We start from the raw sequence: 56952 nt of genomic DNA, 5'->3' as shown, positions 1-56952 counted from the left end.
AGGACGGAGGCGGCCGCCTCCTTCAGAGCGGCCTTCCCCTGCCGCCCGACGATCTTGCGGTCACCCGGCACCGCGAACGCCGCCCGCACCACCTCGACGTCCACGAACGGCACCCGCACCTCGGTCGACGCGGCCATGCTGGAGCGGTCCGTGTAGGCGAGGTTCAGACCCGGCAGGAACATCCGGGCGTCGCCCAGGCACATGCGGTTCACGAAGTCGTCGAGCTCGTTGTCCTCGTAGACGTCCGCGTGCTCGGTCAGCACGTCCTCGACCGTGCCCGCCAGGTCCGGGTCGATCAGGCCGAGCAGCTCCTGACGGTCGTACATGGTGTAGCTGCGCCGGAACGCGGTCTCCTCCGGCAGACCGGCGAAGGAGAGGAACCGCTTCGCGAACCGCACCGACCGCAGTCCCCGGCGGCTCGTCGCGACCGGCAGCCGGTCCACCACCGCGGACACCCCGCGCCGCAGCGGCCGCGGGACGCGCTGGTAGCGCAGCGCCAGCAGGTTGGCCAGGTGCTTGCGGTACCCGGCGAACAGCTCGTCGGCGCCCATTCCGGAGAGCATCACCTTGACCCCGGCCTCCCGGGCGGCCGAGCAGATCAGGAAGGTGTTGATCGCGGCGGGGTCGCCGATCGGCTCGTCCAGGTGGTACGTCATCCGGGGCAGCAGGTCGAGCACGTCCGGGGCGATCTCGATCTCGTGCAGGTCCACGCCGAACCGCGCGGCCACCTGCCGGGCGTAGCGCAGGTCGTCCGGCATCGCCTCGAACCGGGCGTCCTCGGCGCGGAACCCGATCGTGTAGGCGGAGATCCCCGGCCGGTGCCGGGCCGCCAGCGCGGTCAGATAGCTGGAGTCGAGCCCGCCGGACAGGAAGGTCGCCACGGGCACGTCGGAGAGCAGGTGACTGCGGGTCGACTCCTCGACCACGGCGGCCAGGTCCGGCAGCTCGCCGCTGCGCGCCCGCTCCTGGCCCTCGGCGGCCACCTCCTTCAGGTTCCAGTACCGGCCCCGCTCCACCCGCCCGTCGGGCCGGCACCGCAGCCAGCTGCCCGGCGGCAGCTTCTCCGCCTCGCGGAAGGCGCACCGCGAATCCGGCACCCAGTAGTAGAGCAGCGACGCCACCAGCGCCGCGTGGTCCACCTCCAGCTTCCCGCCGGTCACGGCGGCGAGCGCCTTGAGCTCGGAGGCGAACACCAGGCCCTCGCCGCGCCGGAGCAGGAACAGCGGCTTGATCCCGAGCTGGTCGCGGGCGAGGACCAGCTCACCCGTGCGCTCGTCGAAGACCGCGAGGGCGAACATGCCGCGCAGCCTCGGCAGGCAGTCCGTGCCCCAGCGACGCCAGGCCTCCAGGACCACCTCGGTGTCGGAGGTGCCGCGGAAGCTCGCCCCCGCGGACTCCAGCTCGCGGCGCAGTTCGGGCGCGTTGTACAGCTCGCCGTTGTACGTCAGGGCGAGGCCGCCCGACACCATGGGCTGGGCGCCGGTCCCGGACAGGTCGACGATGGCCAGCCGGCGGTGCCCGAGGTGCACCTCGCCGGCGCCGGCCGGATGGCTGTACCGGCCCGCCCCGTCGGGACCCCGGTGGGCGAGGACTTCGGTGAGCCGGTCGGCCACGGCCTTCCCGTCCGGCCAGTGGTACGTGCCTGCGATGCCACACATGTGCTACCGCGCCTCCTGGTCGCTGTCCGGGACCCGCGCGGCCGGCATCGACGGCCGTTCCGTCCTGGGCCGCCCGTCTCCCACTGCCTGGACGGCGTGGGAGGTGCCCCCACCGTTGTGCCGTGTCGGCCGTTCGTCGTGGCCGCGCGGCGCGACGCGCGGAACGTCCCACAGGGTGCCGTCGGTACGGTCGCGCGGATCGGGGTCGATCAGCACCACACCGATCACCGCGATCCGCTGGTCCGCGAGCTGCCGCGCCACGGTGTGCAGCCACGCGGCACTGCCGTGCCCCGCGCGTACGACGAGCACCGTCCGGGTGCCGAGGTACCGCAGGTCCGTCCACGCCGTCCCCGGCTCGACCGAGCCGACGCCGAGCCGGCGTCCCTGGGGTGCCTCGGCCGCGGCACGCTCACCGCTGAGCACGGTCGGGCCCGCGGACCCCCGCCGGCTGTCGGCGAGCTCCGTGCCGGGCAGGCCGTCCACGACCACCACGGGCCCGTCGGCCTCCAGTGCTCCGGCGAGGTCCAGGGCGATCACGGCTGTGCCGCGGGCACAGCCCAGTTCCAGCAGCGACAGCGGTTCCGCGGAGCGCCGCGCGCTGCGGGCCAGGGTGGTGGTCAGCCGTTCGCGTGCCGCCCGGGTCCGCCGGCGCTGCCACCGTCCGGCCGACCGGCGGGGCCCGCGGCGCAGCTCGGCGAGGACCGAGGCGCCCAGGTTCGCCGCGATGTCCCGGCGCAGCACGGGCCGGTCCGCCACCACCGCGCCGACGGCGGCCAGCGAGAGTCCGAGGACGAGTCCGAGGGCGAGCCCGATGGCGGCGTCGATGCCCACGGTCCTGGGCAGTGAGTGCTCGACGGCGTGCGGGGCGTCCACGATCCGGGTGCCGGCGACGACCTCGGGCGTGCCGGTGCGCGCCTCCGCGGCCCGCTGGTCGAACTCGGCGATCCGTGAGTCGAGTTCGGCCCGGCGGGCGTAGAGGGACTCGATGCTCGCCGACGCCCCCGGATCGTCGTCCGGCGACCGGTCCCCGATCGCCTTGTTGACCTCGGCCAGCTCCTTGCGCATGCGGTCGCGCTGGTCGAGCAGGGAATCGGCCTCGGCCTCCGCCGACTCCCGCATCCGCCGCACGTGGTCCGCGACGAACGCGTCGGCCAGCGCCTTGGCCCGGGCCACCGCCTCCGCGTCGCTGCCGCCCGTCACATCGATGCGGAACAGGTTGTTGGTGAGGCCGGTGCCCCGGTAGTCCCGCATGAAGTCTTCCGGGTTCTCCCCGGAGTCGAGGGAGCGCAGGGCCTGTTCGGCGATCCGCGTCGTGGACAGCAGCTCGACGTCGGTGCGGATCAGCGTGCCGGTGTCGTTGGGCTGGTCGTCCTTGTGCGCGACCAGCACCTTGGCCACCGCGGCCGGCCGGGGCGGCAGCAGGACCGCGACGGCCGCGCCGGCCAGCAGCCCCAGCAGGGCCAGGGCGCCCCACAGACGGCGCCGTCTGCGCACCGCCACCACCAGTGCCTGCAGGTCGAGCAGCGGAGCGGAGGCTGACGACTGCGCGGCCGTACCCGTGGTCATGCGGATCCTCCCGTCGCGTGGTCGTGCACCCCGGCCGCCGCGACATGAGGTTCCGGGGACCGGAGGGCCGGCCCTTCAGGACGGGCCCGCACGGCGCCGGCCACGACGACGCCGACGACCTCGTGCCCACCGTCCGCACACGCCTCCGCGACACCGGTGAGCTCCTCGGCGGTCCAGGCCCCTGCGCTGAGTACGACCAGGGCGCCGGACTCGCCTTCGCGGTCCGGCACCAACGGCCGGGACACCGGAACCTCCACCACCCGCAGCTGCGGATCCCCCTCCGCCTCGGCGGCGAGCTGCCCGGCCGCCCGGCGGGCGACCTCGTCACCGTCCGGTACGACGACCAGCAGCCGCCGGGCGGCCGGCCGGCGCTCCCGCAGACGGGCGCACACCCGGCGGTAGCGGATCCGTCGCTCCGCCTCGTCGCCGGACGACTGCGGAGCCGGCAGGTCCCACCGCGTGTCGACGCCCAGCAGCCGCCGCAGCCGGGCCCGCACACCGCGCGCCTTCGGCCGGTGCGCGCGCCGCTCCCCGGGTACGTCGACGGTTCCCAGCAGCGCCGAGCCAAGCGCCGCGGCGATCTCCGGTTCGGAACGCAGCCGCCGGTTCACCCGTGCGGCGGCGAGATGGCCGACGACCGCGAGCACGAAGAACAGCAGCGCCCCGCCGCCCACGAGCTGCCACCGGGTCGGGGGCGCCTCGCCGGTCGGCCTGGGCGCCGGGCCCATGACGACCAGGCCGGCCCTGCTGCTCGCCGGGTCGGCCTCGTCGAGCTTCTGCATGGCGTCCTGCAAGGCGGTGCGCAGCTTCTCGAGCTCGGTGCGGGCCTGCACGCTCTCCACCGTCTGCCCGGGGTCGGCCGCGTTGGCCAGGTCGGTGATGCGCTGGTTGGTCCGTTTCACCTGCTGCCGCAGCGCCTCGGGCCCCGTCGCCCCGTCGGGATCGGTGGTGCCGCTCGCGATGCCCGCGGCGTACGTCACGAACTGCTGGGCCACTTCGTCGGAGAGCCGCTGCGCGCGCTCCGGGGAGTCGGCCGTCCCGGAGATCTTGATGATGTTGCCGTCGGCGATGTTCGCACTCACCCGGTCACGCAGCTCCTTGTCGCTGACGCCGCTCCAGCGGAGCGAGTCCGCCGCCTTGCCGACGACCGACGAACTGGTCGCGATCTCCACCTGGGTGAGCAGTTCGCGCTCCTCCCACGGCCCCGGCAGCAGGACCGAGGCCGACGCCGTGTAGCGCGGCGGGAACAGCACCGAGACGCCGTAGCCGACGAGCGCGCCCACCACGACGAGGACGGCGAGCAGCCGCCGGCGGCGACGCAGAATCCGTCCGACCGTGACCAGGCGTATCGTGTCGTCACTCAACGGCGCTGCCTTCTCCCCGCGTTGATCCCCACACGGCAGGCGGCGGCGTACGCGGCGAGCAGCGACGCCTGCGAGTTCCGCCAGGAGAGCTGCCCGTTGATCCGCTCCTCGCCGATCTTGCCCATCCGGGACCGGGCCTCCGGATCGTCCATCAACTGCGCGACGAGACGGGCGAACGCGGCCTCGTCGTTGGCGGGTGCGTAGAGGGCGGCGTCACCGGCGGAGACCCGCGCCTCCCGGAGGTCGAAGGAGACGATCGGCCGGCCCATCGCCATGTACTCCAGGACCTTGTTCATCGTCGACACGTCGTTGAGCGGATTGCGCGGGTCGGGGGAGAGGCACACGTCCGCGGTGGACAGGTAGCGCACCAGGTCGGCGTCCGGGACCCGCCCGGTGAACTGCACCTGATCGGTGAGCCCCAGCGACCCGGACAACTCCACCATCGCGTCGAAGGCGTCACCGGAACCGACGAAGACCGCGTGCCAGTCGGTCCGCCCGAGATCGTCGCGCAGCCTCGCCAGCGCCCGCAGGGCGTAGTCGACGCCGTCCTGTGGGCCCATGACGCCGAGGTAGCACAGCAGATGGGGCTTGCCGCGCTTCAACTCCGGTTCGGGCGGCACCGGCTGGAACCGGTCGGTCGCGGGTGCGCTGCGCACCACGAAGACGTCGTCCGGGCGCCGGCCGCCCCGGCGTATCGCGACGTCCTTGTAGCTCTCGTTCGTGGCGAGCACGATGTCCGCGGCCCGGTAGGTCGCCCTTTCCAGCGCGCACACGCCGCGGTACAGCAGGTCCTTGCCGCGGCCGAACCGGGACAGGTACAGCTCGGGTATCAGGTCGTGCTGGTCGAAGACGAACCGCGCGCCGCGCCGCTTGAGCCACAGGGCCGGCAGGAACAGCAGGTCGGGAGGGTTGCAGGCATGGACCACGTGCACGGGTCCGACCCTGCGGGCCAGCCGGGCCGTGTGCCAGAGCGCCGCTCCGTACTCCCGCAGGTAGCCGGCCGGACCTCCGGTGGCGGCGCGCAGCGGGTAGCGATGGATGCGCACCCCGTCGATCTCCGTCTCCGCCTCCGTGTCCCGCCTGGTCCCCCGGGGGCAGATGACGTGCACCTCCCAGCCCGCGTCGCGCAGGGTCGTGCACTCCTGCCACACCCGCCGGTCGAAGGGCACCGACAGGTTCTCCACCAGGATCAGCGCGCGCCGTCCCGGCCGGCCGCCGGCACCGGACGGCGTGTCACCGGAGGCCGCGCCCCCGGGCGTCGTGTCACCGGGCGTCGTGTCACCGGGCGTCGTGTCACCAAGCAAGGCCCATGTACCCCGGTTCGGTCCGGCGCGCGTCGGCGTCGGGAAGGTGGATGAGGTCGATCAGCAGCGGGCCGCCGCCGTGCGGGAGCGCCGACAGGACGGCCGGGTCCCTGGTCCCGACCAGGCACACCTCGGCGTGTTCGAGGACCTCGTCGACGGAGTCCGCGAGCAGTTGCGCGAGGTGCGGCAGCCGGGTCTCGACGTACTCGCGGTTCGCGCCCAGCAGCCGGGACAGGCTCACGTGGGCGTCGTGGATCTTCAAGTCGTAGCCCTTGCCGAAGAGCCGCTCCGCCAGCTCGACCAGCGGGCTCTCGCGCAGGTCGTCGGTGCCCGGTTTGAAGGACAGCCCGAACAGCCCCACCCGGCGCTTCCCGGCGCGTTCCACCAGCTCCACCGCCCGCTCCAGGTGCGCCGCGTTGGACGGCAGCACGTGGGAGAGGATGGGCACCGACACGTCGGCCCGCCGCGCCGCGTGGACCAGGCTGCGCAGGTCCTTGGGCAGGCAGGAGCCGCCGAAGGCGAAGCCGGGCCGCAGATAGGCGGGGCTGATGTTCAGCTTTCGGTCGGCCAGGAAGACGTCCATCACCTGGTGCGAGTCCACCCCGAGGGCCTGGCACACCGCACCCAGCTCGTTCGCGAAGCCGATCTTGAGGCCGTGGAAGGCGTTGTCCGCGTACTTGATCGCCTCGGCCGTCGCCACCGGCACCCGGAACACCTCGCCGGGCAGACCCTCGTACAGCGCCAGCACCGCGTCGCCGCTGGCCGGGTCGAGTTCGCCCACGACGGTCTTGGGCGGGTCGAAGAAGTCCCGGACGCTCGTGCCCTCGCGCAGGAACTCCGGGTTGACCGCGACCCCGAAGTCGACTCCGGCGGTGCCGCCGACGTACTTCTCCAGGATCGGTATCAGCAGGTTCGTGCAGGTGCCGGGGAGCATGGTGCTGCGGAACACCACGGTGTGCCGTCCGCCCCGCTCGGCGAGCGCGGCACCGATCTCCTCGGTGACCCGTTCCAAGTAAGTGGTGCACAGGCTGCCGTTGGGCTCCGACGGCGTGCCCACGCACACCAGCGACATCTCGCTCTCCCGGATCGCCTCGCGGACGTCGCGGGTGGCGCGCAACGCCCCGCTGCCCACGACCTCGGCGATCAGTTCACCGATCCGCTCCTCGACCACCGGGGCCTTGCCGTCGTTGACCAGGTCGACCTTCACCTGGTTCACGTCGACCCCGATGACCTCGTGCCCCTGGCCGGCCAGACACGCGGCCGACACGCAGCCCACATAGCCGAGGCCGAAAACACTGACCCTCATGACCCGTTCCTCCCCCCAGGCAGACCCCGACGGCCTGCGCTCCGCACGCCGGTCCGACGACCACCGCGCATCAATAGGCCCCCTGCCCGTGTACCACCGCACGCAGCGTCTTCCACAAGATCACCGTGTCCAGGGCGAGCGACCAGTCCTCCACGTACCGCAGGTCCAGCCGGACCGCTTCCTCCCACGGCAGGTCGCTGCGCCCGCTGATCTGCCACAGACCGGTGAGGCCGGGCTTGACCAGCAGCCGTCTTCGGATGTCCGGGCCGTACGCCGCGGACTCCTCCGGCAGCGGCGGCCGCGGACCGACGAGCGACATCGAACCGGTGAGCACGTTGAAGAGCTGCGGGAGCTCGTCGACCGAGTACCGGCGCAGCACCGCACCCACCCGCGTCACCCGCGGATCCCGGCGGAGCTTGAACAGCAGGCCCGCGCCCTCGTTGCGGTCGGCCAGCGCGGCACGCGCCCGGTCGGCCCCGGCGACCATGGTGCGGAACTTGACGATGGTGAACTCGCGGCCGTCCTTGCCCACCCTGCGCTGGCGGTAGAACACGCCACCCCGGCTGTCCACCAGGACCAGCAGCGCGACGAACACCATCAGCGGCGCGAACAGCGTCAGCAGGACCGCCGCGCCCATCCGGTCCACGACCGCCTTGACCGCCCGGCGGCCTCCGGTGAAGGTCGGCATGCTGACCCGCAGCAGCGGTATCCCGAGCACCGCGTCGACGTGCAGCCGGGGGCCCGCCACCTCCATCAGCACCGGGGCCACGACCATCTCGGCGTCGCTGCCCTCCAGGTTCCAGGCCAGCCGCTGAAGCCGGTGCGGCGACCAGTGCGGGTCAGGGGTGACGGCGACGACCCGGTAGCCGTCGCGGTGGACGTGGTCGGCGACGTCGGACAGCGGACCGACCACCGGCACTCCGTCCAGTTGGTCACCGTCCCCGACCTCCGGACCGTCCGTCGTGCACACCGCGTCCACCCGCCAGCCGAGGTGGGGGAAACGCCGGGTCCGGGTGATCAGGTCGCGCACCGTGGCCGGGCTGCCGGCGGCGAGCACCGGCCTCAGACACCGCCCCTCCTTGCGCTGCCGGTGCAGCCACAGCCGCAGCAGATACCGCGCGACCATGGTGACGACGGCGATCGCCGGTACGGCGACGAAGATCCACAATTTGATGTTGCGCGAGGTGAGGGCGATTCCGCCGAGCGCCAGAACGACGGTCGCCATGAACAGTGAGCGCCCGAGCCGGCGGAATTCCTCGGCCCCCTGGCCGAGTACGGCCGGGGACCACGAGCGGCTGACCGCGAGCGCTCCCAGTACCAGCAGTTCCGTGCCGAACGCGAGAATTCCCCACTTCTCGTGCCAGTTGGCCGCGTCACGAACTCCGAAGAAATTGCCGATGCCCGCCACCACGACGGCCGTGGTCACGGTATCGCTGGTGATCACGGTACGGCGGTACCGCTGCTCCCAGTCGACCGCGGGCCGGCCGATGGCCCCCTCCGCCAGCTGCCCGCGTTCAGACGGAAACGCGCTGACCAATCCCCCTTGCCGCACAGAACCCCCCAGGTTCCCAGTGGTTCGACGTGTTCGCCTAGCACTGTTCCTCCCCCTCGGGAGGCCCCCGCCTCCCGCGCCGCGCCGTTCCTCCCCACGGGCGGCCCCCGCCTGCCCGCGCACGACGTCGCGGTCGTGCCACAGAAACGTGAACAACTCACAGTGGTAGCAGCAGACCCCCCTGCCCCCGACCTAAAGATCATTATCGGTCGCCTCGTGCCTGAACAGCCGAAGCACGGTCAATCTAGACCATCGGGGCCACCGTGTAGAGAGGATGTGTGTAATTCATGGTCAAGCTTTGGGAGTTGATCAATGAACTTGTGAAACCCCAAAGATGTCTTTGCGCCACCGGTGTTCCGGCATGCCGCGTGCGGACCCCCGATTCCCCGCTTCCCGCGCTCACGCACCGAGGGATCAAGCCACCGCGGCCTCACGCCACATGCGGCCCGAATTCGCGGTTCCCGGCGTCGCGGACGGCGTCACCACCGAGTGCGCCCAGCAGGCGCAGCCCGTCCTGCGTGGGGCTCCCGGGCGCGGCGGACAGCACCAGCAGCTCCATGCCCGACTCGTCCGGCAGCGCGAAGTTCTCCTGGTGCAGTTCCAGCAGCCCGACCAGCGGGTGCCGGTACGCCTTGCGGCCGTGGGTACGGGCACGTACGTCCGCGCGGGCCCAGAGGCGGCGGAAACGCTCGCTTCCCATGGCCAGTTCGCCGATGAGAGAGGCCAGCCGCGGGTCGTCGGGGTACTTCCCCGCCGCCAGCCGCAGATGTCCGACCACGTCCAGGGTGCAGGTCTCCCAGTCGGCGTACAGGCCGCGCTCGGCCTCCTCGAGGAAGATGTGCCGGGCGGTGTTGAGACCCCGCGGCTGCCGGCCGTAGAGGAGCCCGGCGAGCCGGTTCCCGGCGGCCACGTCCAGCCGGTGATCCATGATCAGGGCAGGAGCGTCCGTGACCAGGTCGAGTACGCGCAGCAGCTCCGGGCGCAGGCGCCCGCTGGGCGACTTGGCGCGGCGGCGGCGCTGCCGCGCGAGCCGGCCCAGGTGTCCGCGTTCGGTCCCGTCGAGGCCGAGGACTCGGGCGAGCGCGTCGAGAACCTGGTCGGAGGGCTGTGTGGCCCGGCCCTGCTCCAGGCGGACGTAGTAGTCGACGCTGACTCCGGACAGGTGCGCGACCTCCTCGCGGCGCAGTCCCTCGACACGGCGGCGGCTGTCGACGGGGATGCCGGCGGAGGAGGGGGCGACCCGTGAACGCCGGGTGCGCAGGAAGCTCGCCAGATCGTCCATGGCCCCAGTATGGGTCCGCGACCGCGCACGAGGGTGGTCCTGCCGGTACCAGGAAGTCCCGTCCGACGGAAGGGGCGCCCCTGAACAGCGCGGCCGCGCCGGCCCAGCATCGGTGGCGAACGAATCCGTCGAAGGGAACAGCCATGAAGACGCTGATCGTCCACGCCCACCCCGAGCCGCGCTCCCTCAACGGTTCGCTGAAGGACGTAGCCGTGTCCACCCTCGAGGCCGCCGGACACGAGGTGCGGGTGAGCGACCTGTACGCGATGGACTGGAAGGCGGTGGTGGACGCGGCGGACTACCGGGAGCATGCCACGAGCCCGCTGCGGGTGGTGCCGAGCTCGGGACGGGCGTACGAGGCCGGCGCTCTCACTGCCGACGTGGCGGCCGAGCAGGACAAGCTGCTGTGGGCCGACACGGTGGTCTTCCAGTTCCCGCTGTGGTGGTACACGATGCCGGCGATCCTCAAGGGCTGGGTGGACCGCGTGTTCACCTATCGCTTCGCGTACGGCGTCGGCGTGCACGACGAGACCCGGTACGGCGAACGCTTCGGTGAGGGAACGCTGCGGGGACGGCGGGCGATCCTGTCCGTGACCGTCGGCGGCCCGGAGGCCCACTACAGCGATCGCGGGATCAACGGCCCGATCGAGGACCTGCTGTTCCCGATCCACCACGGAATCCTGTACTACCCGGGCCTGGAGGTGCTGCCGCCGTTCGTGCTGTACGGCGCCGACAGGCTCACCCAGGGCGCCTACGACGACGCCGCCAAGGCCTGGAGGGAGCGGCTGCTGTCGTTGGAGACGACCGAGCCCATCGCCTTCCGACGCCAGAACTTCGGTGACTACGAGATGCCGTCGCTGCGCCTGAAGCAGGGCCTGGAGGCCCCGGGCCGCCACGGCTTCGGACTGCATGTGCGCGGCTAGGCCGCGACCGGTGCCGTCCCCGGGCCCGGGTCAGCCCGCGAGCAGGTGGGCCCGGCCGAACATGGCCGCGGCGGCCCGTGCGGTCGGCGTACCGGCGTCCAGGTCCGCGCCGGCCTCGCGCAGGACGGCCACCACGTCGTCGGCACCCTTGAACAGGGCACCGGCGAGGGGGGACTGGTCCCTGTCGTTGCGCAGGTCGGGGTCGGCGCCGTGCCGCACCAGGGCCGCGACGGTGGCGGCGTGACCGTGGTAGGCGGCGAGCATGAGGAGGGTGTTGCCGGCCGGATCGCGTACGTCCACCGGCAGCCCGTGGGTCACGAACTCCACCAGTTGCCCGGTGTCGCCCTCCCGGGCCAGATCCATGGCGATGGCGACGACGCGCTCCGTCTGCTCGGGGGTCAGCCCACCGCTGTTGTGCATGTCCATGATGTCTCCGTGGCGGTAACGCGCCCGTGCCGGCGCGGACACCCGTGGGGTGTCCGCGCCGGCACGGAGCGGTGTACCGCGCGTCTTCCCGACCGGACGGTCAGAGGTTGCCGGCGGCCAGGGCCTCGATCGCCTTGCGGACGCCCTCACCGTAGGCCGGGTCGGCCTGGGTGCAGTTGGCGATGTGCCGCTCGACGGTCGCCTCGGTGGCGCCGTTGATGGCCCGCGCCGTGTTCTCGAAGAGCACCTGCTGCTGCTCGGGGCTCATCAGGCGGAACAGGTTGCCCGGCTGCTCGAAGTAGTTGTCGTCGTCCTCGCGGTAGTTGAACCGGTCGGCGACGGCACCGACGGCCTGCGCCGGGTCGCGGTAGGCCGGCTGCTCCTGCCAGCGCCCGTAGGAGTTCGGCTCGATGCCCGGGGTGGCTCCCTGGTTGCCGTCGACGCGCATGGCGCCGTCGCGGTGGTAGGAGTTCACCGGGTTCTTCGGGGCGTTGACCGGGATCTGGTGGTGGTTCACGCCGAGGCGGTAGCGCTGGGCGTCGCCGTAGGAGAACAGCCGGCCCTGGAGCATCCGGTCGGGGGAGAAGCTGATGCCGGGCACCACGTTGGCCGGGCTGAACGCGGCCTGCTCGACGTCCGCGAAGTAGTTGTCGGGGTTGCGGTTGAGCTCCCACTCGCCGACCTCGATCAGCGGGTAGTCCTTCTTCGACCAGACCTTGGTGAGGTCGAAGGGGTGGAAGCGGTAGTTCTCCGCGTCGGCCTCCGGCATGACCTGGATGAACAGCTTCCACTTCGGGAAGTCGCCGTCCTCGATCGCGCCGAAGAGGTCACCCTGGTGGGACTCGCGGTCCTTGCCGACGAGGGCCTCGGCCTCGGCGTCGGTGAGGTTCTTGATGCCCTGCTGGGTGCGGTGGTGGAACTTGACCCAGAACCGCTCGCCCTCGGCGTTGATCAGGCTGTAGGTGTGCGAGCCGAAGCCGTGCATGTGCCGGTACGAGGCCGGGATGCCGCGCTCGGACATGACGATCGTGATCTGGTGCAGGGCCTCGGGGAGGTTGGTCCAGAAGTCCCAGTTGTTCTCGGGGCTGCGCATGTTGGTGCGCGGGTCGCGCTTCACCGCGTGGTTGAGGTCCGGGAACTTCAGCGGGTCGCGGAAGAAGAAGACGGGGGTGTTGTTGCCGACGAGGTCCCAGTTGCCCTCTTCGGTGTAGAACTTCACGGCGAAGCCGCGGATGTCGCGCTCCGCGTCGGCGGCGCCGCGCTCACCGGCGACCGTGGAGAACCGGGCGAACAGCTCGGTCTTCTTGCCGATCTCGGAGAAGATCTTCGCGTTGGTGTAGCGCGTGATGTCGTGCGTCACCGTGAAGGTGCCGAACGCGCCCGAGCCCTTGGCGTGCATCCGGCGCTCCGGAATGACCTCGCGGTCGAAGTGGGCGAGCTTCTCCAGGAACCACACGTCCTGCAGCAGCATCGGTCCGCGCGGACCCGACGTCAGGGAGTTCTGGTTGTCGGGAACCGGTGCACCGGCAACCGTGGTCAGCGGCTTCTGGTTGTTCTCAGGCAAGGCTTGCTCCTCGGTGTGGTTCTTCGCACGGCGCGCAAAGGCCGGACGGTCCCGGCCGGCCGGCAGTCCGGGGCGAGCCGCCCCGCGCGTCCATGGACCCACCCTACCTTGGACTGGATCTAAAGCAAGGCGCCATCCAGAGCGATATCGGCTCTTGAGTTGATGCCGTTCCCTGCTAGGGTGCTCGCATGAGTGATCTCCTGGAGAGGCTTCGCGAACGCGGCTGGCGCCTGACCGCGCAGCGCCGCGTCGTCGCCGAGGTCCTCGACGGGGACCACGTGCACCTGACCGCCGACGAGGTGCACGCCCGCGCCGCGCGGCGACTGCCCGAGATCTCCCGGGCGACGGTCTACAACACCCTGCGCGAACTGGTCCACCGGGGCGAGGTCCTCGAGGTGTCGACCGACGGCCGCGCCAAGCGCTACGACCCGAACGCGCACCGCCCCCACCATCACCTGCTCTGCTCACGCTGCGGTTCGATGCGCGACGTGCGGCCGACGGGCGACCTTCTCGCGGACCTGCCGCCGTCCCAGTCCTTCGGCTTCACCGTCTCCGAGGTCGAGGTGACGTACCGCGGCGTCTGTCCGGACTGCGCCGGCTGAGGACGCTCATCCCTTCGGTGCGTCCCAGAGCGCCGTCTTCTTCCCGCACCGACACAGTGGTCCCTGGGCCACCTGGCTCCGGAAGGAAGAGAGGCGCAGGATGAAGATCGCGGTCATCGGCGGTACGGGACTGATCGGCTCGCAGGTCGTCGAGAACCTGAACGCGGCCGGACACCGGGCGGTGCCCCACTCGCTGTCCACGGGCGTCGACGTCGTCACCGGTGAGGGAGTGGACCGGGCGGTCCAGGGAGCCGAGGCCGTGGTCAACCTGACGAACTCCCCGACCTTCGACGACGCCTCGCCGGCCTTCTTCCAGGCTTCGATGGACAACCTCCTGGCCGCGGCGCGGCAGTCCGGGGCGGAGCACTTCGTCATCCTCTCGATCGTCGGCGTCGACCGGGTGCCGGAGCTGGACTACTACCGCGCGAAACTGCTCCAGGAGGAGCTCCTGCGACGCGGCCCCGTCCCGTACTCGATCGTGCGCGCCACCCAGTTCATGGAGTTCATGGAGGCCGCGATGTCCTGGACCGCGGACGGCGACTCCGTACGGCTGCCCGCGACACCGATCCAGCCGATCGCGGCCAAGGACGTGGCGGCCGCGGTCGCGGACGTCGCCGTGGGAGCCCCGCTGGACGGCATCCGCAACATCGGCGGCCCGGACGTGTTCCCGCTGGACGAACTGGGCCGCCTGACCCTCTCCCGCAAGGGCGACGGGCGTACGGTCGTGACCGACCCGACCGCCGGCATGTTCGCCGCGGTCAAGGGCGACGTCCTCACCGACAAGGAGGCCCACCTGGCCCCCACCCGGTACACCGACTGGCTCGCCTGAATGCACGAACACGCCGGTCCGGCCCCCGCCGGGAGCGGCACACCGAGGGGAATCCTGCGAAGCCGGCCCGAACGGTGGCTTTTCAAGGGCATCTACGGCCTGGTGCTGGCGAGCGCCCTGGTGGCCGCGCTGGACGTGCCGGGGGAGGAGGCCAACCCCGGTCAGGACGCCGTGTGGGTCCTGCTCACCGCGCTCACGTCGGGCGCCGCCCACGGGTATGCGCACGTCATCGCCCAGCGCGCGTCCGACGACGGCACGGCCGGGCCGAGCCGGCTGCGCGCGGTGCTCGCCGAGTGGCCGTTGGCCGCCGCCGTGCTGCCGACCGTGGCGATGCTGTTCGCCTCGGCGGCGGGGTGGTGGGCGGAGGAGACCGCCGCCGACACGGCGCTGCTGTTCAACACCGTCTCCCTCTTCTGCCTGGGCTTCTCGGCGGCCCGCACCGCGGGTCTCGGCCGTCTCGCCTCCTGCCGCGCGGGCGTCCTCGACATGCTGATCGGCCTGTTGATCATCGCCGCGGACGCGCTGATCGAGTAACCGTCGTGTCCCTGCCGCGACGCGGCCCTCCCGCCCGCCGGGTGCACTCCCGGCCGCCCGGTCAGCCGTCGAGCGCCTCCGTCATGGCGTCGAGGTCGGACAGCAGTGCCGCGAGACGGTCCGCGGGGACACCGCCGATCATGCGCACCTCGATCGAGTAGACCGCCCGACGGGCGAGGTGCAGGCGTTCCCTGCCGGCCGGCGTGAGGTGCACGGGCAGGGCGCGGCCCTGTGCGGCGGTGGCCGGCCGCGTGATCAGACCGGCGTCCTTGAGGCCGCGCAGGACGACGTTGGCCGACTGCCGGGTGACGAAGGTGCCGCGTGCGAGGTCGGCGTTGGACAGGCCCGGCTGCTCGTCGAGGAGTTCCAGGCAGGAGTACTGCGGAACGGTCAGTCCGTGCTCGCGCAGTGCCCTGTCCATGGCGTTGCGCAGGGCGGCCGAGGCGCGCTTGAGGCGGTACCCCACGTGCTCGGTGACGTCCCTGGCGGCGTGCGGCGGGGGGACGGGCGTCGGATTCTCCATGTCAACATTTTGACATGCCGGTCGGCGCTCACCTAAGTTCTCCCATGTCAAAGTCCTGACATTCACGAGATCGACATCTCCGGAGGAAACGATGAATGCTGCCGTCGAGGGTCCCGACTTCATCGCCCTGCAGGTCACGGACGTACCCGCCGCCGCTGACTTCTTCGAGAAGCTCCTCGGCCTGCGCCGCGCCCCCGCCTCGCCGCCCGGCGCGGTCGTCTTCGCCACCAGCCCGATCCCCTTCGCCGTCCGGGAGCCGCTCCCGGGCACCGACCTGACCGGCGACTGCGTCCCGGGCCTGGGCGTGGCGCTGTGGCTGCGCACCGACGACGCTCCCGAACTGCACGCACGGCTCGTCGCCGCCGGCGTCGAGGTCGCGGGGCCGGTGCGGGACAGCCCGTTCGGGCCGACGTTCACCTTCACCGGCCCCGAGGGCTACCGGCTCACCGTTCACGGAGGCTGACCCGGCCTCCCTCGTCCCCGGTCAGCGGTCCTGGGAGAGCTCGAGGAGCTCGGCGAAGGTCCCGCCCGCATGGACGAGGTCCTCGTACCGGCCCTGCTCGGTGATCCGCCCGTGCTCCATGACGACGATGTGGTCGGCGATCTTCGTGTTCTCCAGGCGGTGGGTCACCACGATGGTGATGCGCTCGGCGGCGACGGCCTTGATCCGCTCGAAGATCTGATGCTCGCCGCGCGGATCCATCTGCGAGGTCGGCTCGTCCAGGATCAGCAGGCCCGGGCGGCGGTACAGGGCCCTCGAGCACGCCACTCGCTGCCACTGGCCGCCGGAGAGCTCGGTGCCGCCGAAGACGTCACGGGAGAGCAGGGTGTCCAGGCCCGAGGGAAGGCCGTCGACGGTTTCGCGCAGGCCGACCGCGTCGACGGCCTCCCACACCGGGGCGTCGTCGTGGGTACGGGGCTGGCCGAGGGTCACGTTCTCGCGGACCGGCATGGGCCACTGGGCGAAGATCTGCGGCACCAGACCGACCTGCGCCCACACGCCGGCGGGGGCCATCTCGGCGAGGTCGGTGCCGTTCCAGGTGACCCGGCCCTTGTCCGGAAGGTAGATGCCGGTGAGCAGGCGGGTCAGGGTGGACTTGCCCGAGCCGTTCGCCCCGACGACGGCGAGGATCTGGCCGCGCTCCAGGGTCAGGGAGACGCCGTCGACGGCGGGCTTGTCCTTGCCCGGGTACTGGTAGACGACCTCCTCGAGCCGGATCCGCTCGGTCGGCGCCTCGTGCCTGCCGGGCCCGCGTCGGGGGACGCGGGCCGCGGCGTCGTCGAGGAAGGCCTGCATGTCGCTCAGGTAGAGGCTGGTGTGGAAGACCGCGGCGCCGTTGACGACGACCTGGGAGAGTGCGGCGAGCGTGGTCTGCACGGCGATGACGGCCGTGGCCGCGACCGCGAGCCCGATCCGGCCCGAGACCGCCAGCCAGGCCAGGGCTCCCCAGGTCGCCACGAGGAAGACGCCCCCGGCCGCCGCGGACAGCACCGCGATCCGCAGGGTGCGCGGCGCGGCCGCCAGCGTGCGCCGGTCGCAGCGGTCGGACAGCGTCCGGTACCAGTGGACCAGGTAGTCCGTCATCGAGTTGGCGCGGACCTCGTCGCCGTACTTCGACGTCGTCGCCCACCAGCGCATCATGCCGCGCACGTTGCGGTCGGCGATGTTGGCGTAGTGGACCTCGTAGTCGACCCGGGCGGTCAGGACCGCACCCACACCGGCCGGCAGGACGGCGAGCAGGAGCAGCGGCAGCATCAGCGGATTGAGCGCCGACAGCACGCCGCCGGCCGTGACCATCCGGATCAGCGCGGACAGGAACCGCTGGGCGTCGGTGACCATCACCTGGGTCCTGATCACCCCCATCTCCGCCGCCTCGTGCCGGTCCGAGAAGCCCTCCTGCGCGTACGCGGACGCCTCCACCCGGCACACCGCCTCGACCAGAGCACTGTCCGTCTCCGTCGTCAGCCTCGGGGTGATCCGCCGCTCGGCGTACGTGGCCACCGCCGCCGCACCGCGGCCCAGTGCGGCGGCGAGCGCGACCACCAGGAGTGCCGGGACGGCTCCGTGCAGCCGCTCACCGGCGGAGCCGTCGCCGAGGACGGGTTTCATGGCGCGGGCGGTGGCGGTCAGCAGTACGGCGGCCGAGACGCCGGTGACCACCTGGCAGCCGATCAGCAGCTGCACGGCCCGTCGGTCGGTCCGCCACGACAGGCGGGCGATCCGGCCGAGGACGGCCGGGATCTGGGCGCACATCCGCCGGAACGAGACCTCGGCCAGCGGGTTGACGGAGTACCTGCCGCTGTAGGTGATCTCCGCCGGCTGCGGCGGTGGTGGGGGAGGAGCTGTGTCGGCCTGCTGCCCGTTCGCGTCGGTCGCGGTCAATGGGTCCCCCTTGACGGTCGTTCGAGCCTGGTCGTGAAGCTCAACGACTGGACCGGGATATCGAACACATGTGTTTCGGTCGCTGTGGGAACCCCGGAATATGGCGACCGGCAGTGCATGGCGGATGCACGGACCCGGTCCGGACAACAGGTGCGCGGAGCGGGGAGACTGGCCGAATCGCCGAGGGCGGACGATGCGGAGCAGGTCCGCAACCCGAATGACAGCACGGTCCGAACACGCGGGGAAGCGCCGGCCTCAGTCCTCGACCCAGCCGTGGCCCTCGCTGAACTTCACCAACGCGCCGCGGATGGTGAGGATCTGTTCCGCCTCCTCGGGAATGAGCAGGTCGTTGACGTGCAGGAAGATGTCCTCGCCGCCGTCGTCCGGGGCGATGAACCCGTAGCCCCGCGTTGTCGAAACGCACCACACGACCCGCGACCGTGCGGACCCCCAACCTCTGGAAACCACACCCGTCCGGGGCCCTTCCCCGGAGCCCCGTGCATGCTGTCCGGCCGGGTACCGGGTGGGCGCGTCAGCGCACGACGCGCCAGCGGTTGTCGGCCGTACCGTCGTCCGCGTCCTGGACGACGAAGGCGCCGACCCCGGGGGAGTCGTTCTGGACGGCGAGCAGCTTGCCGCTGTGGGCGTTGCGGATCGTGCAGGTGCCGTCGCCCTGGTCGTGGAGCGTCCACCGGTGGTCGGCGGTGCCGTTGTCCGTCCACTGCAGCACGGTGGCGCCGTCGGCCGTGGACATGTCGAGGACGCCCAGCACCTTGCCGCTGTGGACGTTGCGCAGGCCGTGGGTGCCGCCCGTGTCGGGCACCAGCTCCCAGTCGTGGTCGGCGGTCCCGGAGTCGGTCCAGAGCAGGGCACGGCCGCCGTCGGCGGTGGACATGTCCTGGATCCCCAGCACCAGACCCCCCGCGGCGTTGGCGATACGGACGGGGGCGCGGCCGCTGGTGTTCCAGTAAACGGTGTAGTTGTGTCCGTGGGCGTCGTGGAACGGACCGAGGCCCACCCCGGCACCGTTCGCGGTGGCGGTGAAGGCGAGCGCGGTGGGGCTGGTGCGCCGGATCGAGGCGACGTCCAGTGCGGGGAGGGAGGAGAGGGCCGTGTCCCCGTAGTCGCCGGCCAGGACGACCGGGCCGTGGGTGACGGCGCCGACGGCGGAGTTGTCGTTGGCGGGCCGTACGACGGTGCGCATCGGCAGGCGGACGGTGACCGTGTCCCCGGAGTCCCAGGCGCGGTCGAGGGTCGCGTAGGTTCCGGGGGCGGCGGTGATGTGCTGCCGGACGCCGTTGACACTGACGACGGCACCGGTGGTCCAGCCGGGGATGCGGACGCGCATCGCCCAGGTGCCGCCCGCGTCGCCGGTGACCCGCAGCGTCGTGGTGTCGCTCGCCGGGTACGAGGTGGACTGCGTGACCGTGATGCCGCGTTCGGCCCAGGTGAGGACCGAGGGGACGAAGAGGTTCACGGTCAGGGTGGTCCCTCCGTCGTGGAAGTAGACGGAGTCCGTCAGCCGCGTGTGCATCTCCAGTCCGGTGCCCTGGCAGCACCAGAAGGTGGTGTAGTCGGTGCTCCAGGTGCCGCCGCCCCACGCCGGGCCCACCCCGCGTCGGCCGCCTGGCTTCAGCGGAGTGAAGTAGGTGACGTGGCCGTGGGGGTCGGCCGGGTTCTGCTGGCCGATCATGTGGTTGAGCCACGCCTGCTCGTAGTAGTCGAACAGCTCGGCGCGGTCCGGGGACAGCGCGAACAGTTCCCGGGTCAGACCGAGCATGTTGACGGTGTTGCAGCTCTCGCAGGTGTCGTTCGCGAGGTGTGCGGCGATGGCGTTCGGGGCCCGGAAGTGTTCCGCCTGGCTGTTGCCGCCGATGGCGTACGTGTGGGTGGCCACGCACATGTTCCAGGCGTTGGTGGCGATGTCCCGGTAGCGCGTGCCGCCGGTGGCCTTGTACTCGCGCACGGCCCCGATCCACTTCGGCACCTGCGTGTTGGCGTGCAGCCCGGCCAGCCGGTCCTGGTTCGCCGCCAGCGGGTCGAACACCGCGGCGTGGTCGAACCGCTGGGCGACGGCCAGCCAGCGGGTGTCGCCGGTCTGCTGGCAGAGATCGGTCAGGACGGCGTTCATGCCGCCGAACTCGGTGCCCAGGACGGCCTGCATCCGGGTGGTGCTCAGCCGCCCGGTGCGCCGGTCGACCCAGCCCGCCAGGGCGAGCAGTACGTCACGGGCCCGCGTGCTGCCGAGGAGCCGCCACACCTCCAGCAGACCGGCGAGGGTCTTGTGGATCGTGTAGTACGGCACGTTGCCGTTGTTCAGGGTCCCGGACTCCAGGGCGGCGAAGTCCGACTCGGGGTAGCCGGAGAGGTACCCGGTGCCGAAGCCCGCGGCGCCGTTGTTGGCCTGGCACTTGGCCAGCTCGGCCACCATGTACAGGGCCTTGTCCCGGCAGGCGGTGTCCCCGGTCACTGCGTACGCCTGCGCCCAGGCGGTGAGGAAGTGGCCCTGCACGTGGCTGCTGAAGGGGAAGTCGGGGGCCTCCCAGCCGCCGGTCGCGGCGGCGCCGTTCGTGGACAGGCGGTGGTTGGTGCGGAAGTTGTGGAGCAGCCGGTCGACGTCGACGAACCGCAGATAGGACAGTGTCCGGTTCTGGTTGTCCAGCCACCTGCTCGGGGTCAGCCCGACCGCGCCGAGGTCGAAGGGGAAGGCCAGCGCTCCGATGTCGGCCCGGGCCGGCGGGAGGACCGCCGCTCCGTGGGCGGGGGAGCCTCCGACCAGAGGACCCACGGCGGTGGCGGCGGCCGTGGTCCCGGCGAACTGGAGGATGCGCCTTCTGCTGAGAGGAGCGGACACGGAAACCACCTTTGCGTTCATCGTGCACGGGCAGGGCGGACGGAGGACCTGCTGTTCGCTATGTCGAACGCTGTTCGTGAAATCGTCGAGACCATAGTTCCGGCGCCGGCGGCCCGTCAATGCGCCCGACCTCGCTTCCGGCGCGGGCCCGGCCGCCGGCGCCGAGGGCACCGGCCGGGGCCGGTCGTATCGGTCGTCTGTCGGCGGCGGGCGCGGTCTGTCGGCGATCCGTCGGCGGTCTGTCGGCGGACGGGACCACCTTGGGTGAACCGGCGCTGTTCATGAGCGCGCCGTCGAAAGCACAAGGAGCCTGCCATCGTGTCCGCCGTATCCCAGAACCGTCCGTGGGACGTGCACCGGCTGCCGTCCGCCGAGAAAAGCAGCTTCCTGGTCACCGGAGGAAACGCCGGGATCGGCTACTTCGCCGCGGAGCAACTCGCCACCACCGGCGCCCTCGTCGTGATCGGCGGCCGGGACCCCGCGAGGGCCGCCACCGCCGTGGCCTCGATCCGCTCCCGTGTCCCGGACGCGCGCGTGCGGCACCTGCAACTGGACCTCGCCGACCCGGCGTCCCTGAAGAGCGCCGCGGACCGGCTGGACCTCGCCCGTCTCGACGCGGTGGTCCACAACGCGGGCGTCGCGTTCGACGACCCGCCGCGTCGACTGACCGCGGACGGCCACGAGCTGATGTTCGCCACCAACCACCTCGGCCACTACGCGCTGACCCAGTGGCTCGCCCCTCTGCTGTCCGCCGCGCCGGCCGGCCGCGTCGTGACGGTGGGAAGCTTCGCGGCGCGGTCCGAACGGCTGGACCTCGACGATCTGCAGTCGGCCCGGGACTACCGGCCCAAGCGCACCTACGGCCGCTCGAAGCTGGCGCAGATGTGCTTCGGCTTCGAACTCGACCGCCGGCTGCGCGCCGCCGGCAGCACCGTCCTCAGCGTGGTGGCCCATCCCGGCGGCGCGCTGGACTCCCTCACCCCCTCCCGTCCGCCGATCAGCGTGACGACCCCCGGCGAGCGGCTGCGCGGCTTGCCGGCGGCGCTCGTCGTGCAGGGCAAGTGTGCCGGAGCATGGCCCCTCGTCCGCGCCGCCCTCGACCCCGGCGTCCAAGGAGGGCAGCTGTGGGGGCCGAGGGTCTGCGGACTGCGCGGCAAACCCCGGTGCGAAGCCGTACCCCCGCACATGGCGGACCCGGCCGTCGCCGCTCACCTGTGGGCCGCCAGCGGGGAACTGGTCGGCGCCGATCCGGACCTCGGCTTCCGGTAGGCGCGGACCGCCCCGGCGCCCGACGCTCCTGCCGGGCCGGAGCTGCGGGAGCGGCCGACGGCGACAGGCTCCCGCCCGATGAGATTCCGGCGGCGGTGGGGTCTACCCGTTGACGAAGGGAGCGCACCATGCGCGAGATCATCATCTGCACGTTTCTGACGCTCGACGGTGTCATGCAGGCGCCGGGCGGCCCCGACGAGGACGCCGGCAGCGGCTTCGAGCACGGTGGCTGGCAGAAGCCGGTGGACGACGAAGAAGTCGGCGCGGCCGTCGCCGGCTGGTACGAGCGCTCCGACGCGATGCTGCTCGGCCGAAGGACGTACGACATCTTCGCGTCGTACTGGCCGACCGCCGACCCCGGCAACCCCTTCACCCACCGGATGAACAGCATGCCGAAGTACGTGGCGTCCCGGACCCTGACCTCCGTCGAGTGGCAGAACTCCACGCTGCTGGCGGGCGACGTCGTCGCTGCCGTACGCGAACTCAAGGCCTCCGACGGAGGCGGCATCAACGTGGTCGGCAGCGGCGACCTCGCCCAGACCCTCATGCGCCACGGCCTCGTCGACGAGTACCGGCTCACCATCCACCCGGTGATCATCGGCACCGGTAAGCGGCTGTTCGCCGACGGAGCGATCCCCACGGCGCTGGAACCGGTCAGTGTCTCGACGACGAAGGGCGGCACCGTCGTCGGCGTCTACCGGCCGAACGGCGAGCCGAGCTACGACAGTTACTAGTCACTGGACGGTTGCGCCCGAACCCGGCGGCAGATCGCATCGGTACCAGGCCCCCGACTTGCCGCCGAGATCGTCCGGGGTGGCAGGGCCGACCGGAACGAACCCGGCGTTGACCAGGACCTTCCGGGACGCGGCATTGTCCTGGGAGGCGGCTGCCCGCAGTGTGCGCAGACCGTGTCGCGCGGCCGCGATCCCGCACAGCTCCCGGACCGTCGCGGTCGCCACGCCGCGTCCGGCGACCTGCTCCGCGACCCGGTAACCGAGTCGGGCGCTGCCGTCTTCCAGGTCGTACAGGTTGAACCTGCCGAGTACCGAGCCGTCCTCGGCGACGAGCACGTAGAAGACGCAGATCCCGGCCTCCTGCTCGGCCAGCAGGGCCTCGTGCCGGTCGGAGAACGCGTCGAAGTATGCGTCGCCGCGGTCGGGGACCGAGGCGGCGAAGTAGAGGCGGTTCGCCAGCTCGAAGGCCAGGATCGCCGGTGCGTGGCCGACATGCAGCCGCTCCAGCTCGGGCATTGCCCGACTCTACCCGGATCGTGCTCAGGGGCCTTCCGAATATTCGCCTCCCCCGCGTTGAGGAGGACGAGCAGCCGTACAACCCGAGCCTCGACCCGGCCCTGAAGATCGCGGAGTTCTTCGGGCTGCCGGTGGAGGCGCTGCTCTCGCTCGGGCCGTTCCGGCCGCTCACGGACGAGATATACGGGAGGAGGACGCCATGACAGGCAGTCCGCCGAACGCTCCCGAGTGCCGGCCCGGGCCCACCGTGCGACGACCCTGCTGACGGGTCCGCCGCGCCCCGCCGCACCACGCCAACCGGGTGCTCAGGACCGCGCCGTCGGATTGCGGCGCCGCCGGCCGAACCGGTGGGGGCGTCCTCGGGGGCGAGCCCGGTGCTCTCAGGCGTCGCCCATGACCAGGCCCTCGATGGTGTGCATCTGCCGCACCGGCGTCAGTTCGTCCACGACCGGGCAGTCGAGGTGGCGGCGCACCCGCCCGGGGAGCGTCTCCCAGTAGGCGCGCGTGACGGCCGTGTCGTGCCGGTCACCGTTGTGCGCCTCCGGCCCGTCGACGCCCAGGACCAGTACCGGCCGGGACTTGGCCGAGCCGTTGGCCGTGCCCCGGTGGATGGTCAGGGCCGTGCGTGCGGAGATGTCACCGCGTCGCGGGTACTTGCGCACCGCCCGCTCGGCATAGCGGCCGTAGTGCGAGCGGGGCGGGAACATGCCGTGCTCGAACTCCTCGCTGTCGTCCCACTGGGTGCCCGGGGCGATCTCGAAGGGCCCCATGTCCTCCTCGGTGTCCACCGTGGTGACGTTGAAGGCGAGCGAGGTGAGACGCCGCTCGCGGCGCGTCTCCTCGGGCATGGGGAAGTCGCGGTGCCAGGGCTGGTTCACGGCGCCCTCCAGCGGGACGTCGAAGCCGAGTTCCACGATGCGGTAGTCGGGGCCGAGCGTCGCCGTGCACAGGGAGCGCACCCAAGGGTGGTCGACCAGTTCCACGAAGCCCCTGATCTGCTCGGGGTGGATCTCGACGTAGTACCGGTTCGGCCCGCGGCCGACCGCGCCACCGGGCCGGGAACGGGCCTCCTCGAACGCCTTGGCCACGTCCTCGCCGAGCAGGTCCGCCCACTCGGGGGCGAACGCGCCCTTGCGTGCGGTGATGCCGTCCGCGTAAAGGGCTGCCACGTCCGCCGACACGTCGACGTCCAGGGCGCCGGCATCGACACCGGGGACAACGGACTCGTTCATGGTGCGCCTCCTTGAGCTGCGTTGGCTGCGACCATGTTGCGACGTTGAATGCGACGTTGCAATAGAGGCCGACAAGATTCCGGTGATCGTCACCGGGGCGTGCGAGGATGTCCGCTGTGAGTAGTCGCCTGAAGGACGTCGCCGCCCTCGCCGGGGTGTCGACGCGCACTGTTTCCAATGTCGTCAGCGGCTCGGCGTCCGTGGCCGAAGAGACCCGGGTACGCGTCCAGGCGGCGCTGGACGAACTCGGCTACCGGCCGAACGTCGCCGCCCGCAACCTGCGCGCCGGCCGCACCGGCCTGATCGGCCTGGCGATTCCCGAGCTCTACTCACCGTACTTCGGCGAACTCGCGGCCCTGGTCGTCGAGGCCGCCCAGCAGCGTTCGTGGACCGTCGTCATCGACCAGACCTCCGGCGACCCGAACGCGGAACGCCGGCTGCTGGAGGGCACCGGCGGCAGACTCGTCGACGGCCTCATCATCAGCCCCTGGGCCCTCGGCCCGGAGGAACTGACCGGACAGCCGCGCAACGTGCCCGTCGTGCTCCTGGGCGAACGCCGTCCGCACGGCCTCGCCGACCGGGTCGCCGTGGACAACGTCCTCGCGGCCGACGAGGCGACCACCCATCTGCTCGCCTCGGGACGCCGTCGTATCGCGGCGATCGGTCCCCAGCCGCATCTGCGCAACGAGACGGCCACACAGCGGCTGGAGGGATACCGCAACGCCCTGCGGCGTGCCGGACTGCACCCGGACCCCGCCCTGGAACAGCCCGTGACGACCCTGCACCGCAAGGACGGCGCGGAAGCGATGACCGCTCTGCTGGACACGGGCACCCGACCGGACGCGGTTTTCGCGTTCACGGACGAACTCGCCCTCGGCGCCATGCACGTGGCCCACCAGCGCGGCGTGCGCGTCCCGCGGGAGATGGCCTTCGCCGGCTTCGACGGCATCGAGGACGGCCGCTACGCCAACCCGCCGCTGACGACCGTGGTCCCGGACAAACGCCAGATCGCCGAGCGGGCCCTGCAATGCCTCGCCGACCGCATATACAGCCCGGCCTCCGCCGTACCACCCCTCGACGTCGTGATTCCCCACCAGCTCGTGGTGCGCGCGAGCAGCGGACGGACAGACGCCTGAGCGACACCGCTGCGAAGTCCCACCGTCCAACAGCCGTGTGCAACAGCCGTGTGCGCGACGCGGCAGCCTGCTAACGTCTCCCACATGAAGCGCGCTGCCATGACGACGACGCCGGAGAGTGTCCCGGCGCGCTGACAGACGACCTGATCCGAAGCCCCGGGGCAAGTGCCCCGGGGCTTCGTCGCAGGCCCGGTCACTTGCTCCGCGACCAGCAAGGAGACCGCGATGACCACCATGCACGACCACCGCAGGCTCGGCCGCGAACTGAACCTCTTCGACACCGATCCGCTGCTCGGCGCCGGCCTGCCCTACTGGCTGCCCGACGGCGCGGCGGTGAGGCACACCCTGGAGGAATACATCCGTACCGCCGAGCGGCGGGCGGGCTACCAGCACGTGTACTCACCGGTCCTCGCCAAGCAGGAGCTGTACGAGATCTCGGGACACTGGGCGCACTACAGCGACGACATGTTCCCCCCGATGAACCTCGGCGGTGAGCAACTCGTCCTGCGGCCGAGCCTGTGCCCCCATCACGCGGTGATCTACCGCTCCCGCCCCCACAGCTACCGCGAACTACCCCTGCGCATGGCCGAGTTGGGAGGCATGTACCGCTCCGAACTCTCCGGCGTCCTCGGCGGACTGACCCGCGTACGGGCCATCCAGCTCAACGACGCACACATCTTCTGCACCCTGGACCAGGTCGCCGAGGAGGCACAGGCCGCACTGGAGATGATCCGCCGGGCGTACGAGGCCCTCGGTATCGTCGCGACCCGCTACCGGCTCTCCCTCCCGGGCCCCGGCGGCAAGTACGTGGCCGCACCGGAGAAGTGGCGCCGCTCCACCACCCTCCTGACCGACGTCCTCGACCGCTCCGGCCTGCCCTACGAGTCGGCCGAGGGCGAGGCCGCGTTCTACGGCCCCAAGATCGACGTCCAGGTCACCGACGGCGCCGGCAGGGAGTCCACCCTGTCCACCGTCCAGGTCGACTTCCACCAGCCCGAGCAGTTCGACCTGCACTACACCGGCGCGGACGGCGCCGGACACCGCCCGGTCATGCTCCACCGCAGCATCATCGGCAGTGTGGAACGCGCGGTCGCCCATCTCGTCGAACGGCACGGCGGCGCCTTCCCCGCCTGGCTCGCCCCCACTCAGCTGGTCATCCTCCCGGTCTCCGACACCGAACTCCCGAACGCCATGTCCCTGGCCCAACGCTGCACCCGCCTCGGACTGCGCGCCCGGATCGCGGGACCGGACCGCGGCACCCTGGGCGCCCGAATCCGGCAGGCCCGCCTGATCCCGTACCAGGCCGTCATCGGCGCGAGGGAGGCCGCTGACGACCAGACCGCACTGCGCCTGCGCGACGGACGCCGCCTCGCCCCGCAACCGGTCGACGACGTCCTCACCCGCATCACCGCGCTCATCGCCACCCACACCACCGACCTGTGGACCGACGCGCCCGCATAGTCCGCAGGCCGGCGGCGCGGCCAACGTCCGCTCGTCACCCGGCGCCAAGGGGCCGTGAAGGGCGGCCGGTGGGCGGGGACGGTGTGATCGCCCGCGCCCTGGACGCCGGCGAGCTTCGTGCAGGCGGGAATGTTGCCGCCGCGCGCTGCGCGGGTGCACCGCGAGGCGGTCGGTGGACGGCGCCGGGTGGGGTGTCCGGCGGCTCTGCCGGTGATGGGCAGGGGCCGGGTTGGACGGTGCCTTGATTGGCTGCGACAGGGGGTCGAGCTTGAGCGTGGACCTGGGTGCTTCCTCTCGGTCCTCGGTGCAGATTGTGTCGACAGCGCCGTGAGGACGATCATGCGTCGATGGACTTGGATTATTGGGCGGTGCTCGCGGACTCGGAGCGGGAGCGATGGGGCTACGTTCCCGGCCAGACGGTTGGGCCGCTGAGCTTCGGAGACGATCGGCGTGAAGCGGTAGCGGTCATGGCGCGGCACGGCTTCACTGCCGAGGAGCGTGAGATTGAGCGGTGGAGTCCGCAACGGGCCCAGTGGCGCGTGGAGTTTCGCAGAGCCGAGTCGGACGAGCATCGCTCTGCTGTGAAGTGCTACTTCGTCGAAGACGTGGGCTTGACCTGCGTGCTCGTCGATGGGCTGCGCGGTCCCCAGGTCACCTGCGAGGGTATCCGCTTGATCGGCCGTGTGCCGTCGGAGCTGGACGCGGAGATGGAGGCGCGCGCTGTTGAACGTGGCCTGGGCATCTCGTTTTGCCTCACGGGCGACCTGTGCTGGCCGGACTTCAAGTTCGATCGGGGCGGACAGCGCGCTGGCGATACGGTCCTGAGCTGGGCATCGTTCTTCAACACGGGAGAGATCGCGGGCACCTCCTGGGACATCACCCCCGCAGAGGTCTGGCATCACTGGTAGATCGCTCCTGGCGCTGGACTGCGGGGAAAGTGAGCCTCATCGGACGAGTCGGCGGTAGCAGATGAGGGCGCTGGCAATGCCGACGAAGGCGAGGAGGTGTTCGGCCGTGCGCTCGTAGCGGCGGTGCAGACGGCGGCAGCCGTTCAGCCAGGACATCGTGCACTCGACCACCCAGCGATGCCGGCCTGGGCGAAGCGTGGCACGATCTGTCGACGGCGCAGCCGGCCGCGCAGGTGGTCGAAGTCGTAGCCCTTGTCCGCGTGAAACTTGGTCGGGCGGCGGCGCCGGGGCCCCTAGCGGGAGCGGATCGGCGGGATGCCGCGCATCAGCGGTATCAGGGCCCTGCTGTCGTGGAGGTTGGCGTCGGAGATGCCCACCGAGATCGGCGGCCCGTTGCGGTCGCATATGACGTGAATTTTCGACCCGAGCTTGCCGCGGTCGGTCGGATTCGGTCCAGTCAGGGGCCCCCTTTGACTGCCCGGACGCTTGCCGAGTCGATCGCGCAGCGCGACCTGTCCAGCTCGCCGCTCCCGCCGAGCCGGTCCAGCACCACGCGGTGCAGCTTGGCCCACATCCGGGTCGTGGACCACTCGGTGAAGCGGCGGTGGACCGTCCGCCAGGAGGCACCGAAGACCGGCGGCAGTTACCGCCAGGCGCGGCCCGAGGGGGCCACGAAATGAACGCGGCCAGGACCGCGCGGTCATCGCACCGCCGCCGGTCTCCACCTTGGGCGCGTACCGGCGGCTCCGGCGCCACCGTCTGGAAGATCTCCCACAGCGCGTCCGGCACCAGCCGCTCAACTATGCCCATGACCGGCGCAACGAGCCAGCGCCAATCAAGACACCGTCTTAGGGAGCTGCGTGACTCACACGTGCTCGTGACCAGCACAAACTGCACTATGGGGAGGAACAACTTGATCTATTGCGGCATCGACTGGGCCGAGCGCACGCACGACATAGCCTTGGTCGACGACAGCGGATAGTTACTGGCAAAGCGGCACATCAGCGATGACGCCGCAGGCTACAAGATCCTGCTGGATCTACTCGCGAGCACGGAGACACTGCGGAGAATCCGATCCCAGTGGCGATCGAGACCTCCCGCGGCCTGCTCGTGGCCGTGCTGCGGACCGGCAAGCGAAAGGTCTTCGCGATCAACCCGCTGGCCGCCGCCCGGTACCGCGACCGGCACCGCGGCTCGCGCAAGAAGCCCGATCCCGGAGACGCCCTGGTCCTAGCGAACATCCTGCGCACCAACATGCACGCTCACCGACCGCTGCCCGAAGATACCGACCTTGGTCGCGTGATCGCCGTCCTGGCCCGTGCCCAGCAGGACTCGCTCTGGAACCGGCAGCAGCTCGCCAACCGAGGTTCTTCAGCCGTTCCTCGTCGGTCTCGGCGGCGATCTGCTCGTCGTACCAGTGCAGACTCTCTTCGGGGCTGATGGCTGCGGCACGCCACGCGGCGGTATCAATCCCGAGCGGAAGGTCGTACTCGTCGTGCCAATCAATGGCCAGACGGGTCAGCAGCAGCGCGTCGGCCCGGGCGCCGACCGGTCCCGCGACAGCGATTGGGGTGAGGAACGGCACGGCGTACGGAGAGGCCGAGTACCGGGTGCCCTGGTGGAAGATGTTGCCGAACAGGCTGCGGAAGGCGCTCTCCCGGGCCTCCTCGTCCAGCCCGCACACCGTCCGGAGCTGGCCGGGCACGTCCTCGGCGCTGCCGTAGGCGTGCCCCAGGGCTGCCCAGTCAATGTCGTCCAGCCCTGCCAGTAGATCGTCGGATCGTTTCATGATCCGTATTGCTCGCAGGGGCCGCTGACACCGATCCCGCAGGCGAGCTGTCTCCTTGAGCCCAGCAGTCAAACTCACCTGTCAATCGATCAAGATCGCCTGTCAAAGGACACGAATGCCCTGTGTCAGCGGTCGTTGAGCCTGTTGTCCCGTCTCAAGCGCTCTGGCTCCTGTCGCACCTGATCTGGTCCGATTCGCTCGGCGTCTCAGTTGATCTGGTCCGTGGACGGGGAAGCCGTGCTAGCTGCATTCCGCAGCTCATGCCAGGGATCCGTGCTTGATGCGTTGTCCCTGATGAATACGATGATCGCGGATACCGGCGTGAGCACGCTGGTTTCACGACTTGGGGGGGGCCTCGTATGGACAGGTGGCAAGAGCTTTCGGTACTGGTGGAGGAGCGGCTGAAGGCGGCGTCGGCCAGCGAACGTGGCGTGTTCACTGCTGGCGTTGCGGAACGGCTCATGAGCTGGCACGAGGCCCTGCCCGAGGACGAGCAGGCGCCGTTCACCGTGGGCCTTCGCCCCCTGTTGAACTCTGTATGGGAGGGTGTCCTCGGTGACACGACGGCCTTCTCGGCGGTGAAGCGCGGTGTCGCCGAGTTCATGCTCAGTGAGTACTGCCACAACGACGGCCAGGATGGGCCCGATGATGCGGACGAGGCGGCCGCAACTGCGACGTTGTATGCCGCGCACGCCTATCTGTTCGGCTGCTACGACTTCGCTAACTGGACCAGCCGCCGGGCGGTGGAAGCCGTTGACCAACACCTGGAGCACCTCGCCGAACAGGAAGAAGACGAACTCGTTCCTGATGCGGACGAAGCGCTGGCTTCCGAGTTGCGGCGGCAGTTGCGGGATCTCGACCTCATCGCGAACTACTCGAAGGAGCTTCGCTACTCCAACACGGGACTGCCTATCGACACCTCTGTCCGACTCCGCGTGGAGCTTCGAACTCCTCTCTCTAACCGGGTATGAGCGCCCCAGCAGACTTCTCATCCTCCAGACTTGGTTGAACCCCTTCTGGCCTGCGTCGACCAGATTGTTTGAGACGGGTTGTCACCCTTTCGCGTGACGGTATCCGGCTCTCGGCCACGGTGGGCCGCAGGATCCTCCACCCTCGCAGTGACGGGGACGATCCCGGCAGGGTGGAGGTGTTCGTGGACGGGTCCGCGGTGGTGGCCTCCGCCCGGGAGTACGCCTCGGGAGTCGAGGTCGGGTTCGTCGACGCCGACGGCGTCGAGCATTCCGGTCCGTTGGCGTGCTGGTGGGCAGAGCCCTTCGAACTGGCATCGCCAGTGCGGCCGTTCGCCTTGTTCAAGGGGCAGAAGAACTTCACCGGCGACTGCTGGGCGGCGACGACGCGGACCCACGTGGGCTACGAGTCCTGGGTGGAGAGAGATGCGGCGATGGCACTGGACTTCGATCCCGCTGTCGTCGCTCTGGCCTCCCAGCCCTTCCGCCTTGCCCGGACGGGCGGACGGGGAGCGGGAGCATACCCCGGACCATTCCGCCCGGTTGCTGGACGGCACAGGTGTCGTTGTCGACGTGCGACCGGGGAACCTGGTCGACGAGGCCACCGCCGAGGTCTTCGCGTTCACCTCGCGGGTCTGCGAGGAAGTAGGCTGGCAGTTCCGCCACGTCAGCGACCTGCACCAGCCCTACGGGGCGAACCTGCGCTGGCTGGCCCGCTACCGCCACCGCCGCTGCCATCGCGCCCCAGTAGGCGACCAGTTGATGGAGATCTTCGTCGATCCGCTGCCCCTGCTCGTCGGGGCTGAGCAGGTCGGGGACCGACTGGCCGTGCTGCCGGTGCTCTACCACCTGCTCTGGCGGCACGAACTGACGGCGGACCTGGTGACGGCCCCGCTGGGCACCGGGCACCCTGGTGCACCTGACGTCCCAGGGCCGACCGTGAATTCCGCGCGGCCTGGTCGGCTGCGGCTCGGCGACCGGGTCAGGTTCCAGAAGCACACCTACACGGTGGTCGGCCTGACCGGCATGCGGGTCCGGCTGGCTGACACGCACGGCGTCGGCATGCTCGTCGACCAGGTCCACCTGCAGTCCGCCGAGGACTTCGCGGTCCTCGGGGCCAGCGACCGCGCCGCGCTGGGCTCGGCCGCGCTGCTGGACCGCCTGCCCGAGCCGGTGGCCGAGCGCGCCCTGTGGTGGCAGCGGCACCTCGTCGAACTTCTCACCGGCCCGCCACCCGACGCCCCGGCCGGGGCCCGGGTCAAGTCCGAGTACGACCCCGCCTGCCGCTCGCTGGCCGAACGCGAGCGAGCGAAGGCCGCCGAGTTGACCGCACTGGGCGAGGAGGTCACGGCGCGGACGGTCAAGCGCAAGCGCCAGCAGTACGAGGCCGGCGGGATCGCAGCGGTAGTGGATCACCGGCTCGCCCCGCACGCTTCACTGCTCGGGTGGGCCGATCCGCAGGTGGTGGCTGCGATCCGCCAGGCGATCGGCGAGAGCGTCCCGGCCTCCACCCGCACCATCGAGTACGCGCGCTGGCGGACCGAGCGGATTCTGGAAGCCGAGCACGGCCTGGGAGCGGTGACGATGCCGTCACGGGCGACGTTCTACCGGCTCTTCGACAAGCTGTCGCACGGCGTCCACGTGACCGGATCGGCCCGCACCCGCCGCTTCACGAGTTGGGGCTGCTGCGCGGGGCAGTGGAAGGTCACGACACCCGCTACTTCGGCTCGCTGCTGGCGCTCGGCCGACATGCAGACCTGCTGCTTCGGAACGGCTTGATCGCCCCGATCCCGGCAGGCACGCAGCGAAACGATGACTGACTGTCGGCGTGCACGTGAACGTCCCCACCCGCGTACGGATGAAGAGGGACAGTTGTTGATGCGGTGAGGTCGACCGCTCGGCACTCTGCTGGTTGAACGATGTAGGACGGCGGAGGGCGGTTGACGGTGGTCCTGGATCCGCATCGCTGGCTGGAACTGCGGCGCTTCCGTGGTCTGCTGGAGTCCCGGGCGATGAGCCTGTCGGAGATCGCCAGAGAGACAGGGCTGGACCGGAAAACGGTCCGCAAGTACCTCTCCGCGCCGGGCCCGGCCACTCCGCCGCGGCGGTCACCGAACGGGCGGTCGCGTGCGAGGGTGATCGACGAGTTCGCGCCCCTGGTCGACTCGATGCTGCGGGCGGAGATCCTCATGAAGGCCGCGGTGATCCACGAGCGGCTGGCCACGGCGTACGGGTTCACCGGCACCTACCAGCGCGTCAAGCTCTACGTTCAGGACGCCGGGCCTCGCATCGCCGAGGAACTCGGCATCACGCCGAAGGAACTGGCGGGCATGCACCGCCGCTTCGAGGTGATCCCCGGGGCCCAGGCTCAGGTGGACTGGGGCGACGAGGGCCAGATCCTCGCCCACATGGGATCCCGAAAGTCTACTCGTTCCACATGACGCTGTCGTACTCGCGCGATCCGTTCTGCTGTTTCACCACCAGCCAGGACCTGCAGAGCTTCTTCGACTGCCACCGCCGGGCCTTCGCTCACTTCGGCGGCGTCCCGATGGCGATCGTCTACGACCGGACCAAGACAGTCGTCCGACGCCACGTCGCTCCAGGCGAGGCCGTTCCGCTGCATCCGGAGGCGGTCGGGGTCGCCGGCCACTACGACTTCGACATCGACGTTCTGGCGGCCTACCGACCCACGGGCAAGGGCCGGGTCGAGCGGCAGGTTCTCATCGTCCGCGACCACGTTCTGTCCGGCCGGTCCTTTCATCCATCGAGGAGATGGGCGCCGCCTTCGCCACCTGGGTCCCGCAGCGACGGGCCCAGGCCCACAGGACTCACCAGCAGATCATCGGAGAGCGCGCGGCACGCGTCCACGCGGCCCTCAAGCCCCTGCCACTGACTCCGTATCTGGTGGCCGAGTGGCATCTGCGGCCAGTCGGCAAGGACTGCCTGGTCGCCTTCGGCGGCAACCTCTACTCGGTGCCGACCCGCAAGGTCCGACCCCGGCAGCTGGTCGAGATCAGGGCTACGAAGTCCCAGGTCAAGCTCCATTCGACCATCCCCGCCAAAGACGGAGAGAGCCTGCTGGCGATCCACCCGCGGGCGGTGGGCCGCGGAGTCCGCGTCGTCGACGAGACCCACTGGGACGGACTGCCGACAGGCAAGGGCCGACGGATCACCACCGGCGACATCCCAGTCCAGCCCCGTCGCGAATCGTCTCCCAGGCGGGAGACCAAACCGCTGGAAACGCTGCTGAGCCGGGCCGCCGTCACCCGGATCGAAGTCGGCCGCCGACCGCTGTCGATCTATGACGAACTGACCGGCACCCGCCCCTTGACGACCGCCGCTTCCGCCAGGGCCTGCGACTGTCGAAACTGCCGCACCACAAGACACTGGACGAATGCGACTTCTTCTTCCAGCCCAAGCTCGACCCGCGCAAGGTCAAGGACTTCGCCACACTCTCGTTCGTCGAGGCCAAGGCCGACGCCGCCCTGCTCGGGCCGCCGGGGGTCGGCAAGACACACATCGCCGTCGCCCTCGCCGTTGCGGCCTGCCGGGCCGGCTACTCGATCTACTTCACCAGCCTCGACGACATGGTCCGCAACCTCAAAACCGCCGAGGAGACCGGACGGCTGACCAGCAAGCTCGGCACCTACCTGCGGCCCAGCGTCCTCGTGGTCGACGAAGTCGGCTACCAGCCCCTCGAACGAGTCGAGGCGAACCTGGTCTTCCAGGTCATCTCAAAGCGCTACGAACGGGGATCCATCATCCTGACCTCGAACAAGACCTTCAGCAAAGCGCACATGTTCCGGCGAACCCGTGCGACGTGCCACCGAAACTTCACGGGTTCGATGTGCGTGTGGTCCGGAAGTCTTGGTACTCGTCGCAGACGATGCCCTGGTTGACCCAGCGTTCGGGGTCCGCGGCGAGTTCGTGCTCTGCCAGGTGCAGGGCTTCCTCTGGAGTGGGCAGGACGGCGACCTCCCGGCCCCACGTCTCCTCGTCGGGGTCCAAGGGTGGGAACTCGGTGATGTCGTGGAAGGTGTCGGTGCCGACGTCCTCGACATCGCTCAGATAGATGGTGACGCCCGTCGGTCTGGGACCGAGGGCGATCCAGCGGAGCCCGGGCCGGCCGTCGATTTCGATGGCGCCGAGGAACTGCTCGATCTGCTTCCCTCGCCGGAGGGCACCGAGGGCGAAGGCGGGGGTGAGGTGCCGCATGTCAGTTCCTTTGCTGGTGCTGGACGGGCAGGCGTCCCGGGTCGACGTGGTCGGCGAGGTAGATCATGACGCCTTCGGGGTCCATGCCGAAGGCTGCGGCGACGATGCTTGGGGTCAAGGGTGTTTACCAGCTCGGCGAGCCGGGTGCTCCGCAGGGTCCGCGGTGGGACGCCACAGGGGTCAAGGACGTGGCTGACATAGGCGGTCGAGCCTGCTGCCTGGCCGGATTTGGTGATCTTGGCGACGATCACGTGGGGGTTGCCGGTGTGCTGGCTCTCGCGGTGGGCCAGGCATCGTTGAAGCACCGACCAGCTGGCCGGGTCCATGGGCACTGGATGCGGCCGTTTGCCCAAGCGGATGCTGCGGTTGGTGGGGTCAAGGTCGTCCACGCGCAGGAGCCGCACCTCACCGCTGGCGGCCGAGTGGAGGAGGGCCAGGATTCCGAGCAGTGCCTCGTGCGGGTGCGCGTCGGTGAACCCTGACGGGCCCTGGCCCTTCGCCCCTCGGGTGGGATCGATGAGCACGATCTTGTGGGAGCGCGCGAAGCGGAAGAACTGCCGCAGCACGGTCAGTCTGCGCTGGCGGGCCTTGGGCATGGTCGCCAGGAACGCTGCGAGGGCGTGGACGTCGGTCAGGGCCCAGTCCTGCTTGTTGCGCGTGCGGGTCAGGAAGCGGGCGAGGTCGCGGGCGATGGCCAGGGCCGCTTCGATGGTGCTGTCGGTGCGGGTCAGGGTGCCGGCCTTGAGGGCGCGCTCGCGTGCTCGCAGCATGGACTCGGCGAACGCATGGACCTGCGGCCGAAGCGGGAGCGGGGTCGCGTCGATGCGGCGTTGGCGGCGTCCGGCGGCGAGCCGTTGCGCTTGGTCGGTTGGGAGCGTGAGGCCGCGCTGGGTGAAGAAGCCTTCGAGAGCGCGGGCGAGGGATCCCATCGACCGACCGGGCCGGCGGGCCCGATTCAGCAGGGCCTGGGGGTGGTTGGCGTATGAGTCGTCCAGAAGTCGACCCAGGGCGCTGATCATGGTGCAGGCACGGCTCGCGCAGTGCCGTTCGGCGAGATGACCGGCGAAGTCACCCAGCCAGGGCACGGGCTCTGCAGGGCGCGGGGCCAGGTTCTCGGCAGCGACGAAGGGTCGGTCGGGGTGTTTCTGCCAGCAGGCCGAACAGAGTCCGAGTCCAGCGTGGCGCCGCACCTGGCCGCAGCCGGTGCACTGCCGCGGAGGTTGCTTGCTCTGCCGTCGGCGCGAGCAGTGGCCGCACCATCCGGTGCCAGTCCGCAGGAAGCCGGGCCGCCGGCAGCGCGGACAGACTTGCTTCGCGGCCTGCCGGTCGGCTTCGCGCCGACAGGAACCGCAGTGGCTGGCGGTCGGTGAGCGGACCGGGCGGCCGCAGCCCGTGCAGGTCCGCGAGCAGGTGATGCACCGTCCGGTGCCGGCCTGCAGGACTCGCGGCCTCCCGCAGGTAGGGCAGGACGCGCGGGCGGCTTCGTCCTTGATCCGGGCCGTGCAGCGGCAGCAGTGCTGCCGGTCGATGAAGCCAACCGGAGCCCCGCATCCGACGCAGTCCCGCTGCCTCTTGCCCATGTTCCGAGCTCACCTCCTTCGGTCAGATCGGCGGCATGGACCGGCCCCGGGCCGAGGCAACCCGAGGCAGATCGGCTGCCGGCCGAGGAGGGGCCGCGGGACGTTCGACGGGGGTGGTGTCGACCTCGATCAGATCGTTGGGGGTGCACTCCAGAGCGGTGCACAACGCTGCGAGCGTGGACATTTTCACCTGGGAGGGTTCCTTGGTGAACAGGGCCGACACCGAGGCGGAGGACAGTTCCAGGCCGGCCCTCTCGGCCAAGAGGCGCCGCAGCTGGGCGCCGGTCCAGACCTCGCGCTGGGCGGCCGCCATCCGCAGCTTCCACTTGATGTTCACGGCGTGGGGTTCCTCTCCGCTGAGCTCGCCGAGCGTGGTGGTCACGGCGCGTCGATAGGCGTCCTCGATGAACGTGGCCGAGGGCCTGACGTATCTCATGGTCGAACTGACTGTCCAGTGACCGAGTAGCTGCTGAATGGCCACCAGGTCCACCCCGCGCTCGTAGTTGTGGGTCGCGCAGGCCCTCCGCAGGGCATGCGGGCTGAACCGGTCAGCGGCCGGTCGGCCCTCGAGTTCCATGAGATAGCGCAGGCGGTTGCGGACGGTGCCCTGGTGCAGATGGCCGCCCGACTCGTCGGCGAACAGCGCGGGCGAGTCGGGGAACTTGCCGCGGACGTCGTCGAGGAACCAGCGCAGGACCAGGTCCAGCTGGTCGAGCATGGGCACCTAGCGCGGACGGGGTCCGGAGGTGTGGGCGCCCTTACCGAAGCGCACGTGCAGTTTACCGAACGGGCCGCGGCCGAAGTGGACGTCCGGGTGGTCCAGGAGCGAGGCCTCCTCCGATCGCAGGCCGGCATGGTACAGCGTCCGGAACAGTGCGTAGTCACGGGCGGCGGGTGCGTACTTGCGGGCAGTGGCGATCCGGGCCTTGAGGAAGTCGAAGAACCACTCGACCCGTTTGGGAGTCGGTGGCGGCAGCAGGGCCGGCGAGTCGTCGCCGACATGCCGCGAGGCGTTGAACTCGTCCACCGGGCAGACCAGCCGGACCCCGAACGCTGCCTCTATCTCGATGGCCTTGCGGGCCTGAAGGAACCGGTGGAAGCCCTTGAAGATCTGGACGTATCCGCGGCGGGTGGACGGCGCTCTTCCCTCCACGGCCAGGCCGCCGACCACGCGGTCGATGTCCTCGGGCGTGACATCCCACGCCGGTCGGCCCAAAGCCTTCAACGTCCGCTCCAGCAGGCCGATGTCGTTGTCGACCGTCACCGGGCGGAACCCCCGGGCCCGCCATGAGGCCACGAACGCTTCCACGCACAGGGCCTGAAACTCCCACGGATCCCAGGCAACGGGGACCTCGGGCACCGACCGGCCCTCGACCACCCTCAGACGCGACTCCACCATCCGGCACACCTTCCTCGCACCTGACGAATGAAGGTAGCGCCTACAAAACAGCGCTGTCAGCAAGACAATCAAAGAGACGCCCAAGACCCCGAAACCGGCAGGTCGCAGGACAGATGTTCTCCAGGGAACAAGTGCCAACCCCAGATGAGTGGGGCCAGGTCTTCGGCGACGAGGTCCTGGCCACCGCTCTCCTCGACCGACTCCTCCACCACTGCGACGTCATCTCCATCAACGGACCCAGCTACCGGCTGAAGAATCGCCTCATGGCCATTGAGCGAGAGAACGACGTCGCCTAGGGAGAACCGGCCCTTGATGGAGAGGCCCTTCCTGCCTCACTCGGGCTTCATCACCTGGGCCAGGCCCTCGGGGGTGTCCTTCACCTCCGGCGGCGGCCCCGGATTGCCCCGATAGGTCACACCATCGATGGTCACCTTGCCCGTCGCTTCGGCCAGTGGGCGATGTTCGGTCAGACCGTCGGCCGGCCCGCCGACGAAGGTCACCAGGACAGTGATCGAGTTCGGGTCCATCGAAGCCGTCGCCTCCACACGCTCTACTCCACTCGGGGCTGCAGCACCGTCACCGGAACCACCGCATCCCACGAGCGCGACCAGCAGGCCGGCACAGCCCACCATTCTTCGGATCAGCATTCACGGATCCTGCCAGGGCCGGGTCAGACGGCCTACAGCAGAGACGACCTTGTGACCTCGACCCAGGCCGGGCCCCGAACACGCGCCATCAACTGGGGACGTTCAGCCGTACGCAACTGGGGAACTGAGGCCGTACTCCGACATTCAGGGACTACCAGTCGTGGCTGACCGCCCAGACCTGGTACCAGCTCGAAGCGACGTCACCGGACCAGATCGACTGAGACAGCACCCGCATCCAACCGTCAGGGACCAGATCACCTGAGATTCTCAGTCGCCGGGCGTCTCAGCTGTTCTGGTCGCCACAGGTCACGGCCCTACACGCAGCCCAGATCATTTGAGACGGGACACCTGTGCCATTGAAGTTCGACCGCCTACGAGTCTCTGGAACAGCTACCGCTTCACGGGACCTTGGGTTGCAATGGCCTCCATGTTGAATACCTGGCTCGATTGGTTGGCGCTGATCGTCCTGCTCAGCATGGTGATCTTGGGGGCGCTCGCATGGTGGGGACGGAGGTCGCGCGTCGAGTGGCGCGTCGAGTCGAGTGGCATCTCATATGAAACGGTACTAATCGCGGCGACACCCGGCCCGTTCGTGACGGCATTCGCAACCAAGCTCGGAGAGCGCCTCGGAACAACGGTGCGGGTCAAGCGGATGTCATGGCGGCAGCGCCGAGGGCGCAGAGCTCAGCTCGTTGTTACACAGTCGTTCTGCCAAGCCGTCACCATCGAAGTGGAATCGGGGCTCAGTGAGGAGGCTCGGCTTGCGCTGATCGACTTGGGTGTTGAACGCCCCGAACTGTGGGGGCACCTCCTTCGCTGGGACCAGGAGGCAGAGGCGTGGCTTCCTGTTCCGACCGCCCCTGGGAGCGAAGGCGCCGATTGACGTCTTGATCGTCGGCCGGGTTCCATATGGTCACACTTCGGTGGCACAGGCTCAAGGTTCGCTGTCACGAAACCTGGGCGAACGGAGAGACGTCATGGAGCCCGCCGATCTGCTCGACCACCACGGCGTCAAGCCCGTCGGCCTGGAGGCGGCTCCGGCTCCGCCCGCGCGGCGGGAGACGCTGGCCCGCATCCAGGAGACGCCACCCCGGTCCTGCGCGGTGTGTGGCGACCCTGCGGCCACCGCTCGATCCGTGCGCTTCCCGGGGGCAGGGACGCGCTGGGTGGATCTGTGCTGGGACGACGGGATGGCGGTCCGTCCTCGATGCCGTGTCCCGGAGACGCTGAGGGCATCGCCGCAGACCTGCGGGGCGGCGGCCCGGGAAGCTGGCCTGCCGGGGGCATCGTCGCTGTCGTTCTATTCTTCGTTCGAAGTGGCCGCTCGTGGCCGCGGAACGGCGAGAAAACCCGATGACCGGCCCCTGTACCGCCCACCAGCGAGCCGGACACATCAGCGCGCACGTGTCCCGGCGACCAGATCGGCCCGTGCTCCACGTGCCGCCGGCCGACCCACAGATACGGCTCCGGAGCCCGCTCCCCGCTGTGCGAGAACTGCGACGCCAAGGCAGTCCAACGCTGGGGTAGGACACTTCGCGCCGTCTGACGCGCCCTGAGCCGTGAGCGGGCCTGAGCCCGGAGGCAAGACGGCTGATCCGGCCGATCTGGCGGATATATGCGGCCATCCTTGTATGACACAGACGTCTCGGATGCGCATGCTGGCTACAACCTTGACCAGGGGCGTTCACTGAGCTGGTGGGGGTTGTACGTGCTGACCATCAATGTTGCCGTGTTGCTGGCGGTCATCATCGTCGTGCGGCTGCGCCGACGGACCCACGCCCGCAGCCGCAACGACGAGAAGCTGACGGTGCTGATCGTTCTGGTCTTCGGCATCCTCGTCGCGCCGACCGCGTTCGGGCAGGGCGTGCTCGACGTCGTGGGGCAGCTGGCCTCCGGCATCAACGACGCCGGCCGCTGACCGCTCCCTCAAGCGCTGCTCGCGCTTCCGGGCCGGCAGGGGCACCCTGGAGGCGTGAGCAGCGCGCCCATCGTCGTGCATCGGCCTTCGGTCTCCGGGGGCCGACGGGTCAGCGTGCACCGTCACGGCCGGGGCGAGATACTCGGCACCGCCTACGGCGATCACGACCTGGTGGTGTTCCTCGAAGGCGCCGGTATCGAGGACGCGGAAGCGGTGCTGGACGACCGGCGGTGGGTGGAGTGGCGCGGCGGCCCGGCTCACGATTTGCGGCACTTTTGTGCCTCTCACCTGTATGGGCAGGGGGATGGATCTGGAGGCCATCGGCGCGCTGCTGGGCCATACCTGGATGTCGACGACAGTCCGTTATGTCCATGTGCCGGCCGAGCGGATCGCAGCGCCAGGCTCCCGATGGGGACGCAACCGCCCCCGGAGCCGTCTGCGACGATGGCGGACATGGATGTGCGGAGCAGGAACCATGTGAGGGTGACCGGGCGGCCCGGTACACCCGTGGTGGTATTGGCGCATGGTTTCGGGTGCGATCAGAACATGTGGCGGCTGGTGGTGCCGGCGCTGGAGCGGGCCTTCACCGTTGTCCTCTTCGACCACGTCGGCGCGGGGAACTCGGACCTCTCGGCGTGGAGTCCCGAGCGGTACTCCACGCTGGAGGGGTACGTCGACGACGTCCTCGAACTGTGCCGGGAGCTGGCCCTGGGACCGGTGACGTTCGTCGGGCACTCGGTGAGCGCCATGATGGGCGTGCTGGCCGCCGCCAGGGAGCCCGAGGCGTTCGCGGGCCTGGTCCTGCTGGCTCCCTCGCCTTGCTTCGTCGACGACCCCGATGTCGGCTACCGGGGCGGGTTCAGCGCCGCGGACATCGACGAGCTGCTGGAATCGCTCGATGCGAACTATCTGGGCTGGTCGGGTGCGATGGCCCTGGTCATCATGGGTAACTCGGAGCGGCCGGAGCTCGGGGAGGAGCTCACCAGCAGTTTCTGCCGCACCGACCCGACGATGGCCAAACTGTTCGCCCGGGTGACGTTCCTTTCCGACAACCGCGCCGACCTCGCCAACGTGACGGTGCCCACGCTGGTCGCCCAGTGCTCCAGCGATGCGATCGCCCCGCCCGAGGTGGGCGCCTTCGTCCACGCGCAGATTCCGGACAGCCGGCTCGTCACGCTGAGCGCCACCGGGCACTGCCCGCAGCTCGCCGCGCCCGAGGAGACCGCCGAGGCGATCGCCGCGTTCGTGGGGGCCGCCCGGTGATGTGCAAGACCAGCGACGACGGGCGGGAGGGCCGAGAAGGCGAGGGGCCGGTGGATGAGCAGGCACAGTTCTCCGCGCTGCTGGAGGACAGTGCCGAGGACCTGTACGAGCACGCGCCCTGCGGCTACCTCTCCACCCAGCTGGACGGCCGGATCGCGAAGGTCAACACCACCCTGCTGGACTGGCTCGGATACCAACGCGATGATCTCGTGGGCCGCAAGCACTTCTCCGACCTGCTCACCGTCGGCGGCCGGCTCTACCACGAGACCCACTTCGGCCCGCTGCTGCGGATGCAGGGCGAGATCAGCGGCATCGCTCTGGAGCTGAAGGCCGCCGACGGCACCCGGCTGCCGGTCCTGGTCACCTCCACGGTGAAAACGGGCAGCGACGGGCAGCCCCTGCTGATCCGCACCACCATCTTCGACGCCCGCGACCGTCGCGCCTACGAAACCGAGCTGCTGCGCGCCCGCCAGGAAGCCGACGTCGAACGCGACCGCCTCCAGGTACTGGCCACCACCTTGCAGAAGACCCTGCTGCCGCCGGCCCTGGTGGACGTTCCCGGCCTGGACGTGTCCGCGTACTACCACATCGCTTCCGTCGACGAGGTCGGAGGCGACTTCTACGACCTCTTCCCCCTGGCCGCCGGCACCTGGGGCCTGTTTCTGGGCGACGTGTGCGGCAAGGGCGCCGCCGCCGCGGCCATCACCTCCCTGGCCCGCTACACCCTGCGCGCCGCCGCCGTGTACGACTCCGACCCGGCCGCAGTCCTCGGCAACCTCAACACGGTGCTGAACCACGAGTACAACGGCACTGATCCACGCTTCTGCACCGTCGTCTACGGCCTGCTCACCCCGGACGAGGGCCGCGGCGGCTTCCGTATCACCCTGGCCAGCGGCGGCCACCCCCCGGCCCTGCTGATGAGCGCCGACGGCACGGCCGACTACCTGCCCACCCCCGGCGGCCAGCTCATCGGCGTACTGCCCGATGCCCACATCGCCACCGCCACCGTCCACCTCGCCCCCGGCGACACCCTCCTCCTGCACACTGACGGCCTCACCGAAGCCCACACCAATGCCGCGGCCGGCGGAGGAGAACGCTACGGCGACGACGCCCTCCGCGACTTCGGCCGCCAGCTCGCCCCCACCACCGCCTCGGACACCATCCGCGCGGTCCGCGACCTGCTCGACACCTTCGGCACCGGCGTCGACGACGACACGGCAGTCCTGGCCATCCACGTACCCCGACCCCCCAGTGAAGAGCAGCAGTGACCAAGCACCTGACCCTTCACACCCGCGCCACCCCTGCCGGGCCGGTCCTCGAACTCATCGGAGAACTGGACCACCACACCGCGCGGGAAGTCCGCGCCGTGCTGCCCGGCCTGACTCCAAGTCCGGGCCAGCAACTCGTTCTCGACCTCGGTGGCCTCACTTTCTGCGACTCCACCGGCATCAGCGTCCTGATCGCCGCCCGCAACCACGCCCAGGGCGCGAACGCGACCGTCGTCCTGGCCGCGGTCCCCAGCCACCTAGACCGGATCCTCCGCATCGTCGGCCTCGACCAGGTCTTCGCCATCCACCTCACCGCACAGGACGCCGAAATCGCCTGGCACATCGTCTCCGACTGACCCGTCGTACCTGCCAGAGGAAGCTCTCGCCCCCACGGAGAATCGAGCAATCACCGTTCGCAGTGCCTCCCAAAGTGGTAAACATCTGCCGTCCGTTCTCGGGTTCTGGCACAGTTTCCGTGCAACGGCCACTTTGAGTGATGATTGAGCCTCTCAGGGCGGCATCGAAGTCGCTCGAAAATGAGCCGTCACCGAGGCGGCTGGGCTCAAAGTCCGGTCCGTGGAAGAGGTCGTGCTCCGGCTGAAGGAGCTGTTGTTCCCGTCGATCGCGGACGTTGCGGTGCTGTCGGTGGACCTGAATATCGAGATGGTGCGCGTCGACGCGCACTGCACCACGGCCGGCGACGTCTGTCCGGGGTGCGGGGCCTGGTCGACCCGGGTTCACAGCTCCTACCTGCGGTTTCCCGCCGACGTACCGAGCGCCGGACGAAGCGTCGTACTCCAGCTCCGGGTTCGGCGGTTCCGGTGCCGGAACACCTTGTGCTCGCGCCGGACCTTTGTGGACCAGATACCCGGCCTGACCCGTCGGCACGGCCAGCGCACCGAGCGGCTGCGCTCAACGCTGGCCTCGGTCGGTCTCGCCCTGGCCGGCCGCGCCGGCGCCCGGCTGACTGCCATCCTCGGCGTGTCCGTGAGCCGGAGTACCGTCTTGCGCCTGATCGACGTCCTTCCCGAGCCCGAAGCGCCCGCGCCGCGGGTGGTCGGCGTGGACGAGTACGCCACCCGCAAAGGCCGCCACTACGGCACCGTCCTGGTCGACGTCGAAACCCGCCGCCCGATCGATCTCCTGCCGGACCGGGAGGCATCGAGCCCGGCCGCCTGGCTCGCCCAGCGGCCCGGCGTCGAGGTCGTGTGCCGGGACCGGGCACCGTTCTTCGCCGAGGGCGCCACCACCGGTGCACCGCAGGCTGTCCAGGTCGCGGACCGGTGGCACCTCTGGCACAACCTGAGCGAAGCCGCCGAACGGAGCGTCGCCCAGCACCGTGGCTGCCTCCGCGCTCTGGCCTCCACAGCTTCTGAATCCGGACCCGAGGCGGTGCCAGCCGCGGACCCGTCCGCTTCGCCTTGGCCGCGCGGGCACCGGTTCGCCGACCGGACCCGGGCCCGGCACGCGGCCGTCCACGGCCTGCTGACGGCAGGACACAGCCGGCGCTCCATCCAGCGGCAGCTCAGGATGACCTACCGCACGGTCAAGCAGTTCGCCGACGCCGCAAGCCCGGAGGAGCTGTTCACCGGCCAGGGGCAGAACCGGCCCTCCGTCCTCGACGACTACAAGCCCTACCTGGACGACCGTTGGAGCGAGGGCTACACCAACGCCTGGAAGCTGTGGGAGGAGATCGTGCCGCTTGGCTACCAGGGCAGCTACCAGCGCGTTCGCGCCTACATGCACGACAAGCGCACCTCACCGCGGCCGGTAACCGCCCGGCCGCCTTCGCCTCGGGCCGTCGCCGGATGGATCCTTCGCCACCCGGATACCCTCACCGAGTCCGAACGGCTCCAGCTCAAAACCGTCCGGGCCCACTGCCCCGAACTGGACGCCCTCACCGGGCATGTCCGCTCCTTCGCGGCCATGCTCACCGAGCGCCAGGGCGAGCGCCTGCCGGACTGGCTCGACGCCGTCCGGCAGGACAACCTGCCCAGCCTCCACACCCTCGCCGCAGGCATCGACCGAGACCGCGACGCCGTCATCGCCGGCCTGACCCTGCCCTGGAACTCCGGCGTCGTCGAAGGCCACGTCAACCGGATCAAGATGCTCAAGCGCCAGATGTTCGGCCGGGCGGGCTTCGCCCTCCTGCGGAAGCGCGTCCTCATGTCCTGATCACCGACGGGAGGAACTCGATGGCAGTGGCGTCGGCGGATGTGTCAGCCTTCTCCTCCCAGATGCCGACGGAGAAGACTTTGATGACCAGCGACGACGCCCTCGATCAGCTCAGACACATCGCGCGCGAGAGGGCATTCGGCAGGCATGTCGGGTCGGACCGGCTCATTCAGGCAGGTCTGGACGCACTGATAGCGGGGGTCGAGAGCCCGTCCCTCGCCATGCTGGCTGGACTCCTTCGGAGCGAAGAGCCCGAAGCGTCAGAGCTTTTCGACCAAGTACTGGAGGAACTGGGACTGCTCTTCCACCCGCCCGCGGACCCCCGGGCCGCATAGTGGGCGATGGCCTACTGGATCGCCGGTCAGATCGCCGACGGATCCCTGGATCCCGCCCTCGCCACCCACCTCATCTGGGCAGACATCCCTACGACCTCGGCTACCCCGAAGAGCTAGAACCCCTGGTGCACTGCGCGCACAACCTAGGCGGCTGGGAGGAGAGTCGGGGAGTCTCCGTCGAGGAACTCAACGGAGAAGCGGTTGAGGCAGCGAAGCGGTTCCTTAGCAAGAGGTCTGCAGCCGAGGCGGGGGACTAACCCGGGGCTCGTTCTCGCCATCGGGAACGGTCAACCGCGGGCTGATCCACTCACTCAGCGTGGCCCGCACCACAGAACCTGAGCCAGAACCGGTTCTCGTGTACAAAGTCACACCAGCCAGGCCAGGGTCAACGAGCTGGCTTCGTCGTCCACTGGCTGGTCCGAGGACTCTTGCGAGTGAGGCGTGGGGTCATCGTAGTGATGAGTGCCCAGTTCAGGTGTGCTTCGGACTGCTGCGGGAGGCGTTCGTAGTCGCGTGCGTTGCGGCGGGCGTTCCACGCAGCAGTCGATCGTGTGCTCGGCTTTCCAATGGCCGGGCGGGAGGACGAAGCCCTTGGCGTCCTTGGGGCGGGAGACGGTGCGCAGGTGAGTCGGAGACGGTCGCGGGCCCAGTCCACGAGGTCGGTGAACGGATAGCCGTCCCCTCGAGTCCAGGTGGTCGGCGTCAGGTTCTCCGCGGCGACGACGTCGCGGACGTGCCGGATGCCCCGGCCGACCTGCGAGCGGGCAAGGCGGGTGGCGGCCATGAGCTGGTAGGTGTGCAGGCCGGCGGGGCGTGCTTCCATCAGGGCGACGCGGACCAGGTCGCTGTAGTGCTTGGCCAGGGGCCGGGCCTCCCGGCACCGAGGCACGGCTACTCCTCACCCTGGAGTAGCTGGACCAGCTGCTCGTCCAGGGCGAACTCACCGTTGTCGAGGGCTCCTTCGAGCCAGTCTGCCGCCGCGCGGACCCTGCCGATCTGCCATCGGACAGTCTCGCGCTCGTCCTGGGTGAACTCCTGCCCGCGCAGCTGCGGAACGAGCCGGCCCAGGGCGGCCCCGAAGCCTTGACAGGAGCCGACCAGGTCGAGGTCCTCGACGGTGCGCTCGGTCTTCCGGGCGGCCGGTGTGCGCTCCCGGATCCGTTCGCGCGTGTCGTTGGAGTTGTCGAACTGCGCACGGCTGACGAGCATCCGGGTGGTGTCGTCCCTGGTCAACTCAGGGGACGGCCCGCACCCGGTCGGCCGGGTGACATGCTCGGTCACCGCAGGCCGCTTCAGCAGATCGGTGGCACCCTGCGCGCGACCTCATCATCCCGGGTCAGGTCAGCGACGGCCTGGACCTTCTCGTCCACAGCGACCGGGCGGTCGACCCGCTGGCCGACGACCCGCTTCGCACCGTCGGGCGTCCACTGCCTCGCCCCCGTGCGCGGGTGGAACGGCGCATCCTCGATCGCCGCCCACCGCTCGTCCTCATCGACGACCGAGGCCAGGATGCGATGGACCGTGAACGACACCCCGTCCTTTCGGCGTTCCTTGGGCCACCGGTTGGCGGTGTAGCTCCAGTCCTCCACCGTCCGCCGTTCGACACCGATGCCGTCCGCGAATATCTGCTGCGACTCCTCCACCGTGAACAGGTCGTCCGTGCCGTTCGGCATCGATCCGCCCACCGAACGCATCCGCTCGATCTCCAGCGCCATCCTGATCGTCCTCGCCACAAGCCCCGACTCGTACTCGTGCCCAGCCACCCTCGACCACTGGACCACACGTGAACTCGATGTCGTGGTGGACGAGTTGACGGGGTCAGTTGGGGGGATGGGAGCGCGGCCAGAGCGTCGTGGGCGGGCGGGACGTTGTAGACGCCACCGCCGATACGCCGTGTCCGTCGTCGCCTTGACCGAGCGCGACGCCCACGAGGGGGAAGGGGAATCGGGGGGCCTCCATGCCTTTCGTCAAGCGGCGCGCGCGTTTCGGGTTCGTAGAAGGTGCTGTCGGGGAGCATCGCGACAGCACACTGGTGCGGTGGCCGACCAGGCAAAGGGGGCTGGGGTGTGGGTCTTTCCGAAGACCGCGCTACGCCACCCGCTCGGCGATCGGACCATCTCCGCGAGGCCTGCCCCGGCGCCAGCCAGGTCGCAACTCGGGGGGCGGGACTCAGGAAGGGGTGCACGCCTCGGCGATCGATACGCTGTTCTCGTAGAGGTGATGCCGGGTGATCCGGCCCTCCTCGACGGTGAGGCGCAGCGCGAAGGGGCCCTCGAAGGACTTCCCCGTCGCGCGCACGGTCCCCGAGAGGTACCCCATCAGGACGGCGTCGGTGCCGTCGACGAGGAACGTGTCGACGGAGGCCCGTGCATCCTCGGCCACCGTGTGCTCGGCCAGCTCCGTGAACTGGGCGGCGCATTCGGCTCCGGTGGAGCGTGGCCGGATCCACGGGACGGCAGGGTTCTCGGCGAGTAGCCAGTCGACGTCGTCCGCGAAGAGCGCGACGAGCCACTCGACATCCCCGGCCATCCGGGCGGCGAGGAACTCCTGGACGACGTGGCGGGTGGTGTCGGCGACGGAACTCGCGGTGAGGTCAGCGGTTTTGATGGGCATGGTTGCTCCTCGCGCCTTAGATGCCGGAATCCTCGTCGGGATCTCGTTGACATGTAGCACGCTGCCGCAGCAGGGGAGCGTGGTCGATTACGTCAGAGGTAATGGCCGGGTGGAGGGCTTCTGCGTCCGTCGTCAAGGCCTGGCCTGTCGGCTGTGTTGGGTGTGTTTGTGATGTCGGTGGTGGTGGGTGTCCGGCTCACCGTTAACGCTGCCAGGCCGTGTCGGCGGTATCGGTTAGTGACCGCAGTGTTGTCATGCCTCGTGAGGTGAGCGAGGAGACGGTTCCTGGGAAGCAGTGTTGGTTTTGTTTTCCAGTCTTTTCACCTGCTTCCTTATCGGAGTGTGGAGGAGAATGTGATGTTGGGGGAGGTGTATCGCGGGCCGGGCGCGGGCGGGGCGCTGCCGGTGGCGGTGCGCGGTGAGGTCACGGCCGGCCGGTTCTACGACCGGGGTGACATCGCCCGCGGCGCCAGAGTGGCGGTGCTGGGCGACCAGGCCGCTCGCCTGCTCGGTGTCACCCGGGTGGAGGACGCGCCCGCGGTTTTCTTCAACGGTCTTTCTTTCACCGTGATCGGGATCCTCGGCGGAATCGAGCGTGAGCAGCGCCTGTCCACCTCGGTGATCCTGCCGCCCACGACGGCCAGGGACCGTCTGGGCCTGGACACGGTGAACCGCGTCCTGGTCAACACTTCCCTCGGTGCCGCGCAGCAGGTAGCCCGGCAGTCTCCCGTCGCCCTGGCACCGGGCAGCGCCAAGGCGCTCACCGTCCTGGCTCCGCCCGATCTGTCGAGGGCACGCAAGGGTGTCCAGGGCGACGTCAACGGTCTGTTCCTGGTCCTCGGGCTCGTCTCGCTGATCGTGGGTGCTCTCGGTATCGCCAACGTCACGCTGGTCACCGTGATGGAACGGGTCGGAGAGATCGGGTTGCGGCGTGCCCTGGGCGCCTCGCGCCGGCAGATCGCCGCTCAGTTCCTCCTGGAGTCGACGACGATCGGGCTGCTGGGGGGCGTGATCGGTGCCGCGCTGGGGGTTGTCGTCGTGGTGGCCGTGTCGGCGGTCAAGGACTGGACTCCCGTACTCGACGGCCGGCTTGCCGTCGGCGCTCCGGTCGTCGGCGCGGTGGTCGGCCTGCTGGCGGGTGTGTATCCGTCGCTGCGGGCTTCCCGGATGGAACCGGTCGAGGCGTTGCGAGCCCCGTCGTGAAGACTGCCCCCGGGGACCGGCGCGGGGGCGTACTGGACGGCCCGCCTGCCGTCCGCAACCGCGTTTCTCGTGCCATGAGTTCGGCTGATCGAGGGTGACCGGGGACTGGCACGGCCGTGGCCGCGGGAGGACGAAGGGGGACATTGTTCTCGGCGTCTTCGGGCGGGAACGGCGGCCCGTGTGGGAGTGAGGTGGATCACTGGAACGCGTCCGGGGGCGTGGAGAGAACAAGGTGTGAGGAACTCAGACAACGACCTGCGGCGTCGTGTGCGCACCGGTGACCGTGAGGCGTTCGCCGAGCTGTACGAGGCGTTCGCCGGCGCGGTGTACAACCATGGTCTGCGGCTGACCGGTGACTGGTCGGCGGCGGAGGACATCATGTCCGAGACTTTCCTGGCCGCGTGGGGCAACCGTGCCGCGGTGCACGAGGAGGGGGGCACTCTGCTGCCGTGGCTGCTGGGCATTGCCACCCACAAGGCGGACAACGCACGGCGCAGCGTGCGCCGGCGGCAGCTGTTCCTGACGCGCCGGCCGCAGGCCACGGCGGTGGAGGACTTCGCACCGGAGGCGGCCGGGCGTCTGGACGACGTGCGCCGGCTGCGTGCCGTTCAGGCCTGCCTGGGCCGGCTGCGGCGCCACGAGCGGGAGGTGCTCGCCCTGTGCGTGTTCTCCGGTCTGGACTACCGGCAGACGGCTCAGGCGCTGGGCATCTGCGTCGGCACCGTACGGTCCCGTCTGTCCCGCGCGCGCAAGAAGCTCGCCCGGCTTGCCGAGGAGAACATGGAACTGCCCACCGTCCGCGGAGAGATGACAGGTGCGGCTGCACTCGCGGCCGTGCCCGTGCGGAAGGAACTCACATGAACGGCAGGCCGAACCCGAACCCGGCTTCTTTCGAGCCCTCGGACGAGCGCGAGGAGATTGCCCGTCTGCTGCCGGCCCCGGCCGACTGGGACCTTCCGCGCGGGCGGCACCTCCATCACAAGGACCTCTTGATGCGACACATCGACCGCGACCAGGCCTCCACCACCGTCACCACCACCGCCGCCCCCACCACCGCCGCCCCCGCCGCCCCCACCACCACCGCCACCACCGCCGCCCCCGCCGCCACCACCGCCACCGCCGCCGCCGCCGCCACTGCCGCCCCCACCACCGCCGCCGCCGCCACTGCCCCCACCACCCCCGCCGCTGTTGCCCGGCCGGGGCGCCGACGGCTGCGCCCCGTACTCCTGGCGCCCGTGACCGCGCTGGCCCTGGCCGGTATCGTGACCGCGGCCTTCGCCCTGAACGACGGCGACCGCAAGCCCGCCGCCGGCACGTCGTCCGACGCGGCCGCGGACATGCAGCCCGTCTCCGCTCTCCTCGGGCAGATCTCCGACGCCGCGGGCAAGCGTGACACTCCCACGGTGCGGGACGACCAGTTCTCCTATGTCAGGGAGAAGGTCCGCGAAGCCGACCTGTCCAGTGGGAAGGCCGTCGTCGGCCCGCTGCACGACTACGAGCTGTGGCTCTCCCAGGACCCCGAGCCCGTGCAGAAGCAGGGCCTGATCCGCAGCGACGGCAAGACCGTGCCCCTCAACGCCGAGTTCGGCGACACGAACGGCACACCGGCCGGCTTCAGCCGCCCCACCTACCAATGGCTGGCCTCGCTGCCGACCGACCCCGGCCGGCTGCTGGACCACCTGTACGCCAAGGCACCGCAGGCCGAGAACAGGGAACGCGACCAGGCCGTCTTCGAGCAGATCGGCGACCTCCTCGACCAGGTGATGCCGGCACGTACGGCCGCCGCGCTCTACCGGGCCGCAGCGAAGATCCCCGGCGTCACCGAGACCCCTCGGGCCCAGGACGCCGTCGGCCGCCGGGGCCTGGGCATCGCCCGCAGCGACACGAAGAACGGCGTCGTCACCGAATGGGTCTTCAGCACACAGGACTTCACCTACCTCGGCCACTCCACCCGCCTGACCAAGGACACGCCCTACGCCGAGGCGGGGACGCTCCTGGACAGCTCGGCCCTCCTCAAGAGCGCGGTCGTCGACAAGCCCGGCCGGCTCCCCGGCAGCGAGAAGAAGTAGGAACGGCCGGACCGGTCGGTCCTGCGGCTGTCGCCCGGTCCGCCCATGCTCCGCACGTGGGACTGGAGGACCGCGGTGTTCTGCCGGACGCGGAGCGGGAACGGCCCCGGCCCGTCCCGCCGGAGCGGTACGGGCCGCGGAAGGACGGCGGGTCCACGTGTGCCGTCGGCGCTGCCGGCCGACGCGGTCGGCGAGATCGACGGGGGCATCCCGGTGAACCCCACCAGTGCGCGCCGCTCCGCCCCGCAGCCGCCGCACCGGCCGGCCTGTTCGCGGCATACGGGCCGGCCCTCACCGTGCCGCCCGCGCCCCCACCGGCATCCGCCCCTGCACCGCCGCCCCCGGGCCCGCCGCCGGCCGTCCCGCCCACAGCGCATGGAACAGCGCGGGACACACAACCCGCCGAACTCCCGGCCCCGCCTACGCCCTCCCACGGCGGCGCGGGCTCGGCGAACGCCTCCTGCAGGGCGGCAGCCGGCAACCGACCACCGTGGTCCGGCGGGTGCCGGTGTCCGGCCAGCCAGGCCACATCGCGTCGGTAGATCGGGTCGAGAGGCCCAAGCCCCCACGACCGCCGGCCCGCCGCCGTACAGATCTCTCCGACTACCGCAGCGAGAGACCGCTGCCGCCGGGTCAGCTCTCCGCCCCCTGTGCAGTCGGCGAGCACCCCGTGGCCATCGGCCGGCCGGAGCATCGGCTGAGGAGCATGCGCCCGCACCCCGCTCGGCACATGCCACCGCAGTCCAAGCGGCCGGGCGTTCCGGCCCGCTGACGCGTGGATTCGCGGTCGAGGAGCACCCCACGCAGTCGCGCCGCTGCGGACCCGTAGTGCACCAGCGGCCCGGTGGTGGCCGACCGCCACCGTCCCGGCGCCCGCCGCTTGCCTTTGCGGGCCGGGAAGGCTTCAGCGGCGGACAGTTTTCGAAGACCACGTGGGCGGCCGCCCATGACCGCCTCGGACACTCAGTCGCCCCGCCCGCAGTCCGAAACAGCACGTCCACCGAATCGGCTTCGGACCGCCACGCCCTCGCTCCGCCACGCCCTCGCTCCGCCCCACCCAGCATCCTGCATACAGAACCAAACGGCTTATCAGCCCGTCCGGTACTGGGCGCGTGCCGCATCGGCGAACATCAGCTGCGCCCGGACCGTTCTGCAGCCCAGGTGTAGCCCAGCTCTGCGAGGGCGGCCCGCTGATCCGCATCCAGCCGGTCACGCCTGGCCTTTTGGTTACTCAAGAACACACCCAGCCTGATCGCCGAACCGTCAGGCAGCTCCTCAACGTGTGCCCTCCCGACGACGGTTCTGCCTTCCCGCTGGATGTACTGGGTCAGGGCTGCCAGACCGCGTTGGAACGCGTACTGCGCCTTGGCCGGGCGGCCCTTCGTCGCACGCTGGGGCGCCGGGGCGGGTGCCGGCGTCTCAGCGGGCTGTACGCCCAGCGCTGTCAACCGCTGCTGCTGTCCCTCGGAGAGCTCCACCCAACTGCGGCGTTGCCGCTGAAGCCATTTGCCGAGGTCGTCGCCGTCCATGAGGACGCCGGGTGCGATGTCGGGCAGGACTCCGCCGGGTTCGTCGGCGGCGAGGTGGGCGAGGTGGCGGTGGTGGCGTTGCCAGTCCAGTGGCCAGGGGCAGTCCCAGTCGGGGTCAATCGAGGCCAGCTGCGCGTCCCGTGTCCGCGCCCGTTCGGGGTTCTTGCCGAGGCCGCCCTTACGCCTGAGATTCGCCAGTAGCTGACCGATGGGGACAGGCTTGCCGTCGGCGGGATCGCCCCACAGGGCGTCCTGCCTCGGGGCCATGTGCCCGTGCGCACGGTGGTACGAGCGCAACACCGCCAGCTTCGTCTCCCAGGCTTCTTCGCCGGGCTCCCAGACCGTGCCGGCCTCCGGCGCGTCGAGCAGCGTCTTGCGCCGCTCCTCGAGCTCCCCGGCCCGCCGCGCTTTTCGCTGCTGGTGCACCCACCGCCCCAGCGGAAAGGCCCTCGTGACGCCGACCTCGACCTCGGTGTCGTAGGGGACGGCGTGCAGGCCGGTGATCTGGTGCTCCTTCCGCCACCGCAGCAGCGCCTGATAGCCCTCCAGCCAGACCAGCGACTCCGGCCGGTAGACCCGGGTGCGCAAGAACGCCGCGATCGTCGCGGCGTCGCGCGGGGTGGAGAAGTGCAGCAGAGCCGACTCGACCGAACCGTCGGTGCCGCCCTGATCCTGGTCGCCTCCGCCCTCTCCGCCGTCGGCCGCGATGATCCGCCCGTCCTCGTCGCGCCGGATGTGAACCCTGCGCTTGCCGCTGGTGAGCGCACGCGAGGCGAGCTGCTCGACCAGGCGCTCGTCATGCGAGCGCAGGCCCTGCAGCACGGCTACAAGGGGGCGGTACGAGGCGCTGGCGACCATGTCGGCCGGGTCCTCGCCGGGCTCCAGGAACACCGGCACGATGATCCGCGCGACCTTCGTGGAACCGTCCCGGTTGAGCCGAAGAGCCCGGCCGATGTTCTGCACGATCTCGACCTGCGAGCCGCGGGTGTCGGCGAAGCAGACGGCCTCGACTCCCCGTTCGCCGGTGATGTCCACGCCCTCCCCAAGCACGCGACAGCTGGCGAGGAACGCCCGGTGCACACGGCGGCCCTCGGCGTCGATGCCGTTGGCGAACTCGTGCAGGGCTTCGCGTCGTTCGGTGACGAGGTGGTCGCCGCACAGCCACGCCGACCACACCCGCTCCGGCGGCACGTGGCGTCCTGCTTCCAGCTCGTAGAACCAAGCGCCGGCCGACGACGCGGGCAGCTTCTCCGCGGCCGCCAGGTCCTCGCCGGAGGCGTCGCGCGCGTACAGCGCGGCTGCGGTCTTCGACAGCTTCTCCGCGAAAACGGCGGCCTCCTCGACCTTCTGGTGGAACGTCATGACCGTACGCAGGTTGTACGCCGCCGCGTGCTCCAAAAGCGCGGTCTGCAGCAACGCCAGGCGCCGGCCCCGCCGCGCCTCCTCCGACTCCCCGACGATGGGGGAGGGGTCGCGGATCTCCAGGACGTCGATCTCGAACCCGGCGAGGATGCCCCGCTCGATCGCCTCGGAGAGCCCGAGCTCGGCGCCGGGAAGCCAGGCCCCGAAGATGCCGTCCGGGTCGTCGGCCATGCTCGCGAGCTCCACCTCCACCCCGCCCGCGCCCCTCTGCGGGCGGGGCGAGGCGAGGATCCGCGGGGTGGCGGTGAGGTAGAGCCGGAAGGCGGCGGGGATGCGGGCATGGTCGTGGATCGCCGCCCACGGACGGCCAAGATCACCCGCGGTTGAGTGGGCCTCGTCCACGATGGCGAGGTCGAACGGGGCCATCTGCTGGCCGTAGAGCCGCTCCCCGCCCGCCAGAGCGGCTTCCACCGGCCCGCGAACCGTCCGCCGGCCCGTCGGGTCCTCCGGGCCCTCGCGGTCCACCAGGGAGGCGTAGGTGGCGAACACGACCACGGGCCCGGACCCGGCCCAGAGCGCGAGCTGGATCGCATTCGTGGTGGCGCGCACCCCCAGCGCGTTCAGCACCGCGTCGTTCTCCAGCGAGCACACCGCCACCATCGGCGCCCGATGACCGACCACCCGCCACGCCTGCGCGGTCTGTGCGAGCAGGTCCAGGGTGGGCACGGTCACCAGGATCCGCCCGCCCGGGAAGCACTCCAGCGCGCTCGCGGCAGCCGTGATCGTCTTACCGGATCCCGTGGCGGACACCAGCGTGCCCCGGGCCCCCTGCCCCGGCACAGAAGATCTTGCATAAATTCTGACCCATTCTCGAATGGCTGCTTTCTGGGTCACCTGATGTTCCCGGAGACTGATCACAGAACTCATCCTTGTCTTTTCCCGGATGACATCACATTCCTCCACCACGACCCCGACGAGACTGCGGACGCGTCAGAGGCAGTGGTAGAGGCGGGGCAGGGGTACCTGTCGATCCCGCCGCGTGCGGGCAGCTCGTCCTCGAAGTCGCAGGCGGCGACGGCTTTAAAGCCACCGTGCCACAGTGCTTCGAGCACGGCCGTGACGGCCTGAACCACCTCGTCCGGCGTTCCCGCGGGGGCCTCGCACTCCAGCACGGTCGGCCACTGAAGGAAGTCGAAGGGATGGGCCCGTCGGCCGATGCTGTAGTCGTTGTGCTCGCTTCCACGCGCACCGGCCCGACGGTCAGCTCCGCACCATCCTCCTCAACGAAGCCGAGGGCGTCTCGAAGCCAACCCACGACCCGCGGGGCGGACACGGCGTCCACGTAGATCGAGGCGTCGCTGTAAGCGGAGTCCGGGCCGAGGGGCGAAGACCCGCGATCATTCGTCACGCGGCGCTCCCTGCGGATCTGGCCGGGGTGAGGGAGAAGGAGCGCTGGAGCAGCCGCTTGGCCGGTTCGTGGTGGTAGTACTCGGCGATCTGCAGGGGAGTCTCGCCGTCGATGGCCGGCAGGCGCGGATCGGCACCGTAGGCCAGCAGGATCGCCGTGGAGGCGGTGTTCAGCGGGTAATCCGCCTGCACATGGCCGTCGCCTTCCAGGTCGATCGCATGAGTCAGCAACGTGAGCTCGAAGCACACCTCGCCCGGGTCCGCCCCAGCGCCCAGGAGCACGGCGAGGGTCTCGTAGCCACTCATCTCCACGGCCTGATGCGCCGGTGTCCACGGCTCCACCTCAGGCCAAGTGCTACGCCACAGCGCATCGGAACCCATAGCGCCCCTTCCCTTCTCCACCGGCCTTGCTGGGCCGTGGCTATCACATCAGTGGACGGACCACGGGCATAAGACGCCGAAGCTGCAGCGGCCCCCGACCCTGCTACCGGTGTCCCCACATTACGCCAACTCTACATGCTGCATCACATCGAGAGACAGACTCGCGAAACCCTCGACAGAGCCCCCACTCAAGATCCCGTCCGACCTCCGGCGTGCATCGCGCATCGCGGGTACACGGTGCCGCATGGCACCGAAGACCGAACGCATCCAGTTCCTGCGGGCCGCGCGGCAACTGCGCCGTATCCGCTCCTTCTACGCTGCGGCCATCCTCCTGTGGGCAGGGTCCGCGGCCTGGACCGGCTGGCAGGCCCCAGGTAGCCGGCAAATGTGCCCGGGCCGTCCTCTTCCTGATCGTCTTCACCGCCCTGCTCGTCACCGCGACCCTCGCCCTGCGGCACCTCGCCGTTCCCGCAACAGGCCGGCCCGGGCACCACGCTGCCCCGCACAAGCTGCCGAGCACCCGCCGTCACGCTCCCGCCTGAGAGCCCAGCCCATCACTCTTCCCGCGAGTCAATCCGGGCGTGGACTCCGCCCGCAGGGGGCGGAGTCCACGGTCTGCTGACAGCCCGCTACCGGAGCACCACACCCCTGTCCCTGTAAGCGCTCGGGCCGAAGGCCCGTTGACGGGCCCGCGCAGCGGGTCCGTCCTGTGGCGCGCAGCGCCACTAGGCGGCTGGAGCGCAGCGCAGGCCACCGCAGCTCCGGGAGCGCAGCGGACGGAGCGTCACCAACCCGGCGCAGCCGGGTTGGTGAGCTGGACGAGCAGCGTCCAGCCAGCGCTTCCGCGGAGCGGAAGCGCAACACCCGCGCGCAGCGCGGGTGTTCGCTTGCCCATCGCGCAGCGA

Annotated in this window: 47 protein-coding genes and 7 pseudogenes (1 of these 54 only partly in view); 29 read left to right on the top strand and 25 right to left on the bottom strand. The window is 70.3% G+C overall.

Translation table 11 applies throughout. The annotated features are described in order from the left end of the window. The 7 genes from asnB to OHA99_RS00240 form a co-directional block, all read right to left on the bottom strand. Positions 1 to 1658, bottom strand: partial view of an asparagine synthase (glutamine-hydrolyzing) gene (asnB, locus tag OHA99_RS00270; protein ID WP_153176139.1) — the 5' portion only. It extends 277 nt beyond the left edge of the window; 1658 of the gene's 1935 nt are visible here — the first part of the coding sequence; its start codon is at positions 1656 to 1658; its stop codon lies off the left edge, out of view. Positions 1659 to 1661: 3 nt separating this feature from the next. Continuing rightward, positions 1662 to 3224, bottom strand: coding sequence for a Wzz/FepE/Etk N-terminal domain-containing protein (locus tag OHA99_RS00265; RefSeq protein WP_405693400.1), 1563 nt, complete (start codon positions 3222 to 3224; stop codon positions 1662 to 1664). After that, positions 3221 to 4588 (bottom strand): Wzz/FepE/Etk N-terminal domain-containing protein, encoded by a 1368-nt coding sequence (locus tag OHA99_RS00260; RefSeq protein WP_405693398.1) that lies wholly within the window; start codon positions 4586 to 4588, stop codon positions 3221 to 3223. The genes OHA99_RS00265 and OHA99_RS00260 overlap by 4 nt, the downstream gene beginning before the upstream one ends. Beyond that, the gene (locus OHA99_RS00255) at positions 4585 to 5892 is read right to left on the bottom strand and encodes a glycosyltransferase family 4 protein (RefSeq protein WP_194279798.1); all 1308 of its coding nucleotides are present in this window, start codon (positions 5890 to 5892) and stop codon (positions 4585 to 4587) included. Before OHA99_RS00255 ends, OHA99_RS00260 begins: the two co-directional genes overlap by 4 nt. Next, positions 5882 to 7198 carry a nucleotide sugar dehydrogenase gene (locus OHA99_RS00250; RefSeq protein ID WP_153176136.1) on the bottom strand — a complete coding sequence of 439 codons (1317 nt, stop codon included), beginning with the start codon at positions 7196 to 7198 and terminating at the stop codon, positions 5882 to 5884. Before OHA99_RS00250 ends, OHA99_RS00255 begins: the two co-directional genes overlap by 11 nt. Positions 7199 to 7268: 70 nt before the next feature. Continuing rightward, positions 7269 to 8750: a sugar transferase gene (locus OHA99_RS00245; protein WP_405693396.1), complete on the bottom strand. Its 1482-nt coding sequence runs from the start codon at positions 8748 to 8750 to the stop codon at positions 7269 to 7271. A gap of 430 nt (positions 8751 to 9180) precedes the next feature. Further along, positions 9181 to 10032: a helix-turn-helix transcriptional regulator gene (locus tag OHA99_RS00240; RefSeq protein ID WP_405693394.1), complete on the bottom strand. Its 852-nt coding sequence runs from the start codon at positions 10030 to 10032 to the stop codon at positions 9181 to 9183. Positions 10033 to 10175: 143 nt separating this feature from the next. Between OHA99_RS00240 and OHA99_RS00235 the strand changes: the two genes are divergently transcribed. Then, positions 10176 to 10955, top strand: a complete 780-nt coding sequence (locus OHA99_RS00235) for an NAD(P)H-dependent oxidoreductase (RefSeq protein WP_405693392.1) — start codon at positions 10176 to 10178, stop codon at positions 10953 to 10955. A gap of 30 nt (positions 10956 to 10985) precedes the next feature. Here OHA99_RS00235 and OHA99_RS00230 read toward each other — a convergent pair whose 3' ends face one another. Further along, positions 10986 to 11381, bottom strand: a complete 396-nt coding sequence (locus tag OHA99_RS00230; protein ID WP_087788221.1) for an ankyrin repeat domain-containing protein — start codon at positions 11379 to 11381, stop codon at positions 10986 to 10988. A gap of 100 nt (positions 11382 to 11481) precedes the next feature. After that, the gene (locus OHA99_RS00225; RefSeq protein WP_153176132.1) at positions 11482 to 12945 is read right to left on the bottom strand and encodes a catalase; all 1464 of its coding nucleotides are present in this window, start codon (positions 12943 to 12945) and stop codon (positions 11482 to 11484) included. A 188-nt stretch (positions 12946 to 13133) separates the two neighbouring features. Here OHA99_RS00225 and OHA99_RS00220 point away from each other — a divergent pair, with 188 nt between their 5' ends. The 3 genes from OHA99_RS00220 (at position 13134) to OHA99_RS00210 (ending at position 14910) form a co-directional block, all read left to right on the top strand. Further along, positions 13134 to 13547: a Fur family transcriptional regulator gene (locus tag OHA99_RS00220; RefSeq protein WP_007387397.1), complete on the top strand. Its 414-nt coding sequence runs from the start codon at positions 13134 to 13136 to the stop codon at positions 13545 to 13547. A gap of 100 nt (positions 13548 to 13647) precedes the next feature. After that, positions 13648 to 14376: an SDR family oxidoreductase gene (locus OHA99_RS00215; RefSeq protein ID WP_405693389.1), complete on the top strand. Its 729-nt coding sequence runs from the start codon at positions 13648 to 13650 to the stop codon at positions 14374 to 14376. Further along, on the top strand, positions 14377 to 14910 hold the full coding sequence (locus OHA99_RS00210; protein ID WP_405693387.1) for a hypothetical protein: 534 nt from the start codon (positions 14377 to 14379) through the stop codon (positions 14908 to 14910). Positions 14911 to 14971: 61 nt separating this feature from the next. Here the strand turns inward: OHA99_RS00210 and OHA99_RS00205 are convergent, their stop codons facing one another. Further along, complete coding sequence (locus OHA99_RS00205; RefSeq protein ID WP_153176129.1) at positions 14972 to 15433, bottom strand: MarR family winged helix-turn-helix transcriptional regulator; 462 nt, start codon at positions 15431 to 15433, stop codon at positions 14972 to 14974. 91 nt (positions 15434 to 15524) lie between these two features. On the opposite strand from OHA99_RS00205, the gene OHA99_RS00200 reads away from it, so the two are divergent. Next, the gene (locus OHA99_RS00200; protein WP_405693386.1) at positions 15525 to 15896 is read left to right on the top strand and encodes a VOC family protein; all 372 of its coding nucleotides are present in this window, start codon (positions 15525 to 15527) and stop codon (positions 15894 to 15896) included. A 21-nt stretch (positions 15897 to 15917) separates the two neighbouring features. Here the strand turns inward: OHA99_RS00200 and OHA99_RS00195 are convergent, their stop codons facing one another. The 3 genes from OHA99_RS00195 to OHA99_RS00185 form a co-directional block, all read right to left on the bottom strand. Then, entirely contained in the window at positions 15918 to 17816 is a 1899-nt protein-coding gene (locus tag OHA99_RS00195) for an ABC transporter ATP-binding protein (protein WP_405693384.1), read from the bottom strand. A 255-nt stretch (positions 17817 to 18071) separates the two neighbouring features. Continuing rightward, on the bottom strand, positions 18072 to 18245 hold the full coding sequence (locus OHA99_RS00190; RefSeq protein WP_228125990.1) for a cold-shock protein: 174 nt from the start codon (positions 18243 to 18245) through the stop codon (positions 18072 to 18074). A gap of 103 nt (positions 18246 to 18348) precedes the next feature. Continuing rightward, on the bottom strand, positions 18349 to 20670 hold the full coding sequence (locus OHA99_RS00185; RefSeq protein ID WP_405693382.1) for a beta-L-arabinofuranosidase domain-containing protein: 2322 nt from the start codon (positions 20668 to 20670) through the stop codon (positions 18349 to 18351). A 318-nt stretch (positions 20671 to 20988) separates the two neighbouring features. On the opposite strand from OHA99_RS00185, the gene OHA99_RS00180 reads away from it, so the two are divergent. Together OHA99_RS00180 and OHA99_RS00175 are read left to right on the top strand one after the other, a co-directional pair. Continuing rightward, positions 20989 to 21939 carry an SDR family NAD(P)-dependent oxidoreductase gene (locus OHA99_RS00180; protein ID WP_153176126.1) on the top strand — a complete coding sequence of 317 codons (951 nt, stop codon included), beginning with the start codon at positions 20989 to 20991 and terminating at the stop codon, positions 21937 to 21939. Between the two features lie 128 nt (positions 21940 to 22067). Then, positions 22068 to 22673, top strand: coding sequence for a dihydrofolate reductase family protein (locus OHA99_RS00175; RefSeq protein ID WP_153176125.1), 606 nt, complete (start codon positions 22068 to 22070; stop codon positions 22671 to 22673). Here the strand turns inward: OHA99_RS00175 and OHA99_RS00170 are convergent, their stop codons facing one another. Next, positions 22674 to 23189: a GNAT family N-acetyltransferase gene (locus OHA99_RS00170; RefSeq protein ID WP_405693379.1), complete on the bottom strand. Its 516-nt coding sequence runs from the start codon at positions 23187 to 23189 to the stop codon at positions 22674 to 22676. Positions 23190 to 23266: 77 nt separating this feature from the next. Between OHA99_RS00170 and OHA99_RS00165 the strand changes: the two are divergent. Next, positions 23267 to 23392: pseudogene (locus OHA99_RS00165) on the top strand (transcriptional regulator); the annotation flags it as partial. Positions 23393 to 23569: 177 nt separating this feature from the next. Here the strand turns inward: OHA99_RS00165 and OHA99_RS00160 are convergent. After that, on the bottom strand, positions 23570 to 24421 hold the full coding sequence (locus tag OHA99_RS00160) for a phytanoyl-CoA dioxygenase family protein (RefSeq protein ID WP_153176123.1): 852 nt from the start codon (positions 24419 to 24421) through the stop codon (positions 23570 to 23572). 116 nt (positions 24422 to 24537) lie between these two features. Here OHA99_RS00160 and OHA99_RS00155 point away from each other — a divergent pair, with 116 nt between their 5' ends. The 3 genes from OHA99_RS00155 (at position 24538) to OHA99_RS00145 (ending at position 27926) form a co-directional block, all read left to right on the top strand. Next, entirely contained in the window at positions 24538 to 25557 is a 1020-nt protein-coding gene (locus tag OHA99_RS00155) for a LacI family DNA-binding transcriptional regulator (protein WP_153176122.1), read from the top strand. Between the two features lie 234 nt (positions 25558 to 25791). Continuing rightward, a complete protein-coding gene (gene thrS / locus OHA99_RS00150) occupies positions 25792 to 27018 on the top strand; it encodes a threonine--tRNA ligase (protein ID WP_405698871.1) in 1227 nt (408 codons plus the stop codon). A gap of 347 nt (positions 27019 to 27365) precedes the next feature. Next, positions 27366 to 27926 (top strand): hypothetical protein, encoded by a 561-nt coding sequence (locus tag OHA99_RS00145; protein WP_366471710.1) that lies wholly within the window; start codon positions 27366 to 27368, stop codon positions 27924 to 27926. Between the two features lie 36 nt (positions 27927 to 27962). Here OHA99_RS00145 and OHA99_RS00140 read toward each other — a convergent pair. Continuing rightward, positions 27963 to 28736 (bottom strand): annotated as a pseudogene (locus tag OHA99_RS00140) (IS5 family transposase). An 88-nt stretch (positions 28737 to 28824) separates the two neighbouring features. On the opposite strand from OHA99_RS00140, the pseudogene OHA99_RS00135 reads away from it, so the two are divergent. The 5 genes and pseudogenes from OHA99_RS00135 to OHA99_RS00115 form a co-directional block, all read left to right on the top strand. Then, positions 28825 to 29291: pseudogene (locus tag OHA99_RS00135) on the top strand (IS110 family transposase); the annotation flags it as partial. Positions 29292 to 30074: 783 nt separating this feature from the next. Beyond that, complete coding sequence (locus tag OHA99_RS00130; protein ID WP_405693377.1) at positions 30075 to 30686, top strand: hypothetical protein; 612 nt, start codon at positions 30075 to 30077, stop codon at positions 30684 to 30686. A gap of 423 nt (positions 30687 to 31109) precedes the next feature. Next, positions 31110 to 32462: a TnsA-like heteromeric transposase endonuclease subunit gene (locus OHA99_RS00125; RefSeq protein ID WP_405693375.1), complete on the top strand. Its 1353-nt coding sequence runs from the start codon at positions 31110 to 31112 to the stop codon at positions 32460 to 32462. A 167-nt stretch (positions 32463 to 32629) separates the two neighbouring features. Next, a pseudogene (gene istA / locus OHA99_RS00120) lies at positions 32630 to 34034 on the top strand (IS21 family transposase); the annotation flags it as partial. After that, positions 34013 to 34474 (top strand): annotated as a pseudogene (locus OHA99_RS00115) (ATP-binding protein); the annotation flags it as partial. The pseudogenes istA and OHA99_RS00115, both read left to right, overlap by 22 nt. A gap of 43 nt (positions 34475 to 34517) precedes the next feature. On the opposite strand, the gene OHA99_RS00110 reads toward OHA99_RS00115, so the two are convergent. Further along, on the bottom strand, positions 34518 to 34898 hold the full coding sequence (locus tag OHA99_RS00110; protein WP_366471711.1) for a hypothetical protein: 381 nt from the start codon (positions 34896 to 34898) through the stop codon (positions 34518 to 34520). Positions 34899 to 35428: 530 nt separating this feature from the next. Here OHA99_RS00110 and OHA99_RS00105 point away from each other — a divergent pair. Then, a complete protein-coding gene (locus OHA99_RS00105) occupies positions 35429 to 35884 on the top strand; it encodes a hypothetical protein (RefSeq protein ID WP_366471712.1) in 456 nt (151 codons plus the stop codon). Between the two features lie 616 nt (positions 35885 to 36500). On the opposite strand, the gene OHA99_RS00100 is transcribed toward OHA99_RS00105, so the two are convergent. Beyond that, positions 36501 to 37196: a tyrosine-type recombinase/integrase gene (locus OHA99_RS00100; RefSeq protein WP_366471713.1), complete on the bottom strand. Its 696-nt coding sequence runs from the start codon at positions 37194 to 37196 to the stop codon at positions 36501 to 36503. Between the two features lie 6 nt (positions 37197 to 37202). Continuing rightward, entirely contained in the window at positions 37203 to 37877 is a 675-nt protein-coding gene (locus OHA99_RS00095; RefSeq protein ID WP_366471714.1) for a hypothetical protein, read from the bottom strand. Between the two features lie 146 nt (positions 37878 to 38023). Here OHA99_RS00095 and OHA99_RS00090 point away from each other — a divergent pair. Then, a pseudogene (locus tag OHA99_RS00090) lies at positions 38024 to 38173 on the top strand (ATP-binding protein); the annotation flags it as partial. A gap of 36 nt (positions 38174 to 38209) precedes the next feature. Here OHA99_RS00090 and OHA99_RS00085 read toward each other — a convergent pair. Next, a complete protein-coding gene (locus OHA99_RS00085; protein WP_228125988.1) occupies positions 38210 to 38524 on the bottom strand; it encodes a hypothetical protein in 315 nt (104 codons plus the stop codon). Between the two features lie 427 nt (positions 38525 to 38951). Between OHA99_RS00085 and OHA99_RS00080 the strand changes: the two genes are divergently transcribed. From OHA99_RS00080 to OHA99_RS00045, 8 genes and pseudogenes are all read left to right on the top strand, one after another. Then, positions 38952 to 39407, top strand: a complete 456-nt coding sequence (locus tag OHA99_RS00080; RefSeq protein WP_405693372.1) for a hypothetical protein — start codon at positions 38952 to 38954, stop codon at positions 39405 to 39407. An 825-nt stretch (positions 39408 to 40232) separates the two neighbouring features. Then, a complete protein-coding gene (locus tag OHA99_RS00075) occupies positions 40233 to 40442 on the top strand; it encodes a hypothetical protein (RefSeq protein ID WP_176156434.1) in 210 nt (69 codons plus the stop codon). A 54-nt stretch (positions 40443 to 40496) separates the two neighbouring features. After that, positions 40497 to 40703: pseudogene (locus tag OHA99_RS00070) on the top strand (hypothetical protein); the annotation flags it as partial. A gap of 192 nt (positions 40704 to 40895) precedes the next feature. Next, a complete protein-coding gene (locus OHA99_RS00065) occupies positions 40896 to 41705 on the top strand; it encodes an alpha/beta fold hydrolase (RefSeq protein ID WP_405698869.1) in 810 nt (269 codons plus the stop codon). Continuing rightward, positions 41705 to 42973 (top strand): PP2C family protein-serine/threonine phosphatase, encoded by a 1269-nt coding sequence (locus OHA99_RS00060; RefSeq protein WP_381501974.1) that lies wholly within the window; start codon positions 41705 to 41707, stop codon positions 42971 to 42973. The genes OHA99_RS00065 and OHA99_RS00060 overlap by 1 nt, the downstream gene beginning before the upstream one ends. Next, the gene (locus OHA99_RS00055) at positions 42970 to 43329 is read left to right on the top strand and encodes an STAS domain-containing protein (RefSeq protein ID WP_366471716.1); all 360 of its coding nucleotides are present in this window, start codon (positions 42970 to 42972) and stop codon (positions 43327 to 43329) included. Before OHA99_RS00060 ends, OHA99_RS00055 begins: the two co-directional genes overlap by 4 nt. Positions 43330 to 43549: 220 nt before the next feature. Further along, a complete protein-coding gene (locus OHA99_RS00050; protein ID WP_405693370.1) occupies positions 43550 to 45148 on the top strand; it encodes an ISL3 family transposase in 1599 nt (532 codons plus the stop codon). Positions 45149 to 45168: 20 nt separating this feature from the next. Beyond that, positions 45169 to 45483, top strand: a complete 315-nt coding sequence (locus OHA99_RS00045; protein WP_405693369.1) for a hypothetical protein — start codon at positions 45169 to 45171, stop codon at positions 45481 to 45483. Positions 45484 to 46374: 891 nt separating this feature from the next. Here OHA99_RS00045 and OHA99_RS00040 read toward each other — a convergent pair. The 3 genes from OHA99_RS00040 to OHA99_RS00030 all read right to left on the bottom strand — a co-directional run bounded on the left by OHA99_RS00040 (position 46375) and on the right by OHA99_RS00030 (position 48096). After that, the gene (locus tag OHA99_RS00040; protein ID WP_405693367.1) at positions 46375 to 46716 is read right to left on the bottom strand and encodes a DUF6192 family protein; all 342 of its coding nucleotides are present in this window, start codon (positions 46714 to 46716) and stop codon (positions 46375 to 46377) included. Positions 46717 to 46775: 59 nt separating this feature from the next. Further along, entirely contained in the window at positions 46776 to 47198 is a 423-nt protein-coding gene (locus OHA99_RS00035; protein WP_194280235.1) for a DUF6192 family protein, read from the bottom strand. 454 nt (positions 47199 to 47652) lie between these two features. Beyond that, positions 47653 to 48096, bottom strand: coding sequence for a nuclear transport factor 2 family protein (locus OHA99_RS00030; RefSeq protein ID WP_331727670.1), 444 nt, complete (start codon positions 48094 to 48096; stop codon positions 47653 to 47655). A gap of 357 nt (positions 48097 to 48453) precedes the next feature. Here OHA99_RS00030 and OHA99_RS00025 point away from each other — a divergent pair, with 357 nt between their 5' ends. The 3 genes from OHA99_RS00025 to OHA99_RS00015 all read left to right on the top strand — a co-directional run bounded on the left by OHA99_RS00025 (position 48454) and on the right by OHA99_RS00015 (position 51368). Next, positions 48454 to 49299: an ABC transporter permease gene (locus OHA99_RS00025; protein ID WP_366471720.1), complete on the top strand. Its 846-nt coding sequence runs from the start codon at positions 48454 to 48456 to the stop codon at positions 49297 to 49299. A 255-nt stretch (positions 49300 to 49554) separates the two neighbouring features. After that, positions 49555 to 50160, top strand: coding sequence for an RNA polymerase sigma factor (locus OHA99_RS00020; RefSeq protein ID WP_153182130.1), 606 nt, complete (start codon positions 49555 to 49557; stop codon positions 50158 to 50160). After that, positions 50157 to 51368, top strand: a complete 1212-nt coding sequence (locus OHA99_RS00015; protein WP_331727664.1) for a CU044_5270 family protein — start codon at positions 50157 to 50159, stop codon at positions 51366 to 51368. Before OHA99_RS00020 ends, OHA99_RS00015 begins: the two co-directional genes overlap by 4 nt. A gap of 1130 nt (positions 51369 to 52498) precedes the next feature. On the opposite strand, the gene OHA99_RS00010 is transcribed toward OHA99_RS00015, so the two are convergent. Both OHA99_RS00010 and OHA99_RS00005 read right to left on the bottom strand, forming a co-directional pair. Beyond that, the gene (locus tag OHA99_RS00010) at positions 52499 to 55186 is read right to left on the bottom strand and encodes a Helicase associated domain protein (protein WP_331727662.1); all 2688 of its coding nucleotides are present in this window, start codon (positions 55184 to 55186) and stop codon (positions 52499 to 52501) included. Between the two features lie 477 nt (positions 55187 to 55663). Continuing rightward, positions 55664 to 55972 (bottom strand): ankyrin repeat domain-containing protein, encoded by a 309-nt coding sequence (locus tag OHA99_RS00005; RefSeq protein WP_366471724.1) that lies wholly within the window; start codon positions 55970 to 55972, stop codon positions 55664 to 55666. Between the last annotated feature and the right edge of the window lie 980 nt (positions 55973 to 56952).

Source organism: Streptomyces coelicoflavus, assembly GCF_045041415.1.
GTDB classification, from domain to species: Bacteria; Actinomycetota; Actinomycetes; order Streptomycetales; family Streptomycetaceae; genus Streptomyces; species Streptomyces coelicoflavus.
This window is presented reverse-complemented; position numbering and strand designations above follow the sequence as displayed.

Excerpts from the sequence above, each read along its gene's own strand:
- OHA99_RS00060 (WP_381501974.1), top strand. The coding sequence starts at position 41,705 with ATGTGCAAGACCAGCGACGACGGGCGGGAGGGCCGAGAAGGCGAGGGG.
- OHA99_RS00130 (WP_405693377.1), top strand. The coding sequence starts at position 30,075 with ATGGACAGGTGGCAAGAGCTTTCGGTACTGGTGGAGGAGCGGCTGAAG.
- OHA99_RS00005 (WP_366471724.1), bottom strand. The coding sequence starts at position 55,972 with ATGAGTGGCTACGAGACCCTCGCCGTGCTCCTGGGCGCTGGGGCGGAC.
- OHA99_RS00065 (WP_405698869.1), top strand. The coding sequence starts at position 40,896 with ATGGATGTGCGGAGCAGGAACCATGTGAGGGTGACCGGGCGGCCCGGT.
- OHA99_RS00220 (WP_007387397.1), top strand. The coding sequence starts at position 13,134 with ATGAGTGATCTCCTGGAGAGGCTTCGCGAACGCGGCTGGCGCCTGACC.
- OHA99_RS00045 (WP_405693369.1), top strand. The coding sequence starts at position 45,169 with ATGGCAGTGGCGTCGGCGGATGTGTCAGCCTTCTCCTCCCAGATGCCG.
- OHA99_RS00175 (WP_153176125.1), top strand. The coding sequence starts at position 22,068 with ATGCGCGAGATCATCATCTGCACGTTTCTGACGCTCGACGGTGTCATG.
- OHA99_RS00145 (WP_366471710.1), top strand. The coding sequence starts at position 27,366 with ATGGACTTGGATTATTGGGCGGTGCTCGCGGACTCGGAGCGGGAGCGA.
- OHA99_RS00160 (WP_153176123.1), bottom strand. The coding sequence starts at position 24,421 with ATGAACGAGTCCGTTGTCCCCGGTGTCGATGCCGGCGCCCTGGACGTC.
- OHA99_RS00025 (WP_366471720.1), top strand. The coding sequence starts at position 48,454 with ATGTTGGGGGAGGTGTATCGCGGGCCGGGCGCGGGCGGGGCGCTGCCG.
- OHA99_RS00230 (WP_087788221.1), bottom strand. The coding sequence starts at position 11,381 with ATGGACATGCACAACAGCGGTGGGCTGACCCCCGAGCAGACGGAGCGC.
- OHA99_RS00100 (WP_366471713.1), bottom strand. The coding sequence starts at position 37,196 with ATGCTCGACCAGCTGGACCTGGTCCTGCGCTGGTTCCTCGACGACGTC.
- OHA99_RS00235 (WP_405693392.1), top strand. The coding sequence starts at position 10,176 with ATGAAGACGCTGATCGTCCACGCCCACCCCGAGCCGCGCTCCCTCAAC.
- OHA99_RS00110 (WP_366471711.1), bottom strand. The coding sequence starts at position 34,898 with ATGCGGCACCTCACCCCCGCCTTCGCCCTCGGTGCCCTCCGGCGAGGG.
- OHA99_RS00265 (WP_405693400.1), bottom strand. The coding sequence starts at position 3,224 with ATGACCACGGGTACGGCCGCGCAGTCGTCAGCCTCCGCTCCGCTGCTC.
- OHA99_RS00010 (WP_331727662.1), bottom strand. The coding sequence starts at position 55,186 with ATGAGTTCTGTGATCAGTCTCCGGGAACATCAGGTGACCCAGAAAGCA.
- OHA99_RS00125 (WP_405693375.1), top strand. The coding sequence starts at position 31,110 with ATGCGGCGATGGCACTGGACTTCGATCCCGCTGTCGTCGCTCTGGCCT.
- OHA99_RS00210 (WP_405693387.1), top strand. The coding sequence starts at position 14,377 with ATGCACGAACACGCCGGTCCGGCCCCCGCCGGGAGCGGCACACCGAGG.
- OHA99_RS00205 (WP_153176129.1), bottom strand. The coding sequence starts at position 15,433 with ATGGAGAATCCGACGCCCGTCCCCCCGCCGCACGCCGCCAGGGACGTC.
- OHA99_RS00015 (WP_331727664.1), top strand. The coding sequence starts at position 50,157 with ATGAACGGCAGGCCGAACCCGAACCCGGCTTCTTTCGAGCCCTCGGAC.
- OHA99_RS00085 (WP_228125988.1), bottom strand. The coding sequence starts at position 38,524 with ATGCTGATCCGAAGAATGGTGGGCTGTGCCGGCCTGCTGGTCGCGCTC.
- OHA99_RS00035 (WP_194280235.1), bottom strand. The coding sequence starts at position 47,198 with ATGGCGCTGGAGATCGAGCGGATGCGTTCGGTGGGCGGATCGATGCCG.
- OHA99_RS00200 (WP_405693386.1), top strand. The coding sequence starts at position 15,525 with ATGAATGCTGCCGTCGAGGGTCCCGACTTCATCGCCCTGCAGGTCACG.
- OHA99_RS00095 (WP_366471714.1), bottom strand. The coding sequence starts at position 37,877 with ATGGTGGAGTCGCGTCTGAGGGTGGTCGAGGGCCGGTCGGTGCCCGAG.
- OHA99_RS00080 (WP_405693372.1), top strand. The coding sequence starts at position 38,952 with ATGTTGAATACCTGGCTCGATTGGTTGGCGCTGATCGTCCTGCTCAGC.
- OHA99_RS00240 (WP_405693394.1), bottom strand. The coding sequence starts at position 10,032 with ATGGACGATCTGGCGAGCTTCCTGCGCACCCGGCGTTCACGGGTCGCC.
- thrS (WP_405698871.1), top strand. The coding sequence starts at position 25,792 with ATGCACGACCACCGCAGGCTCGGCCGCGAACTGAACCTCTTCGACACC.
- OHA99_RS00030 (WP_331727670.1), bottom strand. The coding sequence starts at position 48,096 with ATGCCCATCAAAACCGCTGACCTCACCGCGAGTTCCGTCGCCGACACC.
- OHA99_RS00250 (WP_153176136.1), bottom strand. The coding sequence starts at position 7,198 with ATGAGGGTCAGTGTTTTCGGCCTCGGCTATGTGGGCTGCGTGTCGGCC.
- OHA99_RS00170 (WP_405693379.1), bottom strand. The coding sequence starts at position 23,189 with ATGCCCGAGCTGGAGCGGCTGCATGTCGGCCACGCACCGGCGATCCTG.
- OHA99_RS00215 (WP_405693389.1), top strand. The coding sequence starts at position 13,648 with ATGAAGATCGCGGTCATCGGCGGTACGGGACTGATCGGCTCGCAGGTC.